General features: G+C 44.8%; 48 protein-coding genes, 2 tRNA genes and 1 riboswitch (1 of these 51 only partly in view). Of the genes, 29 read left to right on the top strand and 21 right to left on the bottom strand.

Features of this window, described 5'->3' with window-relative positions:
• Nucleotides 1-216: hypothetical protein (locus ACVW0P_RS17140; RefSeq protein ID WP_457133151.1), on the top strand; the 216-nt coding region annotated here is incomplete at its 5' end.
• 540 nt (nucleotides 217-756) lie between these two features.
• Here ACVW0P_RS17140 and ACVW0P_RS17135 read toward each other — a convergent pair.
• Nucleotides 757-829 (bottom strand) — tRNA-Phe (locus ACVW0P_RS17135).
• A 271-nt stretch (nucleotides 830-1,100) separates the two neighbouring features.
• Between ACVW0P_RS17135 and ACVW0P_RS17130 the strand changes: the two genes are divergently transcribed.
• Genes ACVW0P_RS17130 through ACVW0P_RS17120 form a run of 3 tightly spaced genes read left to right on the top strand, consistent with a single transcriptional unit; the run spans nucleotide 1,101 to nucleotide 3,622 of the window.
• Nucleotides 1,101-2,399 carry a 4Fe-4S dicluster domain-containing protein gene (locus tag ACVW0P_RS17130; RefSeq protein WP_457133150.1) on the top strand — a complete coding sequence of 433 codons (1,299 nt, stop codon included), beginning with the start codon at nucleotides 1,101-1,103 and terminating at the stop codon, nucleotides 2,397-2,399.
• 6 nt (nucleotides 2,400-2,405) lie between these two features.
• Entirely contained in the window at nucleotides 2,406-2,834 is a 429-nt protein-coding gene (locus tag ACVW0P_RS17125) for a DUF2750 domain-containing protein (RefSeq protein ID WP_457133149.1), read from the top strand.
• The gene (locus tag ACVW0P_RS17120) at nucleotides 2,834-3,622 is read left to right on the top strand and encodes a (Fe-S)-binding protein (RefSeq protein ID WP_457133148.1); all 789 of its coding nucleotides are present in this window, start codon (nucleotides 2,834-2,836) and stop codon (nucleotides 3,620-3,622) included. Before ACVW0P_RS17125 ends, ACVW0P_RS17120 begins: the two co-directional genes overlap by 1 nt.
• 19 nt (nucleotides 3,623-3,641) lie before the next feature.
• Here ACVW0P_RS17120 and ACVW0P_RS17115 read toward each other — a convergent pair whose 3' ends face one another.
• From ACVW0P_RS17115 to ACVW0P_RS17105, 3 genes are read right to left on the bottom strand one after another with little or no spacing between them, the layout of a single operon-like run.
• Nucleotides 3,642-4,802, bottom strand: coding sequence for an FAD-dependent oxidoreductase (locus ACVW0P_RS17115; protein WP_457133147.1), 1,161 nt, complete (start codon nucleotides 4,800-4,802; stop codon nucleotides 3,642-3,644).
• A gap of 42 nt (nucleotides 4,803-4,844) precedes the next feature.
• A complete protein-coding gene (locus ACVW0P_RS17110) occupies nucleotides 4,845-5,663 on the bottom strand; it encodes a helix-turn-helix domain-containing protein (RefSeq protein ID WP_457133146.1) in 819 nt (272 codons plus the stop codon).
• A 4-nt stretch (nucleotides 5,664-5,667) separates the two neighbouring features.
• A complete protein-coding gene (locus tag ACVW0P_RS17105; protein ID WP_457133145.1) occupies nucleotides 5,668-6,153 on the bottom strand; it encodes a hypothetical protein in 486 nt (161 codons plus the stop codon).
• Between the two features lie 46 nt (nucleotides 6,154-6,199).
• Between ACVW0P_RS17105 and ACVW0P_RS17100 the strand changes: the two genes are divergently transcribed.
• Genes ACVW0P_RS17100 through ACVW0P_RS17090 form a run of 3 tightly spaced genes read left to right on the top strand, consistent with a single transcriptional unit; the run spans nucleotide 6,200 to nucleotide 7,653 of the window.
• The gene (locus ACVW0P_RS17100; protein WP_457133144.1) at nucleotides 6,200-6,682 is read left to right on the top strand and encodes an ABC transporter ATPase; all 483 of its coding nucleotides are present in this window, start codon (nucleotides 6,200-6,202) and stop codon (nucleotides 6,680-6,682) included.
• A gap of 49 nt (nucleotides 6,683-6,731) precedes the next feature.
• Nucleotides 6,732-7,019: a YciI family protein gene (locus ACVW0P_RS17095; RefSeq protein WP_457133143.1), complete on the top strand. Its 288-nt coding sequence runs from the start codon at nucleotides 6,732-6,734 to the stop codon at nucleotides 7,017-7,019.
• Nucleotides 7,020-7,038: 19 nt separating this feature from the next.
• Nucleotides 7,039-7,653, top strand: coding sequence for a DUF1801 domain-containing protein (locus ACVW0P_RS17090; RefSeq protein WP_457133142.1), 615 nt, complete (start codon nucleotides 7,039-7,041; stop codon nucleotides 7,651-7,653).
• 190 nt (nucleotides 7,654-7,843) lie between these two features.
• Here ACVW0P_RS17090 and ACVW0P_RS17085 read toward each other — a convergent pair whose 3' ends face one another.
• The 6 genes from ACVW0P_RS17085 to rpsF all read right to left on the bottom strand — a co-directional run bounded on the left by ACVW0P_RS17085 (nucleotide 7,844) and on the right by rpsF (nucleotide 10,940).
• Complete coding sequence (locus ACVW0P_RS17085; protein ID WP_457133141.1) at nucleotides 7,844-8,257, bottom strand: DUF1801 domain-containing protein; 414 nt, start codon at nucleotides 8,255-8,257, stop codon at nucleotides 7,844-7,846.
• 85 nt (nucleotides 8,258-8,342) lie between these two features.
• Nucleotides 8,343-8,903: a hypothetical protein gene (locus ACVW0P_RS17080; RefSeq protein ID WP_457133140.1), complete on the bottom strand. Its 561-nt coding sequence runs from the start codon at nucleotides 8,901-8,903 to the stop codon at nucleotides 8,343-8,345.
• A 43-nt stretch (nucleotides 8,904-8,946) separates the two neighbouring features.
• Nucleotides 8,947-9,690: a monofunctional biosynthetic peptidoglycan transglycosylase gene (mtgA, locus tag ACVW0P_RS17075; RefSeq protein WP_457133139.1), complete on the bottom strand. Its 744-nt coding sequence runs from the start codon at nucleotides 9,688-9,690 to the stop codon at nucleotides 8,947-8,949.
• A gap of 160 nt (nucleotides 9,691-9,850) precedes the next feature.
• Nucleotides 9,851-10,294, bottom strand: a complete 444-nt coding sequence (rplI, locus tag ACVW0P_RS17070; protein WP_354431607.1) for a 50S ribosomal protein L9 — start codon at nucleotides 10,292-10,294, stop codon at nucleotides 9,851-9,853.
• A 17-nt stretch (nucleotides 10,295-10,311) separates the two neighbouring features.
• Nucleotides 10,312-10,575 carry a 30S ribosomal protein S18 gene (gene rpsR, locus ACVW0P_RS17065; RefSeq protein ID WP_354431606.1) on the bottom strand — a complete coding sequence of 88 codons (264 nt, stop codon included), beginning with the start codon at nucleotides 10,573-10,575 and terminating at the stop codon, nucleotides 10,312-10,314.
• A complete protein-coding gene (gene rpsF, locus ACVW0P_RS17060) occupies nucleotides 10,575-10,940 on the bottom strand; it encodes a 30S ribosomal protein S6 (protein WP_067054794.1) in 366 nt (121 codons plus the stop codon). The genes rpsR and rpsF overlap by 1 nt, the downstream gene beginning before the upstream one ends.
• 117 nt (nucleotides 10,941-11,057) lie before the next feature.
• Between rpsF and ACVW0P_RS17055 the strand changes: the two genes are divergently transcribed.
• The 3 genes from ACVW0P_RS17055 (at nucleotide 11,058) to ACVW0P_RS17045 (ending at nucleotide 12,488) form a co-directional block, all read left to right on the top strand.
• Nucleotides 11,058-11,675, top strand: coding sequence for a hypothetical protein (locus ACVW0P_RS17055; RefSeq protein ID WP_457133138.1), 618 nt, complete (start codon nucleotides 11,058-11,060; stop codon nucleotides 11,673-11,675).
• A gap of 46 nt (nucleotides 11,676-11,721) precedes the next feature.
• Nucleotides 11,722-11,958, top strand: a complete 237-nt coding sequence (locus ACVW0P_RS17050) for a hypothetical protein (protein ID WP_457133137.1) — start codon at nucleotides 11,722-11,724, stop codon at nucleotides 11,956-11,958.
• 104 nt (nucleotides 11,959-12,062) lie between these two features.
• The gene (locus ACVW0P_RS17045) at nucleotides 12,063-12,488 is read left to right on the top strand and encodes a hypothetical protein (RefSeq protein ID WP_457133136.1); all 426 of its coding nucleotides are present in this window, start codon (nucleotides 12,063-12,065) and stop codon (nucleotides 12,486-12,488) included.
• 120 nt (nucleotides 12,489-12,608) lie between these two features.
• Here ACVW0P_RS17045 and ACVW0P_RS17040 read toward each other — a convergent pair whose 3' ends face one another.
• Nucleotides 12,609-13,193: a Uma2 family endonuclease gene (locus ACVW0P_RS17040; protein ID WP_457133135.1), complete on the bottom strand. Its 585-nt coding sequence runs from the start codon at nucleotides 13,191-13,193 to the stop codon at nucleotides 12,609-12,611.
• 103 nt (nucleotides 13,194-13,296) lie between these two features.
• Between ACVW0P_RS17040 and ACVW0P_RS17035 the strand changes: the two genes are divergently transcribed.
• A complete protein-coding gene (locus ACVW0P_RS17035) occupies nucleotides 13,297-15,126 on the top strand; it encodes a DNA polymerase III subunit gamma/tau (protein ID WP_457133134.1) in 1,830 nt (609 codons plus the stop codon).
• A 128-nt stretch (nucleotides 15,127-15,254) separates the two neighbouring features.
• On the opposite strand, the gene ACVW0P_RS17030 is transcribed toward ACVW0P_RS17035, so the two are convergent.
• Entirely contained in the window at nucleotides 15,255-15,683 is a 429-nt protein-coding gene (locus ACVW0P_RS17030; RefSeq protein ID WP_457133133.1) for a hypothetical protein, read from the bottom strand.
• A gap of 70 nt (nucleotides 15,684-15,753) precedes the next feature.
• Entirely contained in the window at nucleotides 15,754-16,470 is a 717-nt protein-coding gene (locus ACVW0P_RS17025) for a hypothetical protein (RefSeq protein WP_457133132.1), read from the bottom strand.
• Nucleotides 16,471-16,732: 262 nt separating this feature from the next.
• On the opposite strand from ACVW0P_RS17025, the gene ACVW0P_RS17020 reads away from it, so the two are divergent.
• From ACVW0P_RS17020 to ACVW0P_RS17000, 5 genes are all read left to right on the top strand, one after another.
• Nucleotides 16,733-17,962 (top strand): NADP-dependent isocitrate dehydrogenase, encoded by a 1,230-nt coding sequence (locus tag ACVW0P_RS17020; RefSeq protein WP_457133131.1) that lies wholly within the window; start codon nucleotides 16,733-16,735, stop codon nucleotides 17,960-17,962.
• 67 nt (nucleotides 17,963-18,029) lie between these two features.
• A complete protein-coding gene (locus ACVW0P_RS17015) occupies nucleotides 18,030-18,413 on the top strand; it encodes a DUF5655 domain-containing protein (RefSeq protein WP_457133130.1) in 384 nt (127 codons plus the stop codon).
• Between the two features lie 70 nt (nucleotides 18,414-18,483).
• On the top strand, nucleotides 18,484-18,774 hold the full coding sequence (locus ACVW0P_RS17010) for a nucleotidyltransferase family protein (RefSeq protein ID WP_457133129.1): 291 nt from the start codon (nucleotides 18,484-18,486) through the stop codon (nucleotides 18,772-18,774).
• Between the two features lie 88 nt (nucleotides 18,775-18,862).
• Nucleotides 18,863-19,843 carry a type I phosphomannose isomerase catalytic subunit gene (locus ACVW0P_RS17005; RefSeq protein ID WP_457133128.1) on the top strand — a complete coding sequence of 327 codons (981 nt, stop codon included), beginning with the start codon at nucleotides 18,863-18,865 and terminating at the stop codon, nucleotides 19,841-19,843.
• Complete coding sequence (locus tag ACVW0P_RS17000; RefSeq protein WP_457133127.1) at nucleotides 19,843-20,340, top strand: hypothetical protein; 498 nt, start codon at nucleotides 19,843-19,845, stop codon at nucleotides 20,338-20,340. Before ACVW0P_RS17005 ends, ACVW0P_RS17000 begins: the two co-directional genes overlap by 1 nt.
• A 1-nt stretch (nucleotide 20,341) precedes the next feature.
• Here the strand turns inward: ACVW0P_RS17000 and ACVW0P_RS16995 are convergent, their stop codons facing one another.
• Both ACVW0P_RS16995 and ACVW0P_RS16990 read right to left on the bottom strand, forming a co-directional pair.
• On the bottom strand, nucleotides 20,342-20,776 hold the full coding sequence (locus ACVW0P_RS16995) for a response regulator (protein WP_457133126.1): 435 nt from the start codon (nucleotides 20,774-20,776) through the stop codon (nucleotides 20,342-20,344).
• A gap of 13 nt (nucleotides 20,777-20,789) precedes the next feature.
• Nucleotides 20,790-22,268, bottom strand: a complete 1,479-nt coding sequence (locus ACVW0P_RS16990; protein ID WP_457133125.1) for a PAS domain-containing sensor histidine kinase — start codon at nucleotides 22,266-22,268, stop codon at nucleotides 20,790-20,792.
• A gap of 459 nt (nucleotides 22,269-22,727) precedes the next feature.
• Between ACVW0P_RS16990 and ACVW0P_RS16985 the strand changes: the two genes are divergently transcribed.
• The 5 genes from ACVW0P_RS16985 to ACVW0P_RS16965 all read left to right on the top strand — a co-directional run bounded on the left by ACVW0P_RS16985 (nucleotide 22,728) and on the right by ACVW0P_RS16965 (nucleotide 27,780).
• Entirely contained in the window at nucleotides 22,728-23,792 is a 1,065-nt protein-coding gene (locus ACVW0P_RS16985; RefSeq protein WP_457133124.1) for a 1,4-beta-xylanase, read from the top strand.
• A gap of 49 nt (nucleotides 23,793-23,841) precedes the next feature.
• Entirely contained in the window at nucleotides 23,842-25,386 is a 1,545-nt protein-coding gene (locus tag ACVW0P_RS16980) for a SulP family inorganic anion transporter (protein ID WP_457133152.1), read from the top strand.
• A 209-nt stretch (nucleotides 25,387-25,595) separates the two neighbouring features.
• Nucleotides 25,596-25,711: riboswitch (SAM riboswitch) on the top strand.
• Between the two features lie 191 nt (nucleotides 25,712-25,902).
• Nucleotides 25,903-26,538 (top strand): peroxiredoxin, encoded by a 636-nt coding sequence (locus ACVW0P_RS16975; RefSeq protein WP_354431591.1) that lies wholly within the window; start codon nucleotides 25,903-25,905, stop codon nucleotides 26,536-26,538.
• 13 nt (nucleotides 26,539-26,551) lie between these two features.
• A tRNA-Cys gene (locus ACVW0P_RS16970) sits at nucleotides 26,552-26,622 on the top strand.
• 228 nt (nucleotides 26,623-26,850) lie between these two features.
• Entirely contained in the window at nucleotides 26,851-27,780 is a 930-nt protein-coding gene (locus ACVW0P_RS16965) for a DUF5996 family protein (RefSeq protein WP_457133123.1), read from the top strand.
• A 218-nt stretch (nucleotides 27,781-27,998) separates the two neighbouring features.
• Here the strand turns inward: ACVW0P_RS16965 and ACVW0P_RS16960 are convergent, their stop codons facing one another.
• Nucleotides 27,999-28,649 carry a class I SAM-dependent methyltransferase gene (locus tag ACVW0P_RS16960; protein ID WP_457133122.1) on the bottom strand — a complete coding sequence of 217 codons (651 nt, stop codon included), beginning with the start codon at nucleotides 28,647-28,649 and terminating at the stop codon, nucleotides 27,999-28,001.
• 283 nt (nucleotides 28,650-28,932) lie between these two features.
• Here ACVW0P_RS16960 and ACVW0P_RS16955 point away from each other — a divergent pair, with 283 nt between their 5' ends.
• On the top strand, nucleotides 28,933-31,104 hold the full coding sequence (locus ACVW0P_RS16955; protein WP_457133121.1) for a DUF5916 domain-containing protein: 2,172 nt from the start codon (nucleotides 28,933-28,935) through the stop codon (nucleotides 31,102-31,104).
• A 326-nt stretch (nucleotides 31,105-31,430) separates the two neighbouring features.
• Here ACVW0P_RS16955 and ACVW0P_RS16950 read toward each other — a convergent pair whose 3' ends face one another.
• Genes ACVW0P_RS16950 through ACVW0P_RS16930 form a run of 5 tightly spaced genes read right to left on the bottom strand, consistent with a single transcriptional unit; the run spans nucleotide 31,431 to nucleotide 35,978 of the window.
• Entirely contained in the window at nucleotides 31,431-32,540 is a 1,110-nt protein-coding gene (locus tag ACVW0P_RS16950) for an alginate lyase family protein (protein ID WP_457133120.1), read from the bottom strand.
• Nucleotides 32,541-32,547: 7 nt separating this feature from the next.
• Nucleotides 32,548-33,735, bottom strand: coding sequence for a mannonate dehydratase (gene uxuA / locus ACVW0P_RS16945; RefSeq protein WP_457133119.1), 1,188 nt, complete (start codon nucleotides 33,733-33,735; stop codon nucleotides 32,548-32,550).
• A 26-nt stretch (nucleotides 33,736-33,761) separates the two neighbouring features.
• Complete coding sequence (locus ACVW0P_RS16940; RefSeq protein ID WP_457133118.1) at nucleotides 33,762-34,124, bottom strand: cupin domain-containing protein; 363 nt, start codon at nucleotides 34,122-34,124, stop codon at nucleotides 33,762-33,764.
• A gap of 5 nt (nucleotides 34,125-34,129) precedes the next feature.
• Nucleotides 34,130-35,353, bottom strand: coding sequence for a glycoside hydrolase family 88 protein (locus ACVW0P_RS16935; protein ID WP_457133117.1), 1,224 nt, complete (start codon nucleotides 35,351-35,353; stop codon nucleotides 34,130-34,132).
• 1 nt (nucleotide 35,354) lies between these two features.
• Nucleotides 35,355-35,978: a YhcH/YjgK/YiaL family protein gene (locus tag ACVW0P_RS16930; protein WP_457133116.1), complete on the bottom strand. Its 624-nt coding sequence runs from the start codon at nucleotides 35,976-35,978 to the stop codon at nucleotides 35,355-35,357.
• A 258-nt stretch (nucleotides 35,979-36,236) separates the two neighbouring features.
• Between ACVW0P_RS16930 and kduI the strand changes: the two genes are divergently transcribed.
• From kduI to ACVW0P_RS16895, 7 genes are all read left to right on the top strand, one after another.
• The gene (gene kduI, locus ACVW0P_RS16925) at nucleotides 36,237-37,067 is read left to right on the top strand and encodes a 5-dehydro-4-deoxy-D-glucuronate isomerase (RefSeq protein ID WP_457133115.1); all 831 of its coding nucleotides are present in this window, start codon (nucleotides 36,237-36,239) and stop codon (nucleotides 37,065-37,067) included.
• 6 nt (nucleotides 37,068-37,073) lie between these two features.
• A complete protein-coding gene (locus tag ACVW0P_RS16920; protein ID WP_457133114.1) occupies nucleotides 37,074-37,889 on the top strand; it encodes an SDR family oxidoreductase in 816 nt (271 codons plus the stop codon).
• Nucleotides 37,889-38,926, top strand: a complete 1,038-nt coding sequence (locus ACVW0P_RS16915; protein ID WP_457133113.1) for a PfkB family carbohydrate kinase — start codon at nucleotides 37,889-37,891, stop codon at nucleotides 38,924-38,926. The genes ACVW0P_RS16920 and ACVW0P_RS16915 overlap by 1 nt, the downstream gene beginning before the upstream one ends.
• A complete protein-coding gene (locus tag ACVW0P_RS16910; protein ID WP_457133112.1) occupies nucleotides 38,916-39,566 on the top strand; it encodes a bifunctional 4-hydroxy-2-oxoglutarate aldolase/2-dehydro-3-deoxy-phosphogluconate aldolase in 651 nt (216 codons plus the stop codon). Before ACVW0P_RS16915 ends, ACVW0P_RS16910 begins: the two co-directional genes overlap by 11 nt.
• 13 nt (nucleotides 39,567-39,579) lie before the next feature.
• Entirely contained in the window at nucleotides 39,580-40,872 is a 1,293-nt protein-coding gene (locus ACVW0P_RS16905; protein ID WP_457133111.1) for an MFS transporter, read from the top strand.
• Between the two features lie 90 nt (nucleotides 40,873-40,962).
• A complete protein-coding gene (locus ACVW0P_RS16900; protein WP_354431577.1) occupies nucleotides 40,963-42,000 on the top strand; it encodes a LacI family DNA-binding transcriptional regulator in 1,038 nt (345 codons plus the stop codon).
• Nucleotides 42,001-42,235: 235 nt separating this feature from the next.
• A protein-coding gene (locus ACVW0P_RS16895; RefSeq protein WP_457133110.1) for a DUF4350 domain-containing protein crosses the window boundary here: on the top strand, nucleotides 42,236-42,832 show its 5' portion. Its footprint extends 195 nt past the window's final position; 597 of the gene's 792 nt are visible here — the first part of the coding sequence; it begins with the start codon at nucleotides 42,236-42,238; its stop codon lies off the right edge, out of view.

Here is a 42,832-nt window from a genome sequence, read left to right as displayed (position 1 = left end):
GGGTCAGTTTGCCCCGAAATACCATGGTCAGTTTGCCCCGAAACAGTGGGTCAGCTTGCGCCGAAATGGTGTGGTCTCATTCATCATAATCTCCAGATTGTCCTAAATGCAGCCGCAAACTTACCGGAAGCGCATCAAAAGGTCAGGCAGGAAGCTACTATTATTATTACCATTGTTCCGCTGTTTGTAAAGTCAGGTTTAAGGCCGAAGAGGTAAACACATCGTTTCTTGACGAAGTAGGTCAGGTTAAAATTCGCGAGGGCTATGAACCCTTTTATACCGATGTCTTGACCAAGGCATTCCGTCAGAAGTCGGGTGACGGGGACAATAGCCAAAGGCAGGTAATTTATGAGATTAAGGCGCTGAATGAAAAAATCAACCAGGCAAGAGATTTAATATTAAGCGGGGATTTTACCAGTGTTGATTTTCAAGCTGTAAAAATAAAATGCGAAAAAGAGATCATTTCCTTGGAAAGCAGGTTGCCTGAGATTATTCGGACATCCCGAATCGCCGATCAATTGTTAAATAGAGGAATATCGAACCTTAAATCACTGAATTACAACTACAAGTGCAACAATTTAGAGGTCAAACGCAAGATAATTAGTTCGATGTACCCGCAAAATCTTATGTTTGACGGTTTCAAACATCGAACTATTCGGATGAACGAAATCATTAGCAATATCTTGTTGATTAACAATGGCTTAGGTACAAAAAACAACTGGACAAGTTCAGAATTAACTGACTTGTCCAGTAAGGTGGTGCCAGCTGGAATCGAACCAGCGACACAAGGATTTTCAGTCCTTTGCTCTACCAACTGAGCTATGGCACCCCGCTCTATTTGAGGTTTGCAAATGTAGCGTTTTTTTTATTTCCGGAAACTTTTTTTTCAATTTTAGTTGGATGGATGTCATCTTCAGGCCGCCGGTAATTGAATTTCAGGGAATTACAGCCTAAAATTATTTTTAGTTTTTTTCAGGAGGTGGTATAACACGCCTTATTTAAACAAATTCTAAGTTTAAAACATTTAGGCAATATCTATCTTTACTTTAAATCAAATCCCTACTTTAGCCTTAAATTACTATGCACGCATAATATTATATATGGTCGGACAGGTTATCTTTATCATCATTTTACTGGGCGCTGCTTACCTTTTTGGTAAAAACGTTGCCAAGGTTAGGCGCAATATCCTTTTGGGCCGTGATACCGACCGGAGCGACCGCCCCGCCGAGCGTTGGGCCATTATGGCAAAAGTTGCTTTGGGCCAAACTAAAATGGTGAAAAGGCCCACGGCGGCAGTTATGCACTTCTTTATCTATGTTGGTTTTGTGATCATCAACCTGGAGGTACTGGAGATCATGATAGACGGCATCTTTGGGTCGCACCGGATCTTTTCTAAACCATTGGGTAGCTTATACGGTTTGCTGATAGGAGGATTTGAGATGCTGGCGCTACTGGTGCTGGTATCATGTGTGGTATTCCTGGCCCGCCGTAACATCCTTAAATTGAAACGCTTTAGCGGTACCGAGATGACCAACTGGCCAAAATCGGATGCCAACTATATCCTTATTATCGAGATTTTGTTGATGACGGCCTTCCTGACCATGAACGCCGCCGATTATAAATTACAGGCCCTGCATTTTGGGCATTACCTAACTGCAGGCAGTTTCCCGGTAAGCGATCTGATAGCGCCGTTGTTACCATCGGGTGCTAATTCGTTGGTAGGTATCGAGCGGGGCTGCTGGTGGTTCCACATCATCGGAATCCTGGCGTTTTTAAATTACCTTCCGTATTCAAAGCATTTCCACATATTGCTGGCCTTCCCCAATGTGTATTATTCTAACCTGGAGCCAAAAGGTGAGTTTAGCAACATGGCATCGGTTACCAACGAGGTAAAGGCGATGCTTGATCCTTCTTTAGTGCCCGAGCCTGCAGAGATTAGTCGTTTTGGGGCGAAGGACGTAACCGACCTGACCTGGAAAAACCTGATGGAGGCCTACACCTGTACCGAGTGTGGCAGGTGTACATCGGTTTGCCCGGCAAATATCACGGGTAAGCTGTTATCGCCCCGCAAGATTATGATGGATACCCGCGATAGGCTGGTAGAGGTAGGCAACAATATTGATAAGCACGGCAAGGATTACAACGACGATAAAAGCTTACTGGATAACTACATTACCCGCGAGGAGTTGTGGGCTTGTACCACCTGTAATGCCTGTGTGGAGGCCTGCCCGGTAAATATAAACCCGCTGGAGATCATTACCGAGATGCGCCGTTACGTGGTGATGGAAGAATCGCAGGCACCTGCAAGCCTCAACAACATGTTCGGGAATATGGAAAACAACGGCGCGCCATGGAAATATAGCCAGGCCGACAGGTTAAACTGGGCCGAAAAAGAATAATAGAATATGTCGCAAGATTTAGAATCGAAATATATAGCCTTTGTAGAAAAGGTAGCTGCCGGCAAACAGGTTTGGGGCTTAAAAAGTAAAACGGGCTGGGCAAATGCCGATGCTACGGATAACGAAGAATTGTCGGTTATCCCGTTCTGGTCAGACAGGGCAGGGGCCAAAGCCTGCGCGCGCGATGATTGGAAAAGTTACGTGCCTACGGAAATCCCGCTGGCTGCTTTTTTAGAGGATCTCTGTTTAGATATGGCCGAAAATGAAGTATTGGCAGGCGTCCAGTGGGACACCAAACTATTTGGTACAGAAGCTGATGCCTTAGTGGTGGCGCTTGATGTTTTGAACAGGTTAGGTGCGATAAATTCGGCCATAACATTTGCCAATTACAGCAGCATACAGGAGTTTATAACTGACATTAGCGAAGAAGAATAATGGAGCAGACGATACCAACCATGGCCCAACTGGCTTCCGAAGGCAAAGAGCCTGAAATACTTTTTTGGGTAGGTTGTGCCGGTAGTTTTGACGAGCGCGCGCAAAAAATAACCCGCGACATTTGCAAGATCCTTAGCCATGTGGGCATGAGCTATGCCGTTTTAGGTACCGAAGAGAGCTGCACCGGCGACCCTGCCAAACGCGCGGGTAACGAGTTTTTGTTCCAGATGCAGGCCATGGTAAATATCGAGGTGCTGAACGGTTACAATATCAAAAAAATAGTGACCGGATGCCCGCATTGCTTCAATACCATCCGTAACGAATACCCAGGCCTTGGCGGTACTTACGAGGTGATCCACCACACCCAATTGATCCAATCCCTTATCGACGAAGGCAAGCTAAAGGCCGAAGGTGGCGAAAGCTTTAAAGGCCGTAAAATAACCTTTCACGACCCTTGTTATCTTGGCCGCGCAAACAACGTTTATGAAGCACCGCGCGCGGCTTTAGAGATTTTGGATACCGAACTGGTAGAAATGAAACGCTGCAAAAGCAATGGCCTTTGCTGTGGTGCAGGCGGCGCGCAAATGTTTAAAGAACCCGAGCGGGGCAAAAAAGACATTAATGACGAGCGCATGCTTGATGTGATCCAAACAGGTGCCAGCATTGTAGCATCCGGCTGCCCCTTCTGCATGACTATGTTGACCGACGGAGTTAAACACATGGAAAAAGAACAAGAAATAAAGGTGCTGGATATTGCCGAGATTACGGTTAGGGCGAACGGGTTATAAACTCCTTTCTGTAGGGAGACTATTTTCTTCCGAATATTGCCAGCATCTTTGCCAGCGCACCTTCCGAATGCATTCGCTCGCCATTTTCAAGAGAGCGTTTTGCTGCTGCGGATGCCCTTTCACGCATATTTACTTCGTATGATGTAATCGCCTCGTGCAACGTATTGTGCTCGCCCGATGTTAGGCATTCACTCAAATCCAGCGCGTCCAGCATAGCCATATTTGCACCTTCGCCAGCAAAGGGTGGCATTACGTGCGCGGCATCCCCAAGCATAGTTACGTTGGGTTGGGCGTCCCAGGGTTTATTTAACGGCATGCAGTAAATAGGGCGGGGGATAACGGGTGTTGTAGCGTTTTTAATTAACTCGTGCCAGATATTACTCCAACCGGCATATTCGGTTTTAAACCATCGCAGTAGTTGCACCCTGTCGTTAAAATCAATCCCGCTTTTGATAGCCCAATTTTCCTCGGGTTTAAAACTGGCGTAAAAGCCCAGGGCTCCGCCGCCTTTTTGCCCACCCAATATGCATTTATTATCACCGAAGGCCATTATTTTGCCACCGTTTAGCAAATTGTAAATATGAGGTGCGGTTTCTTCGGCATTCGGCACGTTGAATTCTACCATTGTAACACCAACATAAAACGATTTGGTGTCGGTTATGTACGGGCGAACCTTTGAATTGGCACCATCTGCCGCTACCACCAGGTCAGCGTAGGCGGCTGTGCCATTTTTCAAATGCAAAAGCCAACCCTCACCCTTTACTTTCATCGAAATAAAGTGACTATCCCAAATAACAGTTTCCGGCTGCAAAGAATCCAGGAAGATCTTGCGTAACAGCACTCGGTCAATTTCGGGGTTAAAGGAGCCGCTCTCGATGTCTTCCTCTGTTTTGGCCCCGTGGTCGCTGAAAAGTACAGTTGCATTTTCGTCTGCAATAACTTTTTTATCGGCACCAACCCGAAAGTTCTTTTTAAGTTCGGCAACCAAATTTGCTTTGCGCAGCGCCGCCATGCCCGAATCTTCGTGCATGTCCAGCGGGGAACCAACAACACGCGCATTTTTATTAGCATCGCGTTCGTAGACCTTAACATTAGCGCCTTTTAGCTGTAAAAGCCTTGCCAGCGTTAGCCCGCCGGGGCCACCGCCAATAATGGCAACTTGTTTATTGTTTAGTAACATAGTATCACGTTTAAAAACACAAAGTTGAGGAAGGCCTGCTCATTAGGCTTGTATAAACGCGACAAAATCACTGCCGCTGGTGTACTTCCATTGTTTGGTTTTGCGAGCGAAGGCCGCCGGGGTGGTGCCGCTATACCGCTTAAATTCGCGGCTTAGGTGGGCCTGGTCGGCATAACCAAGTTGATGTGCCAGGCTCGCGAGCTTACATTTTGGGTTGATCCACAATGCGTTGCGCACCTTTTCAAACCGCATTAATCCCAATACATCTTTAACCGTGTAACCCGATGACTGCTTAAATTTGCGTTCCAACGTGCGCACTGTGGCGTGTGCCGCAGCGGCTATGTCGCTTACGGGCATAGTACCGTTTGCCCCTCCAATCGCAATTCCGGCCTTAGTTAGCATGTTATCTGTGTTTAGTGTTAACTGCGTGGTGAGCAGGTAATGTTTTACCTGTTCTACCGCTTTTGTTATATCGCCTGCCTCTATGCATTTGCTTAAGGTAATTTGCAGGCTTGCAATAGGGTGCTCAAAAATGCGTACGCCGTCTTTACCCGGTGGCAAGCCAAGCAACCCGAACACCGCCCAGGGCCAGCATCTTATGCCGATGATCTCGAAAATGTTTTTTGTATAAAAATGCACAGGCTGGTTGAGCAACCCAATCATAAAAGGCGAGGCGAGAGGTAGTAAAATGTCATCCTTTAAAATGCTGCACCCGCTGCCAAAGTGAAAAATGATCTCGGCATAACCATCGGGCACTACTTCAAAACTGGTTAAGGCGTCGCCAAGATCCTGCCGGGTGTACCAAAAACATTTAACGGCACCCCGCAAACCCTCCGGCGATTCAAATTCCTGGTGATGCATATTTTTATAAGCCTTTACCCTTCAAAAAGTTCAGGGCTTGCTTCAAACTATCCAGCCTTTGGGGCGATAGTTTTTTGACGGGGATGTCCCACCGGGTAGCCATGGAATCTATGTCGCCTTTGGGGTCTTCGTAAGTTTGGTAAATGATATCGTCGGCCTGGGTTTTAATTTCGAGGGTATCGGTAGTAGAAGTTCCGGCAATGTACTGCAATTCCGAAAAACGCTTTAAACTGAACGAATAATATTCAAGTTTACCATGTTGATAAGTTTTGCGCAGGCGCATAAAATGATCAGGGGTGAGGGTTATTTCATACTTCTTCAGGTTGGGCTCCACGGTAGGGTTGTAGCTCTCATTCAGGAAGCGGTTGCCCCAGTTTATCCACTCCAGCTCGGTATTATATGCCTTAAACGCACATAAAAATAGCGTTGGGAGCACAATTGCCGCAATCAGCATTGCTTTTTTATTTCCCGGCAGAAGTGATTTTTGCATGACAACTTATAATACACCTAAGTTAATATTTTGATAAATTTGCGATATGGAATTTTCTTCACACTCAAGGGTTTGGGTTTACCAATCCGACCGTAAATTAACCGACGCTGAAGTGCTTCAAGCACAGGTTTTGCTGGATAATTTTACTACCGGTTGGACGGCCCACAACAACCAGTTGCTTGCCAAAGCCGAGATAAGGTACAACCGGTTCCTGATCCTGATAGTTGACGAAAGCCAGGCAGGTGCAAGCGGTTGCTCAATAGATAAATCCGTCAATTTTATGAAGCAACTGGAGCAGCATTTCGGCATCAACCTGTTCGATAGGTTTAACCTGGCCTACCGCGATGGTGAAGAAGTGATATCCGTGCCCCGCCATCAGTTTGAAGACCTGCTTAAAGCCGGCACCATCAATACCGAAACCATTGTATTTAACAACCTCGCCCAAAACATCACCGAACTGCAAACCAAATGGGAAGTGCCGTTTAAAGATAGCTGGCATATCCAGCTGTTTAGGGATCTGGTTAGTTAATTATTTGGTTTAACTACTCACTAATTAACCATTAACCACTCACCAAAATATGTTCATTATCAGCCTCAACTATATCGCCCCACTCGAAGAACTTGATGAGCACATGGATGCCCATGTCAAGTATCTGAAGAAATATTACGCGGCTGATGTGTTTTTGATGAGTGGCCGAAAAGTGCCGCGCACGGGTGGTGTTATCATCGCCCAGGCGGATTCAAAAGAGATACTTGAGAAGATCATCGCCGATGACCCTTTCCATCAGCACAAGCTGGCAGAGTTTGAAATAACCGAATTCCAGGCGTCGCAAGCGCACCCCGACCTAAAACATTTGTTAAGATAATTTTTTATTAAATTGCATCATGGAAAACATGGATGCAAGGGTAGATGCCTATATCGAAAAATCGGTAGATTTTGCCAAACCCATCTTAAATCACCTGCGCGGGTTGGTGCACCGTGCATCGCCGCAGATTACAGAGACCATGAAATGGAGTGCGCCGTTTTTCGAATATAAGGGCGTGCTTTGTTTTATGATGGCCTTTAAGCAACATGCAGGCTTCGGCTTTTGGAAAGCCGATACCCTGCCCGACCCGCACGGTTTAATAAAAGACGAAGGCAACGCGGGCAGCATAGGCAAATTGACCACCCTTGCAGATCTGCCAAATGACGATATCCTGATCTGGTATATCCGCCAGGCAATGGAATTAAAGAACGCGCCATCTGCAACAATTGCCACGCCAAAGGTCAGAAAGGAGCCCGCCACCACCGGGGTAGTTGCAACACCCGGTTACCTGATAGACCTTTTGGCCGATAATACGCAGGCCGCCGAATACTTTGATAACTTCAGTCCGTCACAAAAAAAGGAATACATTACCTGGTTTGAGGAGGCCAAAACAGAAGCCACACGCGATAAAAGATTAGCAGAGGGGATGGCCTGGATAGCCGAGGGAAAGACAAGGCATTGGAAGTATAAATAATAATTGTCTGTTTAACGGTTTTGTTCACGTTCACGGCCGTGAACGGTAATTATATTTTACAATAGTTTTATAATCAATTGCTTATCTTTTTTAAGATCCTGACAAAACACTGTTACCATTATTTCAAGGTATTGGCTTTTACGCATGCCGATCCGTTAGCCATTGGATAAGCCAACAAAGGTTGGTTTAATTACTTCTCCACCAAACTCAACCACTTTTTAATTACATCCTGCAAGGCACCGGCCTTTGCTTCGGCATCTGCCTTATCTTTAAAGATAGATAAACGGCGCCCGTCCTTGTAATCACCCTCCAGTAAGCCGCCGGTATTATCAACACTGGCGCCGCTTGGGAACACCAGCATCAACCGGTTCTTGTGCAAGTTCATCACCGCTATATCGCGCTTGTATTCTTTCGGGTCAAACGGCGCCATGGGGCCGTTATAGTAGAAACTGGGGTTGTTCCATTTTATCTGCTCCGCAATGTTGCCGTCGGATCCTAAAATGGTTTGTCGGAGTGTTTCTACCGCGTCGCGGACAGCCGGGTCGAGGTTTTGGATGTGTTGGGCTACCTGTTCGGTATCGGTAAGTTTCGGCTTAGGCATCATTAATTTGCTAATATTGTTGCATCAAAATAGCTGTGGTAGTAATTGATCTTATTGATCGCCACGCTTTGCCATAGCTATTGGTTATTTACCCGCCGGTATTGTAAGAGCCTGTTATAACGTGACTTAAGCCTGTATTTTTATCTACAACGTTTACTTTAAAATATCCCTTTATAATGTCAAATCCGTCGGCATCTTCTGTAAACGAAGTGAATTTTACCGTTCCATCTCCATTCTTGTCATAATCGAAAGTTGTAGATTTTAACGAGAACTGCGAAACCGGAAATACGCCAACTACATCGTTCACACCTACACTAAATGATATGTCAATTTCCTTATCATCGAGGCTATGTGCAGATAAGTTTGTATTACCGGCAAAGGGAACAGAAGGGTCGGGGTCCTGGTCAAGCGTTACGGTGTTATGTATGGTTATTAGTGGCCCGTTGTCAATCTGGTAAATAAACGAGTCATAAGCACCAATGCCTACTGTGTAAGTAGCGTCTGTGCCCGGGTCGGGAGTGGTAGTCCCCGGCGTACCGGGTTGGCCCGGTGGCACAAAAATTACGCCTTCAGGGTATATTACCGGGTCCAGCTTACAACTGCTTACAGCAATAAGCAGGAGCAGGTATAACAGATAGTTGTTTTTCATTTTCAAATTATACGTAATGCCACTATAATTAGTTGTTACTTCTTTAAAACGCCAACGGCCCAAGCCTGCGCATGTTTTTCATGATCAGGTATTGCCTGTGCCTTAGGTAGCGGGTAGGTTTGGTGGCACTCCACCGTAAGGGGCTTGGAAAGATCACCGCGATGGCTGCCGACTGCCTGCGGGTAAGCTGCGATGCCGGTTTGTGAAAATATGCCTGCGATGCAGCCTCGATGCCGTAAATGCCATCGCCCATTTCAATTACGTTAAGGTAAATCTCCATGATGCGCTTCTTACTCCAAAAGGCTTCTATCAGTACGGTAAACCATGCTTCGAAACCCTTACGCACAAACGAGCGGCCGGGGTAAAGGAAAACGTTTTTGGCTGTTTGCTGGCTTATGGTACTGCCGCCTATCAGTTTTTTGCTTTTGGCGTTTTTTTGGATAGCGCGTTCAATGGCCTTAAAGTCGAAACCGTGGTTCTCTAAAAAAGATTGATCTTCGGCGGCAACGGCGGCGCGCTTCATGTTGTCGGCAATATCGTCAAACGCTACCCACTGCTTGTCTACCTTCCAATCTTTGCCATCGGCCTTGCGCTCAAAGCCGCGTTGTATCATTAGCCAGGTAAAGGGAGGGTTTACAAATTTAAACAGCAGCACACCAAACAGGCTGGCGGCAACAAACACAATCACGATCAGCTTTACAATGCGCAGTATAAGCCTTATTATACCGTTATTAAAAAATCCATTTGTTTTGCTGCTGCCTTTACGGGTTTGTACTTTTTTAGCCATTGTGATATTAGTGCCTGCTAATTTTAGGATAATCTTTTTATTAAACGCAAAAAAGGTGTTTAGCCTAAACTAAACACCTTTTTTAAAAGCCCCCTCTAAATCTCCCCCGATAGGGGAGACTTCTCAAAGCCCTCTCCTTCGGAGAAGGTTGGGTGAGGCCTTACTCAGCAACAACTGAGAAAGGAACCTGAACTTTAACTTCTTTATGCAGGTTCACTATCGCGGTGTAATCACCAACAAATTTAGGCTCCTGGTCAAAAGTGATGCGGCGACGGTCAACTTCAAAACCTTCTTTTTTCAATGCATCAGCCACCTGGATGGTATTGATAGCACCGAAGATCTTGCCGCTTTCGCCGGCTTTAGCACCAATAGTAAGCTTAACGCCTTCTAATTTAGTTGCTATCGCATCAGCATCTTTGCGTATTTTTTCTTGTTTAAACTGAGCTTGCTTTAAGTTTTCTGCTAAAACTTTACGTGCACTTACAGTTGCTAATATTGCGTAACCTTTTGGGATAAGAAAATTGCGGCCATAACCTGGCTTTACATTCACTACATCGTCTTTATCGCCGAGGTTTTTTACGTCTTGTTTTAAAATAACTTCCATTGCTTTTTACCTCCCGATTATTTTAATGAGTCTGTAACATAAGGTAATAAACCGATGTGGCGTGCACGCTTAACAGCCTGTGCCACTTTACGCTGGAACTTCAAAGAAGTACCTGTTAAACGGCGGGGTAATAGTTTACCCTGGTCGTTAATAAACTTTAATAAAAAGTTTGCGTCTTTGTAATCGATGTACTTGATACCATTCTTTTTGAAACGGCAGTATTTTTTACGGTTATCCTCCACTTTAGGAGCGGTAACGTATTTAATTTGGTCGTTTGCCATTAGTTGTTTTCCTCCACTTTAGCTGCAGGTTTCTTGTTAAAGGCACCGCTGCGTTTTTTATCATTGTAAGCAATGGCATGTTTATCCAAAGCAATGGTAAGGAAGCGCAAAACACGCTCATCGCGCCTTAATTCAACTTCCAGTTTATTAATTAAATCACCCGGAGCCTTGAATTCAGTTAAGTGATAGTACCCTGTAGTTTTCTTCTGAATAGGGTACGCTAATTTTCTCAAACCCCAATTATCCTCCTGGACAATTTCGGCTCCGTTATCTGTTAATGTCTTGCTGTATTTGGCAATTGCCTCTTTAGCAGTTTCATCAGATAACAACGGGGTTAGAACGATCACGATTTCGTACTGTTGCATTATTATTTTGATTTTTAATTATTTATCCCTGTATATCGGGGCTGCAAATGTATGAAGAAATAATTTATAATCAAAGCCCGATATGTTGTATTTTGTGGGCTTAACCGATACGCTGATATGAAAAAAATTATACTGTTATTAATGCTTTTTTGTGCTGTTAATATCGCTAAAGCTCAAAAAACCGCCGTTGGGCCTATTGAGCAAAAATTTACCACATCGTTGTGCGATTGTTTAAGTAAGCTCGACCAAACCACCATTACAACCAGCGAAGAAGCAAATAAGGCTTTTATGGAATGTTTTATGGCGCAATCTGATCTGCTTGTAGACCTCGCTGCCGAACGCAATGTTACTATGGACGATGGCGGCGCCATGAATAAAATAGGCGCGGATATTGGCGCTAACCTGCTTAAACAAAAATGTAGCGCGTTCATAAAACTGGCCGTTAAAATGAACGACAAAAAAAAGGAAGATGCCGCAGCTTCGCTTAGTACTAGCGGCACTTTTAAACGGATAGATAGTAAAGGCTTTAATTATATAGTGATAACCGATGCCACCGGTAGCGAAAAATCATTTATCTGGCTAAGGCAGTTCCCCGGGTCCGAAAATTTTATGGGGCTTACCACCAAATACACAGGCAAAAAGCTAAAGGTAACCTGGCAAGAGATGGAAGTTTATCTGCCTGCTGCCAAAGGTTATTATAAGGTAAAGGAAATTGTTGGAGTTGATGTTTTGTAAAACATTACCGCCCGTCAATCTGTCTTTATTAATAAATACAACATTTATGCAATTAGCTAATATTGAACCTGACGACAATAACGAAGACTTAGCAGATGACCTGAACCTGAAACCTACCGACGAGGGTAACCCTGTTGAAGGCGATTGGGATGACGAAGAGGACGAAGACTTTGACGACCAGACCGAATCTTTAAACGACCTGCACGAGATACAGGTTGATGATGACATTGGCGAACCTGACCCCGAGGATGACGACCACATGCCAAACGGCGACGAGAAGTAAGGGTTAATTTCTTTCGGCAAATAACTCTTTCAGGCTCAAAACAATATATATGGAAAACGGTGAAATAACATCAATGTACCCGTCATTTAAAAAAAGCAGGAAAAATGCGGAAAGAAATAATTACAAAATATGGCATAAATTTCCAAAACAGAGTTGACGATGGGGAAGTAAATAAACTTCCAATTGCGGACTGGGGCGGTATAACAACACTTTTATATGAGTGGGGGCCTGATGATATTGTTGATCCAGATCATGGATTGCTAACGGATATTGATAAGGCCTTGGCCAATCCAAACAGCGAAATACAAGCCGGCAGCACTATGGTAGATTTATTGATATATCAAGATCGTGTAGAGTTTGAATACCGGGGAGGGGGCGGGGGCACAATGCCCACTTCAGATTTAAGGGAGATAGTTGTTGGCTGGCGGGATTTTTTACTAACGCCACCCTTTGATGGTGATAAAGTTTGGATGTCACCTATTACTGTTTGCCTGTTAGCTATAACAAAGCTTAAAAGGATACTCAAATAATTAATGCCTTAAAAAGTATAATTAATATAACATGCTGCCTTTTGGTTTGCGGCCGGTACTTAATACGGGTGAAGGTGGGGATAGTTCGACCACATGCCAAACGGCGACGAGAAGTAAGGGTTAATTTCTTTCGGCAAATAACTCGTCCAGGTTCAAAATAAAATCGGGTAAAATAGGAGTAATTACGTGGTCGCCTATCGTTAAAAGTTTTGATGGCTGGAAAGTGCCGTTTGTAAGCGTGTATTTTAAGAAAGTTTTTTCTTGCGGATGGATTATCCAATACTCAAGCACCCCGGCATCTTCGTACACTTCATATTTGTTTTGAAGTTCTTTCTTATTATTGCCGGGAGATAGTATCTCCACAACAATATCAGGTGCGCCCAGGCAACCCTTTTCATCCACTTTTGCAGGGTTGCAAATAACACATATATCAGGCTGTACAACGGTTATAATCTCTCTTTCGTTGCCGGATAATCTCGGAATGCGCACATCAAACGGAGCCGAAAAAACTTCGCAGGATTTACCAACAAGGTAATTACCTAATTTTAAAGTTATTCGGTGCGAAATTCGCTGATGGAGAGACCCTGGAGCAGGGCTCATTTTGAAAATCTTGCCCTTTATAAGTTCCAGACGTTCTTCAATAGCCCATTTAGCGTAATCGGCATATGTGTATTCTTTCGTTAGATCGATATCTGATAATAGCATGATATTCAAAAATACAAAAAAATTAATTCAAGCGGATTGTGGATGTTAACAATTTTAGCAAACAGCTATTTTACATTCTTAATTTGTTGCTACCTTAGTGCCTGTGGATAATTTCATTGTTTCGGCACGTAAATACCGCCCGGCAACCTTCGAAACCGTTGTAGGCCAGCAGCATATAACTAATACGCTAAAAAACGCTATTAAGAATAATCAGCTGGCGCAGGCATTTTTGTTCTGCGGGCCAAGGGGCGTGGGTAAAACCACCTGCGCGCGCATCCTTGCCAAAACCATCAACTGTACCAATTTGCAGCCCAATGGTGAAGCCTGCGGCACTTGCGACAGCTGCCGGGCATTCATGAACGGTAACTCGTTCAATGTGCACGAACTGGATGCCGCGTCAAACAACTCGGTTGATGATATCCGCAGTTTGATAGACCAGGTGCGCATACCGCCACAAGCCGCCCGTTACAAGGTTTATATTATTGATGAGGTGCACATGCTATCGCAGGCGGCGTTTAATGCTTTCCTGAAAACGCTTGAAGAACCACCCAGCTACGCCATATTTATTTTAGCTACAACCGAGAAGCACAAGATACTGCCAACCATCCTGTCGCGATGCCAGATCTTTGATTTTAACCGCATCAGGGTAGATGATATGGCCGGCCATTTGGCAGGTATCGCCCAAAAAGAAAACATAGCTTATGAAGACGATGGCCTGCACATCATCGCTCAAAAGGCTGATGGTGGTTTAAGGGATGCCCTCTCCATGTTTGACCAGATCGTGAGCTTTAGCGGCGGTAACGTTACCTATCGCTCGGTTATCGATAACCTGAACATCCTTGATTACGACTATTATTTTAATGTTACCGATAAACTGTTAAGTGAGGACAGCGCGCAATCGTTGTTGCTGTTTGATGAGATACTGGGCAAGGGTTTTGATGGCGCGCATTTTATATCCGGCCTGTCCGAGCATTTCCGGAACCTGTTGGTGGGTAAAGATGCATCAACCATAAAACTGCTGGAGGTTAGCGAAACCATAAAGGCGCGTTACCTGCAACAATCGCAGGCGTCGTCGGTGTCGTTCCTGTTATCGGCCATGAATATTGCCAACCAATGCGATATCAGTTACAAGCTGAGCAAGAACCAACGTTTACAGGTGGAACTTGCCTTGCTAAAGATGAGCAACCTGCTCTCCATATTCAATATGTCGGCATTGCCGGCCGGTCAAAATGTTGCTGCCCCAAACGGGGAGTTAAAAAAAAAACCTGATACCACAGTAAATGACGCCCCATCGGCCCAAAATACGGCCGATGAAATGAGCGTAGCGAGGGATAATCCCATTACCTATAACCGTACGCCACCGGTTACCGCGCCTGCTACGCCATCAATGATTGCGCCGCCTGCGGAGGTTAAACCCGAACCTGCCGAGAAGCCAAAGTTTTTTGTACCGAATGCACACGCAGGGGCGTCATCGGTTAAAATACCATCCTTAAAAGACCTGGGCAAACAGGTAGAAGAGGCAGCACTGGAAGAAGAAGACCCCTACTTAAAAGGTACGGACAAAGAATCCTTTACCATTGACCAGTTCCTGCAACTATGGACGGACCATGGTGCTAAGCTTAAAAAGGAGAATAGGGCCGCTACACTTTACACCATATTTACCTCGGTAACACCCAAGGTATTGGGCCCAGAAAATTTTGAGGTGCCGGTATCTAACAAAGTACAGGAACAAGCATTTAGGGATGAACGGCCTTATATTTTAAATTTTTTGCGTACCGCACTAAAAAACTTCAGTATCGAGGTTAACGCTAAAGTAGAAGAATCTACCGTTGTGCGTAAACCCTACACGGCCATGGAGAAATTCCAATACCTGGCCGCCAAAAACCCACAGCTTATAGATCTGAAGAATAAATTCAATCTTGATTTTGATTAGGCTGGATAACCACAAAGAACACGAAAGATCTTCTAATTCATAAAACAACAAGAGCACAAAGATTTTAAATCCATTGTGCTCTTGTTGTTTTTAGCTCTTTGCCCTTTATAATGAGGTCACTAATAGATTTACTGTTTTGGTGTATCATTTTTAGGATAACCTTCTTCGTCAAGGTCATCGCGGTCGTCCTCGGGCGTGTGTGCCAAAGCGGCGTCACGGGGGCTTATTTCCACTATTTTACCGCTATCGATATGCATCCCCAAGGTATCAATGTCGGTTTCTAAAGAGCGGTTGGCATCGTACTCGCCGTTGGTATCGTAGGGGTTAGCCTCGTCATAGGTCGAGTTCATATCCTCGCCATCTTTAACGGCTGTATCATAAGGGTCGGGATGGTCGTAGTCGGGGTTATCACCTTTAACATCGTACTCGTAACTGTTAGTTTTCTCGTCGTAATTAAGGTTTTCGCTATCTACGGTTTCGTTGCTATCGTCGTTCAATGGATTGTTTCTGTCCTCAGGGTCAGTAACAAAATCCTCGTTTTCGTTTTCGGGTATCATAGGTTATGTATTTGGTTAATATACCTTAAAAACCCTGCCAAAAAAAATATTGTTTTGGAGTAGCGCCTTATTACTGAACCGATTTACGATACGAGGTAACATCGCCAAGGGCAAACTTTAAACCGATAGAATATTGTACCAGCTTATCCTTGCTTTTGCCAGCTGTAAAACCGTCCATATTATCGGTAAAATCGTTGTTGAACTGGTATGCTAAATCGACTTTAAAAGAGGGCTGGTTGTATTGATTGAAGAATTTGATCTCGTAACCCAGGCGTATGGGTATATAAAGCTCGTTGCTTTTGTTGAGGCCGGGGGTAAAGAATTGAGGGTCGGTGTTTGATGCACGGTTGATATTGTCGTCATGTATATCATTCAGGATGTAACCCAAACCTGTTGATATATAAAGGCCTTTTAAGGCATTTGCTACACCGCCGTTAGAATAATCCATAATTTCGCCTGCTTGTAGCTGCGCCCTAAATAAAATAGCGGTAAAGTTATTTTTAAAGTAACGGCCGGATAGCGTGGTTAATTTATCACCGCCTTCCAGTTTACCGGTTTGTATCTCGATAAGGTAATTTAAATATGGCGATTGATTGTAGTTGAAATTTACAAATGCTGAGGGTGTACTTTTTAACTTGCCCTCTGTGTCGCCATACAATTGGTTAATGGTGCCACCAAAACCAACGTCGTATTGGGCGTAGTCATAGCCAATTTGTGCCTTTGATATTGTAGTTATTGCAGATAATAGCAGCGTGAAAAATATGGTTTTAGTAAGCAATTTTATCATAATGTAAACGCCGGGTTTTGCCGAATGGCATATTTTAATTTTTATAAAAGTAACATCTAACTTTTAAAAAGCAATGCGATGCTTAAATTAATTGTTACACGGGTTAAAAACGGCATTTTGCAAATACTATTATAACACAATACGCTTTTAACATATGAGGGTAAATAAATAACTAATATTTATCGCGCTTAAATTTTTGCAAATAAAATTTTATGTAAGTTTGAAACCGTTAAAAACAGAAATTAACCAATAAAAATAAGGCATGTCAAAAATTAAAGTAGAAAACCCGGTAGTAGAGCTGGATGGTGATGAAATGACCCGCATCATCTGGAAATTTATAAAAGATAAATTGATCATCCCTTATCTGGACCTGGATATAAAATATTATGACCTGGGTATCGAGTATCGTGACGAGACCGATGACCAGGTTACCATTGATGCCGCAAACGCTATTTTAAAATACGGCGTGGGTATTAAATGTGCTACCATCACGCCCGATGAGCAGCGTGTTGAGGAGTTTGGATTGAAACAAATGTGGAGGTCGCCAAATGGTACCATCCGTAATATATTAGATGGTACGGTTTTCCGCGAGCCTATTGTGATGAACAATGTACCGCGCTTAGTACCAAACTGGACAGCCCCTATCTGTATTGGCCGCCACGCTTTTGGCGACCAGTACCGCGCTACAGATTTTGTTACTAAAGGCAAAGGTAAATTAACCATTAAATTTACCCCTGAGGATGGCAGTGCCGAGCAATCATTTGAAGTGTACAACTTTAAAGGCGATGGCGTTGCATTGGCTATGTACAACACCGATGAGTCTATCCGCGGGTTTGCACACGCTTGTTTTAACCAGGCGCTGATGAAAGGCTGGCCTTTATACCTGTCTACAAAAAACACCATTCTTAAAAAATACGATGGCCGTTTTAAAGATATTTTTGAAGAAATTTACCAGGCAGATTATAAAACCAAGTTTGCGGATGCAGGCATCACTTACGAGCACCGCTTAATTGACGACATGGTTGCATCGGCCCTTAAATGGAACGGTAACTTTGTTTGGGCTTGTAAAAACTACGATGGCGACGTACAGTCTGATACCGTTGCGCAAGGCTTTGGTTCATTAGGTTTAATGACGTCTACTTTAGTTACACCGGATGGTACCGTTATGGAGGCCGAAGCTGCACATGGTACGGTAACCCGCCACTACCGCGAGCACCAGGCAGGCCGCCCAACATCTACCAACCCAATCGCATCAATTTTTGCGTGGACACGTGGTTTAGAGTTCCGCGGGATCTTGGATGGAAACCAGGAGTTGGTAGACTTCTGTAAAACACTCGAAGAAGTTTGTATCGAAACCGTTGAAAGCGGTAAAATGACCAAAGATTTGGCTATCACAGTAAAAGCTAAGGTTGAGCATGGTACCGATTACCTGTACACCGAAGAGTTTTTAGAAGCCATCAACGAAAATTTAAAAGCAAAATTGGGTAAGTAATTTTAACCCGATTAAAAATAGGAGAGCCCGCTTTGAGAAGAGCGGGCTTTTTTGTTATTTAGTTTAAATGAAGATAATAATTAGGCCTTGCCTTACAATTGACGAACGCCTGGCTAAAGCATCACCATGCGTTGTTGAAATGTTTCGCCTTTTAAGATTAAAAGTCAAAAGTTGGAAAAACGTTCAGGAGTATTTAACAAAGCCCTACGTGGGATATAAATGTACAGATATAAAAGGAACACCCCGATTTTTGGAAATACATATTCGGAAAAGCAAGCTAAATCTTCACTTAAGACCGGTTGAATTCATAAACCCAAATGTTACTGATGCCCCGATTACCCACCTTTGGAAAGTAACTAAGCTTTTTGATGTTTATGACAAATCAACTTTAGACCAGGCTATAAATATGGCCAATCAGTCTTATGAATATGTTAAATCAAATAACATATAATAGTATAATACCTTGATGTTCTAATTCCTGGTTTCTTACTTTCCTTAAAATCCCTAACTTAGCGCTTGCAATGCTTCAGTTAAACAACATTAAAGAAACGTTAACTCTTTTTAAAGAAGAGTTGGTGCAACGATACCCTATCGCGACACTTCGGTTGTTTGGCTCTGTTGTGCGCGATGATTTTACCGAAAAAAGTGATATTGATATCATCGTTGAATTTAACCGGCCAATTGGAATTGAGTTTGTGACTTTAGCCGATGAGTTAGAAAATAAGTTACAGCGTAAGGTTGACCTTGTATCACGACGTGGCATTAAAGACAAATATTTGAAGGTGATAGACCCAGAGATAGTGTATGTTTAAAAGAGTTTATGAATACTTTTGTATGATATTTCTCCCTACTTCCTCAAAATCCCTAACTTAGCCGCATCAACAAAGCATACACACTACCATGTCAACTCTATATCCATTAAAATTTAAAACCATATTTAAAGACAAAATATGGGGCGGCCATAAAATAGAAACTTACCTGCATAAAAATATTGGCGATCTGCCAAACTGCGGCGAAACGTGGGAGATCTCGGGCGTAAAGTCGGATGTTTCTGTGGTGGAGGGTGGCGAACTGCAGGGCCAGTCGCTTGCCGACCTGCTGGAGAAATTCCAGGGCGACCTGGTAGGCGAAAAGGTTTACAAGCATTTTGGCAATATCTTCCCGCTGTTAGTGAAATTTATTGATGCCAATGATGACCTGAGCGTGCAGGTACACCCTAACGACGAGCTGGCTAAAAAACGCCATAATTCGTTTGGTAAAACCGAAATGTGGTACGTAATTGAGGCCGATCCGGGTTCTTCACTTATTGCCGGCTTTAACCGCGAAATGACCGAGCAAGAATATGTGGAAGCCCTAAACAGCGGCCATATCATGGATATCCTGAACAAGGAAGACGTTAAAGCGGGCAACGTTTACTTTTTACCTGCCGGCCGTGTGCATACCATTGGTAAAGGCTTGCTGATCGCCGAGATTCAACAGACGTCAGATATTACCTATCGCATATACGATTTTGACCGTGTTGACGATAAAGGCAACAAACGCGAACTGCATACCGAAGAAGCTTTAGCAGCTATCGACTACAAACACTACCCGGAATATAAAACCCTTTACACCCCGCAAAAAAATGAGGATGTACACCTGGTAACCTGCCCGTATTTTACTACCAACGTGTTAGATTTTACCCAGGGCGTTTATAAAGATTACGCTAACCTCGATTCTTTTGTGATATACGTTTGTATCGAAGGTGAATTCACTATTAAACACAACGAGCTTGCTTACCCGGTAAAAATGGGCGAGTGTATCCTGCTGCCAAAAACTATCGATAAGGTGGAACTAAAAACTACCGCGGGCTTTAAAATATTAGAAAGCTATATTGAGTAATGATATTTAGAGTTATGAAGAGGACCGTATTATTTGTTTTGTTAATTTGCTTAGTAATTGCTTCTTGTAAAAAAGGTGGTGAAACCATCACTAAAGATGAGGCAATAAAGCTGGAAGATCTAATTGGGAGGTATACCTTGACTGAATATGTTTCACATAAGCCGGGCGATGACTTTTATGTAAACACCAATAGTAACGAAAAGCCTTGCATGCTTAATGCCTTATTCACGCTCAATAAAGATAACTCGGCTACATCTGAGTATATCGGCACCGACGTCTGTTATTTGTTTTACAAATCGCCTAATGAAAACATAAATTTTGGACCTCATGAACTCGAAAATTTAATTTGGAAATTTGTGAACAATGAGGTTCAACTGCAAATAAACAGCACATCATCAATTCATCATTACAGCATAACCAAAAAGGATAATAAAATACAGCTTACGGAAATAGGGGAAGCCCCTTTTAATTATAAACAGACATACACTAAAAAATGATTTAGTTATACTTTCTAATATCTGTTGGGTTTTGCAATGATAAAAAAATCTCTGTTAGGTAACCCTCATCTATAGGCTTTAATAAATAATCAATAACTGCGGGGGTGCTTTTTGCTCGCTTAATGTCCTCAAGGTCAATAGATGAGCTGATATTATAAATTGCGATATTTTTACCCAGTTGAGATTTTATTTCCTCAAAAGCAACGTTAAATTCCCAGCCGTTCATCACCGGCATGTTAATATCTACAAATAAAACATCGGGTAAATGGTTGCGGTTTTGAGGGTTAAGTAAATAATCAATGGCTTCCTGGCCATTGCTAAAGTTCATTATTTCGTCAAATAAGCCCTTTATTACTGTTAATTTCTTGAAACCGTAAGTAAAAATTTCATCATCATCAACAATCCCGGCAATCACAATTTTGTTTTCGGTATTCATTTTATGGTATTAGTTATACCAGCTTTACTGTAAATTTTGTGCCAACATTTACAGCGCTGTCAATTTGGATACTTCCGCCCAGTGCTTCTACCTGGTTACGGGTCATAAACAGGCCTATCCCTTTCGAGTCGTTATTTTGGTGGAAGGTTTTGTACATGCCAAATACCTGGTCGCCGTAACGTTGCATGTCTATGCCTATACCGTTATCTTCAAACACCAGGTAAATCTCGTTACCAACTCTTTGCGTGTTAACGTTAATTACGGGCGCTCTATCGGGATGTTTATACTTAATGGCATTGGTGAGCAGGTTTTGGAATATGCTCTCCAGGTACGCCGGGATGTAATCAATTTGCGGGCAGTCAGAAAAGTCGGTGTTTATTTTAGCATCCGAATTTATAATATTGGTGTGCAGCGCCGATGCCACGTTATTAAATATGGTCTCAAAATCAACCAGCTTGCGCTCCTTGCTAATTTCTGATTGTATGCGCACTATTTCATCAAGGTGGCCCATGGTGGCGCTCAAGCTCTCGCTGATGGTTTTAATGTGCGAGAAGATCTCTGTGCGGTCATCCTTAAGCAGGCTATCTTCAAACAAGTTCACCATAAACTTAAGGTTGCCCGCGTGCGATCGCAGGTTATGCGATACAATGTAAGCGAAGTTTTGCAGGCGTTTATTCTGGTCGTCCAGTAAATTGATGGACGATTGCAGGGTAATGCCTTTTTTCTTGATGCTGTCAATATCCTGAAAAATACCGCTAAGCGTAACGCATTGGCTATGATCATTTAATACGGGCACGCCTTTAGACCGCACCCATATCACGTTGTTTTTAGCCGTGCGGAATTGCAGTTCGATATCGTAAGGCCTGCAATATTTTATTGCCTGGTCAATAGCGTCGGCAATTAAAGTTCGGTACTGGGGTTCAAAAAAGGCAATGGCTTCTTCTATAGATATTTTAGGCTGGTTGTTCAGCTCAAATATCTCGTACATTTCTTTCGAGAATTTTAGCCTACCGGTAGCCACATCAATTTCCCAGCTGCCTAATTTTGCGATCCGGCCGATCTCGGCACACCTAAAATCACTTTCGGCAGCTTTTATTTCGTGCAGTTTAAGCGCGTTTATATTGGTGATAACGCCGTAAATAACGGGGCCATCGTTGGTATCGTGTTTTTGGGTGGTGCTTTCAAACCATTGGTAGCCGCTTTGCTTGGTAAGCAGCCTTATATGAGCAACAGGCGAGCCGCCCTGCCTTGGGTGATAGGTAGCATTTAAAAATGCCTGCCTGTCGTGGTAATATAAAAGGTGTTCAAAAAAGTAATTATATGAGCATTCGATCTCGCCCGGCGTGTACCCCAGCGCAGCATAAAAGCCAACCGACCATTTTGCTTGCCTGGTATCGGTGTTATACTCCCAAATGCCTAAATTAATATGATCAATTATACGCGCAATATGAGCTATGCTTTCGCCGGAAAACTTATGTTCTTCAGAACTCATTGTACACTTGATCTCTAATCTACTTTAATTACCACAGGGTATTATAAAATACATGCCAAACGGGCAAATATCCATCATTTACAACCCAGTGTTGTTACAAACTGCCAAATAGGTTTAATATTTTAAACTATGTGGTTAATAACAGTGTTTTTACAAACCCTCAACAAATCTAAAGTTTATATAATGCTGAAAATTACGCTATTAAAATGATGTAAGCGTTTTATACGGTTAATTAGCCGCAGGGTTATGAAAATTTTGGCGCGTAAAAATAGTATAATATTTACCGAAATAATATTAAAGTGGAAAGAAATTTAATTGCTTTTTGGAGTGAGACCTGATGGATGATTCGGAGATGAAATTGAACTTGCTTTGAAAAAAAATGAATGTAAATACGTGTGAGCATAAAATTGATAACTGTAAATAAAACGGTTATATTTACCTCTGCCAATTATAACTTTTATGAAAAAACACTTCTCAAAACTACTTACAGTTTTATTGCTGATAGCTGTAAGCGTATCTGCACAAAAAGCCGCCCCGGGCAAAGTTTGGGGTGTTGCAAAAGCAAACACCTGGTATTCACAAAATAAATGGATGAGTGGTGCCGATTTTATCCCCAGCAGCGCCATAAATCAACTGGAAATGTGGCAGGCTGATAGCTTCGACCCGGCAACTATCGACCGTGAACTTGGCTATGCACAAGGCATCGGCTTTAACACCATGCGTGTGTTCTTATATAGCCTTGCCTGGAAACAAGATAAACCTGGCTTTAAAAAACGCATAGGCCAATACCTTGCCATTGCCAACAAACACGGCATAAAAACCATGTTTGTATTTTTTGACGACTGCTGGAACGGCGACGCTAAAATTGGCAAACAACCCGCGCCTAAAGTTGGGGTACATAACTCGGGCTGGCTGCAAGACCCCGGCAACCGTTTAAACAGCGCTGGCGAAACCGGCATGCTACAGGCTTACGTTACCGATGTGATGACAAGCTTTAAACATGATAAGCGCATATTGCTGTGGGACCTTTACAACGAGCCCGGAAACTCCAACAAAAAGGAAGCATCGATGGGTTTGCTTGTAAAAGTATTTACATGGGCACGTGCTGTTAATCCCGATCAGCCTATATCTGCCGGCCTTTGGGATTGGAGCTATGAAAAACTTAACGCTTACCAGGCCCTAAACTCGGATATTGTTACCTATCACGATTATACCGACGAGGCATCGCACCTCAAAACCATACAGCTTTTAAAAAGCCACGGCAAGCCGCTTATTTGTACCGAATATATGGCCCGTACCCGCGGCAGCAAGTTTGCCAACGTAATGCCAATGCTTAAGAAAGAGAACGTAGGCGCTCTAAACTGGGGTTTTGTAATGGGGAAAACGAATACCATTTACGCCTGGGATAACCCAATGCCCGATGGCAGCGAACCAAAAGAATGGTTCCATGATATTTTCCGCAAGGACGGTACGCCTTACAGGCCGGAGGAAGTGGAGCTAATTAAAAAGATGAACGGGAAATAGCGTAGCTTGCTTTTAAACATGTTGCATGCATTTTTTTAGCTTTGCACCCATGAAGGCCAGCCTTAAATTATTCGACTTTTCGCAAAAGGTTAACTACCGTACCGAATTTTTAGCAGGCCTTACCGTAGCAATGACCATGATGCCCGAATCATTGTCCTTTGCTATTTTGGCTGGTTTCCCGCCGTTGGTTGGCTTGTATGCGGCGTTCATAATGGGGTTGGTAACAGCGTTATTTGGTGGCAGGCCGGGCCTAATCTCGGGCGGGGCAGGAGCTACGGTAATTGTGCTTATAGCCCTTATGAAAAGCAACGGCATCGAGTTTGTTTTTGCAGCTGTGGCATTAGCGGGCGTTATACAGATCGTTATCGGTTTGTTTAAGCTGGGTAAGCTGATCAGGTTGGTGCCACAACCCGTTATGTATGGATTTGTAAACGGACTTGCCGTAGTGATTTTTATGGCCCAGCTGGAGCAATTTAAAACCATAGTGAACGGGCAGCAGGTATGGCTAACGGGTTCGCCGTTATATATTATGGCGGCGTTGGTTGCGCTCACCATAGCCATTGTAGTAATATTCCCTAAGGTAAGTAAGGCGGTGCCGCCGTCGTTAGTAGCTATCATTGTTGTTTTTGCAGTAGTGATAGGCTTTGGTATCCACACCAAAACTGTTAGTGATATTGCATCGGTTAGTGGCGGTTTCCCACCGTTTCATATCCCGCAGATCCCGTTTACCTTTCATACACTTAGTGTTGTTTTTCCGTACGCGTTAATTATGGCTGCTGTTGGTTTAACCGAGGGCTTGCTAACCCTAAATCTTGTCGACGAAATGACCGCCACCCGGGGCAACGGCAACCGTGAATGTATCGCGCAGGGCAGCGCCAATATCCTTAACGGTTTTTTCTTTGGGATGGGTGGCTGCCCTATGATAGCCCAAACGCTTGTAAATTTATCCGCGGGGTCAAGGGCAAGGCTCTCGGGTGTTATAGCATCGTTAACCATTTTGATGATCATTTTGTTCGGCGCCCCTGTTATTGGCCATTTACCTGTGGCCGCGCTTACGGGTGTAATGGTGATGGTAGCTTTTGGCACCTTTGAATGGATCAGCTTTAAAATATTTAATAAAATGCCCCGGCAGGATGTGTTTGTAGGCATAGTGGTAGCCATTATCACCATAGTGCTTCATAACCTGGCGCTTGCGGTATTAATTGGCGTGATCATATCTTCCCTGGTATTTGCCTGGGAAAGCGCCAAACGCATCCGCGCCCGCAAGTACACTGATGGCAGTGGCGTAAAGCATTACGAAATTTACGGTCCGCTGTTTTTTGGCTCGGTAACCGCCTTCAACGAAAAGTTCGACGTCGCCAACGACCCAAATGAAGTAGTGATAGATTTTAAGGATAGCCGCCTTGCGGATATGTCGGGCATCGATGCTTTGAACAAACTCACCGAACGGTACCAAAAGGCAGGCAAAAAACTCCATCTGCAACACCTGAGCAGCGATTGCCGCGGGTTGCTAACCAATGCTGCTGATGTTATCGATGTAAATATCCTCGAGGATCCGGCCTACCGTGTGGCAACGAAGAAGAAAGTGCGTTAGGAAAAGGTTCTCCTCTCCTTTAGTTTAGTAAATACTTTTTATTCGCTATAAAACACTTGCACTTACCACTACCTATTCATCGGGCAATCCAGATTTATTTTTTCTTCCTGAAATTCAACGAATTAAGCACAAGATCAAATAATAAATATAAAGTCTATAGGAATTATAGAATTAATATCTACTTTTGTGATGTAATCGTTCTTTAAATATACTTATCCAGAAAGACAGAGGGAAAGGCCCTATGATGTCTTAGCAACCTGTACGGCCCCCGGGCTTGTGTAAGGTGCTAATTCCTGCTTCGCAACCTGGCGGAGACAGATAAGCTGATTTAATAGATTGAATGTCGTTAGGCATTCTCTTTTAGCCATAAAGGCTTCTCTCTCTTAAACACTTCTCTGGATTTTATTGACAACAAAATTTGCAATGCATAGCTTTACGCTATCGGCCTTACCCAAACCCTCTCGAAGGAGAAGGCTTAAAAACAGGGGCTAACATTTAAATATAAAAAATATAACCATGAGTTTAAGACTTGGCGACGACGCCCCAAACTTTAAAGCACAAACATCGCAAGGCGAAATTGATTTTTACGAATACCTGGGCGATAGCTGGGGCGTGCTATTCTCGCACCCGGCAGATTATACACCCGTTTGTACCACCGAACTCGGTAAAACCGCATCACTTAAAGATGAGTTTGAGAAACGCAATGTAAAAGTGATTGCCCTTAGTACAGACAGTGCAGAATCACACAAGGGTTGGATAAGCGACATCAACGAAACGCAGAACGTGGAAGTTACCTTCCCGATAATTGGCGACGAAAGCCGCGAGATCTCGCAGGCTTATGACATGATCCACCCCAATGCATCGTTGGTGGCTACCATTCGCTCGTTGTTCATCATCGGCCCGGATAAAAAGATAAAACTGATCATCAGCTACCCGGCATCAACCGGAAGGAATTTTCAGGAGATATTGCGAGTGATTGATAGCCTGCAACTTACCGCCTACCATAGCGTAGCAACCCCTGCCGACTGGAAGGATGGCGAAGACGTTGTAGTGCTGCCATCTATAAAAACTGAAGATATCCCGGCTAAATTCCCTAAAGGGTTTACCGAGGTGAAACCATATTTACGTACAACACCACAGCCCAATAAATAAGGGCTGATAATAGAGTCGCGTGGCCGAGAGGATAGGTATGGGTCTGCAAAACCTTTAACGGTAGTTCGAATCTACCCGCGACGTCCTAACTATAATAACTGACTAAACTGATTGCGATGGGCCGGGGGGCTCATCGCTTTTTTTGTTTAGGAAGCCTCTCCCCAGTCCTCTGGGAAGGAGAGGGAGGCTAAAAAAATCTTTAACCTTCTTTGCGCAGCAGAGAGGCTAGCGCACGTAGTGCCGCGGGGTGAGTAAAATGGCAAACTGGCTTATTTAATAACAATCCCACCATTCACTTGTATATTTACATATATGAGCAACCCAAACCATACCTGGCCAAAACTGGATTTTCATTACCTGAAAGATACCATTGCCACCGTACACATGTGGACGCAGATGATTGGTAAGGTGCGCCTTAAAAAAATGCCGTGGATAAACCACTCCTGGCAGGTTACGCTTTATGTAAGCGCGACAGGGTTGACCACGGGCAGTATCCCTTACGAAGGTGGGCTTTTCCAGGTTGACCTCGATTTTATTGATCATCAACTGCATATATCTACCAGCACGGGCCAAAAGGTAACATCGGCCCTGGGTGCCGAAACTATTGCCGGGTTTTACAACGAGTTGATGCTAAACCTGAAAGCAGTGGGCGTAGAGGTAGAAATTTACGCCGTGCCGAATGAACTGGAAACAGCTACCCCCTTTGCAGAAAATACCGCGCCATGTACCTATCATCCCGATGCGATGAACACCATTTGGCAGGCACTGATCCATGTGAATAATGTGTTTACCGATTTCCGGTCTGGATTTTTGGGTAAGTGCAGCCCGGTACATTTCTTTTGGGGCGCGTTCGACTTAGCGGTTACCCGTTTTAGCGGCCGCACAGCACCGAAACACCCCGGCGGCGCACCAAACATGCCCGACGATGTGATGCAGGAAGCTTACTCGCACGAGGTAAGTTCATGCGGGTTTTGGCTGGGCGGCGAGCAATTTCCGCACCCTGCGTTTTACAGCTACTGCTACCCAACTCCGGACGCCTTCAGCAAGCAGCAGGTGAGCCCGCCCGAAGCATTTTACAGCGGCGAATTAGGCGAATTTTTATTAACCTACGAAGTGGTGCAGCAATCTGCCAACCCCGAAGAAACATTGAAGAAGTTCTTGCAAAGCACGTATAATGCCGCTGCCGTTACAGGCAATTGGGATAAGGGCTTGGAGTGTAACCTGCAGGGATTGAAGGAATAATTAGCCTCTCCCCGGCCCTCTCCGAAGGAGAGGGAGTGAAGAAGAGGATAATAAAAAAAGCAGCCATTCAGACAGTTTTTTTATGCATGTTCACGGAAAATGCAAATTTATAAAATCCAAATCTGTTGATAATGAGGTTCTTGTTGAAATGTTGCAGTGTTCACGCCGCGAACATCCGGTATCTCTCTCTAACCCTTCCGTGAGAGGAATTAAAAAAACTAAAACGAAAAACTTCGCTCCTCAATTTGTGCTTTAGGCGAACTTATCTTTCGCACGCACCATGTCGTCATGCACCGCAAACCCTGCACATTGGTGGTTTTTATCGGCTCAAAAAGTTCGCCGCCTAATTCTGAGGTATATTCCAACAGGATCTGCTCGTTCACTAAAAACCGTTCGGAGCCGTCGGGCAGGGCGTACCGGCTGTTGCCAAGGTCGGTAACAAGATTTTCAATCCCAATATCAGATGCCTGGCGGGCAAACAAATAACCGCCCGGTTTTAACACCCGCCACATCGAGCGCAGCATGGCATCAAAATGGTTGCTGTCAGTAGCAAAGTGTAATACCGCGCTGCTGATCACCAGGTCAAATTCATTATCTTTAAAAGGCAGGTCTTCTGCCTGGGCCACTGAGAAGTTTTCGGCCGATACTTCAGGTGCAAGGATCTTGGCAAGATCTTGTACTTGCACAACCGCGTCGGGGTTTGGGTCGATGCCATAAACGTCGAATCCGTTTTGCAGGAAATAAATGAGGTTGCGCCCGCCGCCACAGCCCGCGTCCAGCACTTTTTTACAATCATCAAACCGCCCTTTCAGAAGCTGGTCGAAAAGGTAGATATCAATATTGCCGAATTGTTGTTGCAGGGTGTTCATAGTGTTGATGTTTATCGCAGATTACTCACCCCGACGCCGCTTCGCTGGTCGACCCTCTCTGCTGCGCAAAGAGGGTTAGAAAAGTTAGGGTGTTCACACCCCCTCTTTGCGCAGCAGGGAGGGGGCAGGGGGTGAGTCAACTTTTAGGCCCTAATGTAACAATATTGCCAACTGTTTTAATAATCAATTACTCGGCTTGCACATTATCGCATATATTTTTATTATTGTGTATCGCTAACACAATGGCGATGGTATTATCTCACAACCCAAGTACCATACCAAATTGCCTAAAATTAAAACCATACTGTTACTGCTATGCTGCTGCATGCTTGGTAGTTACGTCTCCGCGCAAAAAAAGAACGCCAACTACAAATACCATATCCGCCGCGCGGCATCGCCCATAAAAATTGATGGCTTGCTTGACGAGGCCGACTGGCTCAGCGCCGATACGGCGGGCAAATTCTTTATGGTTTTACCAATGGATACCAGCTTTGCCAAACTGCGCACGGTTGTACGCATGGCTTATGACGATGATAATTTTTACATTTCTGCAGAATGTTACATGCCCACACCAGGTTACATGGTGGAGTCGCTTAAGCGCGATTTTGGTTTCCAGAAGAACGATAACTTCATCTTTTTTATGGACCCCTTTGATGCCCGTACAGATGGCTTTAGCTTTGGCGCAAACGCAGCCGGTGCGCAATGGGACGGCACCATGTACGAGGGTGGCAAGGTTGATCTGAGCTGGGATAACAAATGGTACTCGTCAGTAAAAAATTACGATAACAAATGGGTATTTGAGGCGGCTATTCCGTTCAAAAGCATCCGTTATAAAAAAGGTATCAAGGAGTGGGGGATAAACTTTAGCCGTAACGACTTAAAGACCACTGAAAAATCGGCCTGGGCGCCTGTGCCAAGGCAGTTCCCGACGGCGGCATTGGCTTATACGGGTACCATAATTTGGGACGAAGCGCCACCCGTGGCTACCCGCAATATCTCTATCATCCCTTACGTGCTGGGTGGTGTCACTAAAGATTTTGAGAATAAGAAAGACGCGGTTTACCGCAAAGAAGTTGGTGGTGATGTAAAGATTGGACTTACCTCCTCCCTAAACCTCGACCTCACGGTTAACCCCGATTTCTCGCAGGTAGATGTAGACCAGCAGGTGATCAACCTTAACCGATATGAACTTTTCTTTCCCGAGAAACGGCAGTTCTTTTTAGAGAACGGCGACTTGTTTGCCAATTTTGGTTATGCCGATATCCGTCCGTTCTTTTCGCGCAGGGTGGGGCTTAACGCGCCCATCCGGGCAGGGGCAAGGCTTACGGGTAAAATTGATAAAGACTGGCGCATAGGCGTTATGGATATCCAGACGGGGCAATCGGGTTCGGCCAATTTACCGGGGCAAAACTTCGGGATAGTTACGCTGCAAAGGCGTGTGCTGTCGCGATCTAACATTGGTTTTATATTTGTAAATAAGGACGGCACAGGCAGCGCGCCCATGGCCGGGAGCACCGCAAACGCTTATAACCGCAACGTGGGTGCCGAGTTTAACCTGGCATCGTCAAATAACCAAATTACGGGTAAGTTGCTGGGGCTGAAATCATTTACACCAGGTGTTACGGGAAGCGATTTTGTAGCTGCCGCCAACCTGCAATACCTAAGTAAGTACTGGACATTTGCCATGCAACAGCAATATGTAGGCAAAAACTATAATGCCGAAGCGGGCTATGTGCCGCGTGTAGGTTATAATAAACTGAACCCATTAATTCAGCATAACTTTTTTCCAAAAAGCGGGGCTATACTATCGCACGGCGTACAGGCATCAGGCATCTACTTTTTTGATGAAGCCTTTAAATCGACAGATAACGAAACCATCCTGAGTTACCTCATCACGTTCCGTAACCGCAGCACGCTAACAGTATCCGGGTTGGATGATTATGTAAAATTGTTGCGCCCTTTCGACCCTACAAACACGGGTAAGCCAATGCTTGCAACAGGTTTTGAGAACCACTGGAATACCGTAGATGTGCAGTACGCCTCAAAACCGCAAAGCGTATTCACCTATCTGTTTGAGGTTGCCCGCGGCGGCTATTATGATAACGGAACCAAAACCACATTGATAGGCCAAGTAGGCTACCGCTTTCAGCCTTATGTAAATTTGATATTGAACACCTCTTATAACGACCTGCATTTGCCGGCACCATATGGCCGCAACAAGTTCTGGCTTATCGGCCCGCGGGCCGATATTACCTTTACCAACACCTTGTACTTTACCACTTTTGTGCAGTATAACGAGCAGGCTAAAAACATGAACATTAACAGCCGCTTTCAATGGCGCTACAAACCCGCGTCAGATCTGTTTATCGTATATGGCGATAACTCTATTCCGTCGCCTTTCACAGTCAAAAACCGCCAGCTAACTATCAAGTGGACTTATTGGTGGAATATATAGGAAGATGTGCAGATGTGCAGATATGCAATGCAAACCCTACTTAATTGCGAGGTAAGAAGCAATCGCATGTAAGCAAGTCCGGCATGCAGGTTGTACAATCGTCCTAAAGAGATTGCTTCGTACCTCGCAATGAAGCATGTTAAAAAATGATTTAATATATCCAATATTGATTTTAAATAAACACGTAGTATAGCATTGCCATTTTTATTACTTTTGCAGTATCAGGTACGCTTGAAACCTTCTCTTATGGTGTAACGGTAGCACTTCTGATTCTGGTTCAGACAATTGAGGTTCGAATCCTTGTGAGAGAACATAAAAGGCCTTCGCTATTCGCGGAGGCCTTTTATGTTTGAACTTTTATTGAAGTTATTAAGCGCCATCCGCCAGTTCAGGTAATTGTTGTCTTTTGCCGCCTTGCGGATAACCTGCATATAATCATCATCAAAAAAGGCGGCAAGGCTAAACATGTAGATGCCGTTTACAGGTTCAAATAAAGTTCCCGGCGCATAACCCTTTTCACCGTTTTCGGCGCGTTTCAGATCAAACGGCACCTTGCTTTTCACAAACTCAGGGTGCGTTTTTTTCCCGGTCATGTAGGGTGTCATGTAATCCACGCATTTTTTAAGGGTAGATCCATTGGCGGTTTTCCAGGTAAAATAGTTTTTACCCGTTGCCCGGTAGATGGCAACACAAGCCGACAGCAGCGGTTCGATATCATAAGTTTGGTAATGGAAAGCGTCGCGCTCCAGCAGGTCATGCGTGGTGCCATCGGGGTTTATGTTGATGTTGAGTTGATGCTCTAAGGCTTGTGTGATGGCGCTTTGGTAGCTGGTGTCGTGCACGGTATAGGCAATCAGCGTAAACATCTTTATCCGGTGCGAGTTCCAGTTATTTATCGCCGTACCCTTGTTGCCTTTTGCAGAGCCGCTGTTTAATTGGGCATCGGCCATGGCGTGCATCCAACCATCTATCAAAGTGCGGTCGGCGTGTTTAATATCGTTCCTGATAAGGTCATACGCGGTAACCATATCCTCCAACTTGGTCTCGTTGATGGGATCTTCTGTCGCATGGTTAACTTTTGCCCAGGCGGTTAAAAATTCAGTAGCCTTGTCCAGATATTTCTTTTTATTGGCGTATTTGTAAGCCAATGCCAGTGCGTAAACTTTGTTTGCATCTTCTAACGCTTTAAGGCTGGCAACCTTTTTTGGGTCGCCGGCCAGTAAGCCTTGTGATAATATGGTTTTTATCGGGTTTGGTGTTTCGTTCAACGCCTTGTCGGCTGTGGTTTGGAAAGGGTCAAATACTTTTTTGTACATGTCCTCGCTCTTAACAACCTTACACATCAATGCTATTTCCTTTTTATCGAGGCTGACAATTTGCGCCTTTGCAAAAAGCACCATCGCCATCAAGGCAAAAAAGCAAACGAACTTTTTCATAGTGACATTATAGATTAAACGCCCGTTTAATACCCAGTTCCAACCCACGCAGTTCTGCCAGGCCACGCAGGCGGCCAATGGCAGAGTAGCCGGGGTTTGTTTTTTTATCCAGGTCATCCAGCATCTTGTGCCCATGATCCGGGCGGAAAGGCATGCTAACGTCTTTACGGCCTTTAGCTATCCTTTTTTGTTGTTCTTCTAACAGGGCTTTCGTCACGGCGTACATATCTACATCACCGGCAAGGTGGTCAGCTTCGTGGAAATTGCCATCCTCATCGCGTTTAGTACTGCGCAGGTGTATAAAATGGATACGGTCGCCCAGTCGCTGTACCATACCAGGCAGGTCGTTACTTGCTATCACCCCGAAAGATCCCGTACAAAAGGTTAGTCCATTATTAGGGCTATCCACGGCCTTATAAATATCTAATATATCCTGCTCGTTACTTACCACTCGTGGCAACCCTAAAATGGGGTAAGGCGGGTCGTCCGGGTGGATGCACATCAGCACACCTGCTTCTTCCGCCGTGGGGATAACCAGTTGCAGAAAGTAGGCTAAGTTGGCTTTGAGGGTTGCCGCGTCAATTTCACCGTAACTTGCCAGCATTTGCAGGAATTGTTCGGTGGTATAACCTTCTTCAGATCCCGGTAACCCGGCTATTATATTTTTTAGCAATTGCTTTTGAGCGGGTTCGCTCAAGCCATCATAATACGTTTTTGCCTTAACCTTAACAGCCTCGGGGTAATCCTTCTCAGCGCCCGGGCGGTTCAAAATATACAAGTCGAATGCGGCGAATGCAGTGGTCTCAAACCTTAATGCTGTAGAGCCATCCGGCATAGGGTAATCCAGATCGGTACGGGTCCAGTCCAGTATCGGCATAAAGTTATAGCATACTATATTTAACCCGCATTGGCCAATATTTAGCAAGCTTTGGCGGTAGTTTTCCAGGTATTGCTGGTGATTTCCGCTACGTTTTTTAATATCTTCATGCACGGGTACACTTTCAATTACCGACCATCTCAAGCCCGCATCTTCTATCAAGTGTTTTCTTTTCAGGATCTCATCTACAGGCCAAACTTCGCCGTTAGGGATATGGTGCAGGGCGGTAACAATGCCTGTAGCGCCGGCTTGCTTGGCATCAGCTAAACTTACCGGGTCATTCGGGCCGTACCAGCGCCACGTTTGCTCTAAACTCATTTTCAGTAGATTTTTGTCAGCCTAATTTACAAAGTATATTGTTCGCTGTCGGTGTTTATAAAATCCCAACGTGCGGGGCTAAAGCCGTCAACCAGCATACCATCTTCCAGGCACACGCAGCCGTGTACAGTAAAGGGCGGCACATAATAACCATCGCCCTTGCGGATTATCTTTACGGTTTCGCCAATCGTCATTTCAAAAGCGCCGCTTTCCACATAGCTTACCTGCGAGTGTGCGTGACTGTGCAGCGTACCGCACGCACCCCTGGCGAACTTTACTTTCACCAGCATCAGCTTATCATCGTAACCCAAAACCTGCCGCTGTACACCCTCGCCAACGGTTAGCCATTCGGTGCTCTCCTCAAACTGGAACAAATTGCTTTGTATCATAATCCCTAATTCTTTAAACGGCCCGATACATTGATAACCGGCTTCCTCTCGGCCAATCTCTTCTGGCGGAGCAAGGCTTCCAGATAATAATAATCGGCATAGATAATAGGCACATCTATCTCGCTATTGGCGGGTTTGTGGCCGGTGCTGTGCAGCAGTAAAAAGCCGCGCGCGCTATCCGGTTGTGCCTGGTATTTGGTCGCGAGGCTATTCAAAATCTTATCGGCAGTGGTTTTATAAACCTTCGCGTTTTTGCTGTAAGTACTTAATTCATACAGGGCCGATGCCGCAATCGCTGCGGCGGATGCATCACGTGGCTGGTTGCCCAGTTTGGCGGCATCGTAATCCCAGTACGGTACCAGGTCGGCAGGCATTTGAGGATTACTAAAAATGTATTTAGCAATTTTCTCTGCCTGTTGCAGGTAAACCTTGTTTTTAGTTTCGCGGTAGCACATGGTATAACCGTAAAGCCCCCAAGCCTGCCCGCGCGCCCATGCCGAGCTATCCGCAAAGCCCTGTGCCGTTTGCCGGTTTAAAACCTGCCCTGTTGCCTGGTCGTAATTAATAACGTGATAGGAACTGTTATCTGCCCTGAAATGGTTTTTAAGCGTGGTATTTGCGTGTATAACGGCCACCTTATAAAAACTGGAGTCGCCGCTCAGTCTGGTGGCCTCGAACAGCAATTCGAGGTTCATCATATTATCGATGATGACCGGGAACTGCCATTGCTTTTGATGATCCCATGATTTGATGCAACCGATTGTTGGGTTAAAGCGAGTGATGAGTGATTTGGCCGCCCGGATGATATCATCTTTGTATCTCTGTTCATTTGTCAGGCGATAGGCTTTGCCCACGCTGTTATAAACCATAAAGCCCAGATCGTGTGTACCGGTGTTACTTTTTTCCTGTTCCAGTACAGCTGTAAAAGGCTCGGACTGTTCTTTCCAGAATTTATCGCCCGTGTACTCGTATAAGAACCAAAGGTTGCCCGCGAAGAAGCCGCTGCACCAGTCTTTGGGCGACACAAGGGATAGTTTGCCGTTCTCTAAAGTGCGTGGCGAGAGCAGGTTTGGCTTTGTTGTAGCCGCTTTGGTTTCCGCGGTTTGTTTGAGCAATAATTTGGTTTGATGTTCGGCAAAAAGCATTGCCTTTGCAGTATTGTTTTGTGCCGATGCGCTGATGCTTACCGCGCTTAATACTATCAGTAGGAGTAGGTGTTTTATCTTCATCTTAATTAACCACTTTAATTTTGATCACTAATTTTTTAACAACATCGTACCCCGCGACTTTAATATTAGGGCGGTGCACATCCTGCGGGAAGAAGAGGTAGAATGTACCGGGTTCAGCCGTATGAGATACTCCTCCGGCGGTATAATTAGCTGCATCTTTAGTTTCGTTGTAAGGATTTGTTACGGTTGCTTTGCTAATGTCGGTAACATCTATCCGCTCTTTACCTTTAATCACATATTGCAGGTCGATGTATTTTCGGTGCGATTCCCAGCTGGCTTTGTCCGCTTCTTTCGATGGCGCTTCGGTTACGCTGGCGTAGGCATTGTCGCCATCGATAGGGTGTTTGCCTGTGCTTAGGGTATCCAGGCTGGTTTGTTTCAGATACAGGAATACCTTGTCCCAAACCGCTTTATTATTATAGTATTGCTTGTAAAACTCGGTAGCGTTAACAGAAGGTGCTACCTCCAGCTTAAGGCCGTCTTTCCATTTACTGCTTTTAAGCCAGTTTTGGGCTGTTTTTTGGCTAACGCTTCCGTCGGCTTTGGTTTGTGCTATCGCGGTGTTTTCCATGGTGATAAAACTTATAGCAGCTATTGCCAGCTTAAATAAACGTTTATTTTTCATTTAGTATGCTAATTGGTTTGTGCCGGTAGCGGGCCGTTCCGGGGCGAAACTTTGGCTACTGCACGTCAATATTACAAGGAAATCCGTTTAAATTAATGCCCCGGGGGTACTATTTCTACGCAAACGTTATCGTTACAAGGTCGGTAAAAATTCTTCGATAACGTTATCGTAGAAATAACGGGGCGATTGCTTTTGATTGCTGCTTCATAATTGTACACTTGCCATACAATTATAGTTTAAACTTAATATTCCTTTGTTTTGAGAGTAATACACAGCGTTCATCCTGACGACTTTAAAAGTTATCAGACAGAACAGATACGCGACCGTTTTTTAATAGATAACCTGGTGCAGCCCAACCAGGTCAACTTTGTTTATACACATTATGACCGTATAATTGCAGGAGCAGCGCATCCCGTAAACCAACCGTTAAAGCTGGAAACCTACGACAACCTTAAGGCCGATTACTTTTTGGAACGCCGCGAGATGGGCGTGATCAACGTTGCGGGCAATGGTACTGTTACGGTGGACGGGCAAGTGTACAACCTGCAAAAAATGGATTGCCTGTACATAGGCAAAGGCGCAAAAGACGTAATTTTCGAAGCCGAAAATGACCAGGATCCGCCTGTTTTTTACCTTTTATCGTCACCTGCGCATGCAAATTACCCCACTGCGTTGATGACGCTTAACCAGGCAGAAAAAGTAGAAGCCGGGGCTGATGATACCGCTAATAAACGCACCATTAATAAATACATCCATACCGCGGGCATCCCAAGTTGCCAATTGGTGATGGGTTTAACTATATTGCACGAGGGTAGCATCTGGAACACTATGCCGCCCCACGTGCACGACCGCCGTATGGAAGCCTACTTTTATTTTGACATCCCCGCGGGGCAAAGGGTTTTCCATTTTATGGGCGAGGAAACACAAACAAGGCATATTGTAATTGATAATTACAGCGCCGTAATATCGCCGCCATGGAGCATGCACTCGGGCGCGGGCACAAGTAACTATAGTTTCATATGGGGTATGGGCGGCGAGAACCTGGACTATACTGATATGGACGCAGTGAAAATTGAAGACATCAGGTAACGAAACATGGATAATAATTTTTCATTAAAAGGTAAGGTAATAGTGGTAACCGGCGGCACGGGCATACTGGGCAACTCGTTCATCAACGGTATTGTTGAGGCGGGTGGCGCGGTAGGTATTTTAGGCCGCAATAAAGAAGTTGCGGAAGAACGTGCCAATGTCATTAATAAAAATGGCGGGCAAGCTATCGCTTTGGTTGCCGATGTTTTAAACGAACAAGACCTGCAAGCCGCCAAACATACCCTGCTTGATAAATTTGGGCGCCTGGATGGCCTGGTAAACGGCGCGGGCGGCAATATGCCCGAAGGTGTGCTGCAACCCGATGAGCACATCTTCAAAATGAATATAGAAGGCATGAAACGCACGCTCGACCTGAACCTTTGGGGCACACTTTTACCTACACAGGTTTTTGGAGAGGCTATTGCCAAAACGGGCAGGGGCAGTATTGTAAATATCTCGTCCATGAATTCTAAACGGGCCATTACAAAAGTGCTGGGCTACAATATGGGCAAGGCCGCGGTAGATTGCTATAACCAATGGTTCGCGGTAGAATTGGCTAACCGTTATGGCGATGCTATCCGTATGAATGCTTTGGCGCCCGGTTTCTTTTTAACCGAGCAAAACCGCGACCTGCTAACTACGCCCGATGGCGGATTTACCGAAAGGGGCGAAAAAGTTATCAGACAAACACCCTTTAAACGTTTTGGTAACCCCGATGAACTGATAGGAGCGCTGGTTTGGCTGCTAAGCGATGCGTCGGCATTTGTAACCGGCTCTATGATATGTGTTGATGGTGGGTTCTCGATATTTGGCGGGGTATAATGGATATAGCTAATTCAAATAATGGTGCTATTTTAACCTTTGGCGAATTATTGCTGAGGATAAGCCCCGATGCAAATGGCGATTGGTTAAAAACAAGTCAATTGCCTGTACACATTGGCGGCGCCGAACTTAACGTTGCCACAGCACTTGCCTTGTGGGGCATCGATACAAAATATTTTACGGCTTTGCCGGATAACGGCCTTGACAATACGTTGGTTGATTATATGGATGGCAGGGGTATTGATACCTCGGCTATTTTTAAAGGGGGCAGCAGGCTTGGCCTGTTTTACCTGACCACGGGTGCTGACATGAAACACGATGCCGTGATCTATGACCGGGCAGGCTCGGCCTTTGCGGAGTTAAAACCGGGAATGATCGACTGGGACAAAGTGTTGCAAGGTGTAAGCTGGTTTCATTTCAGCGCCATTTGCCCTGCGCTTAGCCAGCAAACTGCCGACCTTTGCGAGGAGGTGTTAAAAGCCGCTTCGCAACGGAATGTTACCATTTCCATCGACCTGAATTACCGAGCCAAACTTTGGCAATACGGCAAGCAACCGCAGCAAATTATGCCAAACCTAATAAAGTATTGCAACCTCATCATGGGCAACGTTTGGGCTGCCGAAAGTCTGTTAGGGATTGTGGTTGATACTGATATCCATAACATCGGCACAAAAGAGAATTACCTTAAAGAAGCAGCGAAAGTTTCAGAAAAAATTATGTCACAATACCCAAAATGCAGGGCGGTTGCGAATACTTTCAGGTTTGATCATCAACAGGGGATAAAATATTATACTGCACTATACCAGAATGGAGAGTTGCACCATAGCGCCGAATATGTTGCCGAACAGGTAACCGATAAGGTAGGCAGCGGCGATTGCTTTATGGCCGGATTAATTTACGGTTACCGCAAACAAATGCAACCACAGGATACACTTGAATTTGCCACCGCCGCCGCTTTCGATAAACTTTCCATCCCCGGTGATGCTACAAAAAGCACTGTGGCGCAAATAACCAAAGCCATTAAACATGACAGATAAAAAAGCCATACAGGATAGCATTATTAAGCAGGGCATTCTGCCGCTGTTTTATAACGATAGTGCCGAGGTAAGCGTTGCCATTACAAAAAAACTATATGAGGCGGGCATCCGGGTGATTGAATATACTAATCGTGGTGAGGCAGCTATCGCGAATTTTAAGGCGTTGAAAAACCTGGACCTACAGGGTTTGCTGTTAGGTATCGGTACTATAAAATCGCCACAGGAGGCCGAAGCATTTGTTGAGGCCGGGGCCGATTTCCTGATCTCGCCGTTGGTGAACCACAAAGTGGCGGCCGTAGCAAAACAGCACAAGCTGCTTTGGATACCCGGTTGTATGACCCCGACCGAGATCTACGAAGCGCAGGAACTTGGCGCCACGTTTGTAAAACTGTTCCCTGCCAATGTGCTGGGGCCGGGGTTTGTATCAGCAGTAAAAGACCTTTTCCCGGGGCTATCGATGATGCCGACGGGCGGGGTAGAGATGAACCAGGAAAACATTAGCGGCTGGTTCAAAGCAGGTGTATCAGCAGTTGGGATGGGCAGCAAACTGATCACGAAAGACATTGTAGATAACCAGGCATACGACCAATTATATACCGAAACCTTGCGGGCGCTGCAAATGGTAGCATCGGCAAGGTAAATATAAACCAATTATGAGCGATACCAAAAGAACCAACTACCGATGGGTGGTAGTTGCCCTGTTGTTTTTTGCCACTACCATTAACTACCTGGACAGGCAGGTGATCGGCTTTTTGAAGCCCACGCTTGAGAAAGAATTTAGCTGGACGGAAACCGATTACAGCCACATCGTTATGGCGTTTTCTGCAGCGTACGCGCTTGGTTTACTCGCTTTTGGTGGGATAATAGATAAAATAGGCACCAAACTGGGCTATACTATATCATTAATTGTTTGGAGTTTGGCGGCCATGCTGCATGCCATCGTAAAATCTACCCTCGGTTTTGGCGCGGTGAGGGCAGCACTTGGTTTGGGCGAAGCGGGTAATTTCCCGGCGGCTATAAAGGTTGTGGCAGAGTGGTTCCCTAAAAAGGAGCGTGCGCTGGCTACAGGCATCTTTAATTCGGGCGCTAACATTGGCGCGGTACTGGCACCGGCCATGGTACCCTGGATCTTGGGCATTTATGGCTGGCAAATGGCGTTTATCATAACCGGCGCAATAGGTTTTGTGTGGTTGTTTTTTTGGGTGATATTATACGAGATCCCGTCAAGGCACAAAAAAATAAACGCGGCCGAATTTGAGCATATCCATAGCGATATTGAAGAGCCGGCGACAGAGAACGTACCCGAAGACAAAGTAAAATGGAGCAGACTCTTTGGCATCAGGCAAACCTGGGTGTTTGTGGTGGGTAAATTCCTTACCGACCCCATGTGGTATTTCTTCCTGTTCTGGCTTCCTTCTTATTTTTCAAGCACCTTTAACCTTGATCTAAAAAAGCCATCGTTGCCTCTAATTTTGATCTATACGGCTACCACCATTGGCAGTATAGGCGGGGGCTATTTATCGTCTTGGTTTATAAAAAGGGGCATGCCCATATTTAAGGCACGTAAAACCGCCATGTTCATTTTCGCGCTTTGTGTAGTGCCCATATTTGCGGCGCGGTACGCAACCAACATCTGGCAGGCCGTAGGTTTAATTAGTCTGGCAGCCGCAGCACACCAGGCCTGGAGCGCCAATATCTTTACCACGGCTTCGGATATATTTCCGAAACGTGCCGTAAGTTCTGTAGTTGGCATCGGGGGGATGGCCGGTTCTATTGGGGGTATCGCCTTCCCGTTCTTTATCGGCTGGATCCTGGACTCGGCCAAAGCCGCGGGGAACATTACCGGAGGGTACAATATCCTGTTTATCATTTGCGCCTGTGCTTATTTGCTGGCGTGGCTTATCATGCATTTATTGTCGCCCAGATCTAAGGTTGTAAAATTGTAGCCACCTAAATTTAGGCAAACAGGTAAAGATTTTCTATATTGGTACAATGTTAAGCCGGTGCAGTGATGTTTGCTTAACATGCAACCTAATATGAATTTCAGCTCAATTACAATTAAGGATATTGCTTCGGCGCTTAACCTCTCGGTGTCTACGGTTTCAAAGGCCTTGCGGGATAGTTACGAGATAAGCGAGAATACCAAAAAAGTTGTAAACGAGTACGCCAAAGAGCATAATTACCGCCCCAATCCCATTGCCCAAAGCCTTAAACAGGGCCACAGCAAATCAATTGGTATTGTGGTTTCTACCATCGAGAACCAGTTTTTCTCCCAAGTTATAAACGGTATCGAATCTGTTGCTTACGAGGCGGGATTTAACGTCATCATCACCCAAACGCACGAGTCGTTTGATATTGAGGTAAAAAACGTTGGGCAGCTTACCCACCATTCTATAGATGGTTTGCTGATCTCATTATCGACAGAAACCAGCGACCTTGAACACCTGAAAACCCTGCACCGCCAGGGCTTGCCCATTGTGTTTTTTGACCGGATAACCGACGAGATTGACACCCATAAAGTTATTGCCGATAACTTTAAAGGAGGTTACGATGCCACCCGTCACCTGCTGGATTCGGGGTATAAAAGGATAGCGCACATTACCAGCCCGCCAAATATTTCCATTACCAAAGAGCGTTTTGCCGGGTATAAAAAAGCTTTGGAAGAAGCAGGCATTGCTATAGACGAAAGCATCATTAAATATTGCCCGCATGGCGGCCGCGATATTGGCGAGATAGAGAACGCCCTTGCCGATCTGCTTGCGGTAGACGATAAGCCCGACGCCATCTTCACTACGTCAGACAGGATAACCACCACCACCCTGTTTTTGATGAATAAACTAAAGATCAAAATTCCGCAGGAAATTGCATTGATAGGGTACACCAATACAACCCTTGCCGATGTACTGAACCCTTCGCTCAGCTCGGTTTACCAGCCCGGTTTCGAGATGGGGCAAAAGGCCACCCAAAAGCTTTTAGAACTTATTTTAGCCAAGCGCCCCGTGTACGAATTTGAAACAATTGTGCTGCCGACCCAGTTGGTAACCCGCGACTCTACCGCCCCAAAAGCAAAATAGTCCGCGGCTCATTTAAAACTCCCCCTTAGTGTTTTTAAATATTTTTGTGACGGCTCCCGCCCGAACAAGGTTACACACGCCAAATATTACGTAACTATCACGTAGCGAAAACGATGTAGTAAATAAATATGCCTAAACTACAACAAGGTTAAGCTAACAAAGGTATTTTTGGTTAGTGCAGTTATAGATATACCAATTATAAACGCTGTAAACATATTATAAGTTTTTTAGGGAAATGAAACGCAAACTGTTTGTTGTAATACTCTTCGTGTATTCAATTGTTACCGTTAAGGTGATGGGGCAAACCGTTACGCTCGATTATTACTTTAACCGGGAAACCCATGCTAACAAAACTACGCAGCCCGAACGCTACCATTATTTATGGGAAGATACCGCCAATACAGGTTTTTCTAAATGGGGCGGGATCTTCAAATCGCAGGGTGCTGTTTTAAATAGTTTAGAGGTTGCGCCAACGCTTGCAAACCTGAAAGGCACATCCGTTTATATCATTGTAGACCCTGATAGCAAAAAGGAAAATCCGTCGCCAAATTATATCCAAAAAGCAGATGCCGATAACATTGCCCAATGGGTAAAGGCTGGCGGCAAACTGGTGCTGATGGCTAACGATAGCGCCAATGTGGAGCTGCCGCACTTCAATATCCTTGCAAAAAAATTTGGCCTGCATTTTAATAACGATATGCAAAACCATGTGATTGACGATGCTCATTTTGAAGACGGCGCGATTTTAATCCGCCACAATTTCGTCTTTAAAACGGCCCGAAAAGTTTTTATGAAAGATGTTTGCAGCATAGCCCTAACCGGTACAGCAAAA

This window comes from Mucilaginibacter sp. UYNi724 (assembly GCF_054057495.1).
Note: the sequence above shows the minus strand (reverse complement) of the source record. Positions and strands in the feature narration are given on the sequence as shown.

What these genes read in the sequence shown, in the direction of transcription:
- ACVW0P_RS16935 (WP_457133117.1), bottom strand. Translation starts at nt 35,353, where the DNA reads ATGAAGATAAAACACCTACTCCTACTGATAGTATTAAGCGCGGTAAGC.
- ACVW0P_RS16980 (WP_457133152.1), top strand. Translation starts at nt 23,842, where the DNA reads ATGAAGGCCAGCCTTAAATTATTCGACTTTTCGCAAAAGGTTAACTAC.
- ACVW0P_RS17030 (WP_457133133.1), bottom strand. Translation starts at nt 15,683, where the DNA reads ATGATACCCGAAAACGAAAACGAGGATTTTGTTACTGACCCTGAGGAC.
- rpsF (WP_067054794.1), bottom strand. Translation starts at nt 10,940, where the DNA reads ATGCAACAGTACGAAATCGTGATCGTTCTAACCCCGTTGTTATCTGAT.
- ACVW0P_RS16985 (WP_457133124.1), top strand. Translation starts at nt 22,728, where the DNA reads ATGAAAAAACACTTCTCAAAACTACTTACAGTTTTATTGCTGATAGCT.
- ACVW0P_RS16930 (WP_457133116.1), bottom strand. Translation starts at nt 35,978, where the DNA reads ATGAAAAATAAACGTTTATTTAAGCTGGCAATAGCTGCTATAAGTTTT.
- ACVW0P_RS16975 (WP_354431591.1), top strand. Translation starts at nt 25,903, where the DNA reads ATGAGTTTAAGACTTGGCGACGACGCCCCAAACTTTAAAGCACAAACA.
- ACVW0P_RS16905 (WP_457133111.1), top strand. Translation starts at nt 39,580, where the DNA reads ATGAGCGATACCAAAAGAACCAACTACCGATGGGTGGTAGTTGCCCTG.
- mtgA (WP_457133139.1), bottom strand. Translation starts at nt 9,690, where the DNA reads ATGGCTAAAAAAGTACAAACCCGTAAAGGCAGCAGCAAAACAAATGGA.
- ACVW0P_RS16950 (WP_457133120.1), bottom strand. Translation starts at nt 32,540, where the DNA reads ATGAAAAAGTTCGTTTGCTTTTTTGCCTTGATGGCGATGGTGCTTTTT.
- ACVW0P_RS17105 (WP_457133145.1), bottom strand. Translation starts at nt 6,153, where the DNA reads ATGCAAAAATCACTTCTGCCGGGAAATAAAAAAGCAATGCTGATTGCG.
- ACVW0P_RS16960 (WP_457133122.1), bottom strand. Translation starts at nt 28,649, where the DNA reads ATGAACACCCTGCAACAACAATTCGGCAATATTGATATCTACCTTTTC.
- ACVW0P_RS17000 (WP_457133127.1), top strand. Translation starts at nt 19,843, where the DNA reads ATGATATTTAGAGTTATGAAGAGGACCGTATTATTTGTTTTGTTAATT.
- ACVW0P_RS17025 (WP_457133132.1), bottom strand. Translation starts at nt 16,470, where the DNA reads ATGATAAAATTGCTTACTAAAACCATATTTTTCACGCTGCTATTATCT.
- ACVW0P_RS17045 (WP_457133136.1), top strand. Translation starts at nt 12,063, where the DNA reads ATGCGGAAAGAAATAATTACAAAATATGGCATAAATTTCCAAAACAGA.
- ACVW0P_RS17095 (WP_457133143.1), top strand. Translation starts at nt 6,732, where the DNA reads ATGTTCATTATCAGCCTCAACTATATCGCCCCACTCGAAGAACTTGAT.
- ACVW0P_RS17080 (WP_457133140.1), bottom strand. Translation starts at nt 8,903, where the DNA reads ATGAAAAACAACTATCTGTTATACCTGCTCCTGCTTATTGCTGTAAGC.
- ACVW0P_RS17110 (WP_457133146.1), bottom strand. Translation starts at nt 5,663, where the DNA reads ATGCATCACCAGGAATTTGAATCGCCGGAGGGTTTGCGGGGTGCCGTT.
- ACVW0P_RS17020 (WP_457133131.1), top strand. Translation starts at nt 16,733, where the DNA reads ATGTCAAAAATTAAAGTAGAAAACCCGGTAGTAGAGCTGGATGGTGAT.
- ACVW0P_RS17010 (WP_457133129.1), top strand. Translation starts at nt 18,484, where the DNA reads ATGCTTCAGTTAAACAACATTAAAGAAACGTTAACTCTTTTTAAAGAA.
- ACVW0P_RS16940 (WP_457133118.1), bottom strand. Translation starts at nt 34,124, where the DNA reads ATGATACAAAGCAATTTGTTCCAGTTTGAGGAGAGCACCGAATGGCTA.
- ACVW0P_RS17130 (WP_457133150.1), top strand. Translation starts at nt 1,101, where the DNA reads ATGGTCGGACAGGTTATCTTTATCATCATTTTACTGGGCGCTGCTTAC.
- ACVW0P_RS16900 (WP_354431577.1), top strand. Translation starts at nt 40,963, where the DNA reads ATGAATTTCAGCTCAATTACAATTAAGGATATTGCTTCGGCGCTTAAC.
- rplI (WP_354431607.1), bottom strand. Translation starts at nt 10,294, where the DNA reads ATGGAAGTTATTTTAAAACAAGACGTAAAAAACCTCGGCGATAAAGAC.
- ACVW0P_RS16965 (WP_457133123.1), top strand. Translation starts at nt 26,851, where the DNA reads ATGAGCAACCCAAACCATACCTGGCCAAAACTGGATTTTCATTACCTG.
- ACVW0P_RS17055 (WP_457133138.1), top strand. Translation starts at nt 11,058, where the DNA reads ATGAAAAAAATTATACTGTTATTAATGCTTTTTTGTGCTGTTAATATC.
- ACVW0P_RS16910 (WP_457133112.1), top strand. Translation starts at nt 38,916, where the DNA reads ATGACAGATAAAAAAGCCATACAGGATAGCATTATTAAGCAGGGCATT.
- ACVW0P_RS17090 (WP_457133142.1), top strand. Translation starts at nt 7,039, where the DNA reads ATGGAAAACATGGATGCAAGGGTAGATGCCTATATCGAAAAATCGGTA.
- ACVW0P_RS17015 (WP_457133130.1), top strand. Translation starts at nt 18,030, where the DNA reads ATGAAGATAATAATTAGGCCTTGCCTTACAATTGACGAACGCCTGGCT.
- ACVW0P_RS17100 (WP_457133144.1), top strand. Translation starts at nt 6,200, where the DNA reads ATGGAATTTTCTTCACACTCAAGGGTTTGGGTTTACCAATCCGACCGT.
- ACVW0P_RS16990 (WP_457133125.1), bottom strand. Translation starts at nt 22,268, where the DNA reads ATGAGTTCTGAAGAACATAAGTTTTCCGGCGAAAGCATAGCTCATATT.
- ACVW0P_RS16920 (WP_457133114.1), top strand. Translation starts at nt 37,074, where the DNA reads ATGGATAATAATTTTTCATTAAAAGGTAAGGTAATAGTGGTAACCGGC.
- uxuA (WP_457133119.1), bottom strand. Translation starts at nt 33,735, where the DNA reads ATGAGTTTAGAGCAAACGTGGCGCTGGTACGGCCCGAATGACCCGGTA.
- ACVW0P_RS17005 (WP_457133128.1), top strand. Translation starts at nt 18,863, where the DNA reads ATGTCAACTCTATATCCATTAAAATTTAAAACCATATTTAAAGACAAA.
- ACVW0P_RS17125 (WP_457133149.1), top strand. Translation starts at nt 2,406, where the DNA reads ATGTCGCAAGATTTAGAATCGAAATATATAGCCTTTGTAGAAAAGGTA.
- ACVW0P_RS17050 (WP_457133137.1), top strand. Translation starts at nt 11,722, where the DNA reads ATGCAATTAGCTAATATTGAACCTGACGACAATAACGAAGACTTAGCA.
- ACVW0P_RS17115 (WP_457133147.1), bottom strand. Translation starts at nt 4,802, where the DNA reads ATGTTACTAAACAATAAACAAGTTGCCATTATTGGCGGTGGCCCCGGC.
- ACVW0P_RS17120 (WP_457133148.1), top strand. Translation starts at nt 2,834, where the DNA reads ATGGAGCAGACGATACCAACCATGGCCCAACTGGCTTCCGAAGGCAAA.
- ACVW0P_RS17040 (WP_457133135.1), bottom strand. Translation starts at nt 13,193, where the DNA reads ATGCTATTATCAGATATCGATCTAACGAAAGAATACACATATGCCGAT.
- rpsR (WP_354431606.1), bottom strand. Translation starts at nt 10,575, where the DNA reads ATGGCAAACGACCAAATTAAATACGTTACCGCTCCTAAAGTGGAGGAT.
- ACVW0P_RS16915 (WP_457133113.1), top strand. Translation starts at nt 37,889, where the DNA reads ATGGATATAGCTAATTCAAATAATGGTGCTATTTTAACCTTTGGCGAA.
- ACVW0P_RS17085 (WP_457133141.1), bottom strand. Translation starts at nt 8,257, where the DNA reads ATGATGCCTAAGCCGAAACTTACCGATACCGAACAGGTAGCCCAACAC.
- ACVW0P_RS16995 (WP_457133126.1), bottom strand. Translation starts at nt 20,776, where the DNA reads ATGAATACCGAAAACAAAATTGTGATTGCCGGGATTGTTGATGATGAT.